General features: G+C 65.0%; 48 protein-coding genes and 2 pseudogenes. 28 read left to right on the top strand and 22 right to left on the bottom strand.

What is annotated here, in order from left to right; all coding sequences use genetic code 11:
• Positions 1–42: 42 nt before the first annotated feature.
• The 6 genes from AC1DW9_RS31680 (at position 43) to AC1DW9_RS31655 (ending at position 7223) form a co-directional block, all read left to right on the top strand.
• Entirely contained in the window at positions 43–1284 is a 1242-nt protein-coding gene (locus AC1DW9_RS31680; protein WP_441504712.1) for an NAD(P)/FAD-dependent oxidoreductase, read from the top strand.
• A 12-nt stretch (positions 1285–1296) separates the two neighbouring features.
• Complete coding sequence (locus AC1DW9_RS31675; protein ID WP_441504713.1) at positions 1297–2298, top strand: 4-hydroxyproline epimerase; 1002 nt, start codon at positions 1297–1299, stop codon at positions 2296–2298.
• Positions 2299–2552: 254 nt separating this feature from the next.
• Positions 2553–3377, top strand: coding sequence for an inositol monophosphatase family protein (locus AC1DW9_RS31670; protein ID WP_441504714.1), 825 nt, complete (start codon positions 2553–2555; stop codon positions 3375–3377).
• 57 nt (positions 3378–3434) lie between these two features.
• On the top strand, positions 3435–4493 hold the full coding sequence (locus tag AC1DW9_RS31665) for an ABC transporter ATP-binding protein (RefSeq protein ID WP_441504715.1): 1059 nt from the start codon (positions 3435–3437) through the stop codon (positions 4491–4493).
• Entirely contained in the window at positions 4490–6130 is a 1641-nt protein-coding gene (locus AC1DW9_RS31660; protein ID WP_476855293.1) for an ABC transporter permease, read from the top strand. The genes AC1DW9_RS31665 and AC1DW9_RS31660 overlap by 4 nt, the downstream gene beginning before the upstream one ends.
• Positions 6131–6215: 85 nt before the next feature.
• Positions 6216–7223: an ABC transporter substrate-binding protein gene (locus tag AC1DW9_RS31655; protein ID WP_441504717.1), complete on the top strand. Its 1008-nt coding sequence runs from the start codon at positions 6216–6218 to the stop codon at positions 7221–7223.
• A 90-nt stretch (positions 7224–7313) separates the two neighbouring features.
• Here AC1DW9_RS31655 and AC1DW9_RS31650 read toward each other — a convergent pair whose 3' ends face one another.
• A complete protein-coding gene (locus AC1DW9_RS31650) occupies positions 7314–7946 on the bottom strand; it encodes a LysE family translocator (protein ID WP_476776994.1) in 633 nt (210 codons plus the stop codon).
• A 420-nt stretch (positions 7947–8366) separates the two neighbouring features.
• Between AC1DW9_RS31650 and AC1DW9_RS31645 the strand changes: the two genes are divergently transcribed.
• Genes AC1DW9_RS31645 through AC1DW9_RS31635 form a run of 3 tightly spaced genes read left to right on the top strand, consistent with a single transcriptional unit; the run spans position 8367 to position 13343 of the window.
• Entirely contained in the window at positions 8367–9476 is a 1110-nt protein-coding gene (locus AC1DW9_RS31645; RefSeq protein WP_476776995.1) for an efflux RND transporter periplasmic adaptor subunit, read from the top strand.
• Positions 9477–9492: 16 nt separating this feature from the next.
• The gene (locus tag AC1DW9_RS31640; RefSeq protein ID WP_476776996.1) at positions 9493–12687 is read left to right on the top strand and encodes an efflux RND transporter permease subunit; all 3195 of its coding nucleotides are present in this window, start codon (positions 9493–9495) and stop codon (positions 12685–12687) included.
• 5 nt (positions 12688–12692) lie between these two features.
• On the top strand, positions 12693–13343 hold the full coding sequence (locus AC1DW9_RS31635) for a TetR/AcrR family transcriptional regulator (protein ID WP_476776997.1): 651 nt from the start codon (positions 12693–12695) through the stop codon (positions 13341–13343).
• Between the two features lie 67 nt (positions 13344–13410).
• On the opposite strand, the gene AC1DW9_RS31630 is transcribed toward AC1DW9_RS31635, so the two are convergent.
• The 4 genes and pseudogenes from AC1DW9_RS31630 to AC1DW9_RS31615 all read right to left on the bottom strand — a co-directional run.
• A complete protein-coding gene (locus AC1DW9_RS31630) occupies positions 13411–14688 on the bottom strand; it encodes a c-type cytochrome (RefSeq protein ID WP_476776998.1) in 1278 nt (425 codons plus the stop codon).
• 5 nt (positions 14689–14693) lie between these two features.
• The gene (locus AC1DW9_RS31625; protein WP_476776999.1) at positions 14694–15239 is read right to left on the bottom strand and encodes a (2Fe-2S)-binding protein; all 546 of its coding nucleotides are present in this window, start codon (positions 15237–15239) and stop codon (positions 14694–14696) included.
• The gene (locus AC1DW9_RS31620) at positions 15236–18058 is read right to left on the bottom strand and encodes a xanthine dehydrogenase family protein molybdopterin-binding subunit (RefSeq protein WP_476777000.1); all 2823 of its coding nucleotides are present in this window, start codon (positions 18056–18058) and stop codon (positions 15236–15238) included. Before AC1DW9_RS31620 ends, AC1DW9_RS31625 begins: the two co-directional genes overlap by 4 nt.
• Positions 18059–18210: 152 nt before the next feature.
• Positions 18211–18362 (bottom strand): annotated as a pseudogene (locus AC1DW9_RS31615) (LysE family translocator); the annotation flags it as partial.
• Positions 18363–18705: 343 nt separating this feature from the next.
• Between AC1DW9_RS31615 and AC1DW9_RS31610 the strand changes: the two are divergent.
• Positions 18706–19176: a hypothetical protein gene (locus tag AC1DW9_RS31610; RefSeq protein ID WP_476855292.1), complete on the top strand. Its 471-nt coding sequence runs from the start codon at positions 18706–18708 to the stop codon at positions 19174–19176.
• On the opposite strand, the pseudogene AC1DW9_RS31605 reads toward AC1DW9_RS31610, so the two are convergent.
• Positions 19107–19864 (bottom strand): annotated as a pseudogene (locus AC1DW9_RS31605) (IS5 family transposase). The gene AC1DW9_RS31610 and the pseudogene AC1DW9_RS31605 overlap by 70 nt on opposite strands.
• 161 nt (positions 19865–20025) lie before the next feature.
• Here AC1DW9_RS31605 and AC1DW9_RS31600 point away from each other — a divergent pair.
• The 5 genes from AC1DW9_RS31600 to AC1DW9_RS31580 all read left to right on the top strand — a co-directional run bounded on the left by AC1DW9_RS31600 (position 20026) and on the right by AC1DW9_RS31580 (position 26806).
• Positions 20026–20709, top strand: coding sequence for a phosphoribosyltransferase-like protein (locus AC1DW9_RS31600; protein ID WP_476777002.1), 684 nt, complete (start codon positions 20026–20028; stop codon positions 20707–20709).
• A 2-nt stretch (positions 20710–20711) separates the two neighbouring features.
• Positions 20712–22622, top strand: coding sequence for a hypothetical protein (locus AC1DW9_RS31595; RefSeq protein WP_476777003.1), 1911 nt, complete (start codon positions 20712–20714; stop codon positions 22620–22622).
• 5 nt (positions 22623–22627) lie between these two features.
• Positions 22628–23770 (top strand): hypothetical protein, encoded by a 1143-nt coding sequence (locus AC1DW9_RS31590; protein WP_476777004.1) that lies wholly within the window; start codon positions 22628–22630, stop codon positions 23768–23770.
• 104 nt (positions 23771–23874) lie between these two features.
• Positions 23875–25743 (top strand): SIS domain-containing protein, encoded by a 1869-nt coding sequence (locus AC1DW9_RS31585; RefSeq protein WP_476777005.1) that lies wholly within the window; start codon positions 23875–23877, stop codon positions 25741–25743.
• 34 nt (positions 25744–25777) lie between these two features.
• Positions 25778–26806 carry a PfkB family carbohydrate kinase gene (locus AC1DW9_RS31580; RefSeq protein WP_476777006.1) on the top strand — a complete coding sequence of 343 codons (1029 nt, stop codon included), beginning with the start codon at positions 25778–25780 and terminating at the stop codon, positions 26804–26806.
• Here AC1DW9_RS31580 and AC1DW9_RS31575 read toward each other — a convergent pair.
• The gene (locus AC1DW9_RS31575) at positions 26742–27248 is read right to left on the bottom strand and encodes an NADAR family protein (RefSeq protein WP_476777007.1); all 507 of its coding nucleotides are present in this window, start codon (positions 27246–27248) and stop codon (positions 26742–26744) included. The genes AC1DW9_RS31580 and AC1DW9_RS31575 overlap by 65 nt on opposite strands.
• 45 nt (positions 27249–27293) lie before the next feature.
• Between AC1DW9_RS31575 and AC1DW9_RS31570 the strand changes: the two genes are divergently transcribed.
• Positions 27294–27662, top strand: a complete 369-nt coding sequence (locus AC1DW9_RS31570) for a helix-turn-helix domain-containing protein (RefSeq protein WP_476777008.1) — start codon at positions 27294–27296, stop codon at positions 27660–27662.
• A gap of 139 nt (positions 27663–27801) precedes the next feature.
• Here AC1DW9_RS31570 and AC1DW9_RS31565 read toward each other — a convergent pair whose 3' ends face one another.
• From AC1DW9_RS31565 to AC1DW9_RS31555, 3 genes are read right to left on the bottom strand one after another with little or no spacing between them, the layout of a single operon-like run.
• A complete protein-coding gene (locus AC1DW9_RS31565) occupies positions 27802–28110 on the bottom strand; it encodes a hypothetical protein (protein ID WP_476777009.1) in 309 nt (102 codons plus the stop codon).
• A complete protein-coding gene (locus AC1DW9_RS31560; protein ID WP_476777010.1) occupies positions 28107–28697 on the bottom strand; it encodes a hypothetical protein in 591 nt (196 codons plus the stop codon). The genes AC1DW9_RS31565 and AC1DW9_RS31560 overlap by 4 nt, the downstream gene beginning before the upstream one ends.
• On the bottom strand, positions 28694–28939 hold the full coding sequence (locus AC1DW9_RS31555; RefSeq protein WP_441488662.1) for a hypothetical protein: 246 nt from the start codon (positions 28937–28939) through the stop codon (positions 28694–28696). The genes AC1DW9_RS31560 and AC1DW9_RS31555 overlap by 4 nt, the downstream gene beginning before the upstream one ends.
• A gap of 209 nt (positions 28940–29148) precedes the next feature.
• Between AC1DW9_RS31555 and AC1DW9_RS31550 the strand changes: the two genes are divergently transcribed.
• The 6 genes from AC1DW9_RS31550 to AC1DW9_RS31525 all read left to right on the top strand — a co-directional run bounded on the left by AC1DW9_RS31550 (position 29149) and on the right by AC1DW9_RS31525 (position 32087).
• Positions 29149–29292, top strand: coding sequence for a hypothetical protein (locus AC1DW9_RS31550; RefSeq protein ID WP_476777011.1), 144 nt, complete (start codon positions 29149–29151; stop codon positions 29290–29292).
• A gap of 1 nt (position 29293) precedes the next feature.
• Positions 29294–29608, top strand: a complete 315-nt coding sequence (locus AC1DW9_RS31545) for a hypothetical protein (protein ID WP_476777012.1) — start codon at positions 29294–29296, stop codon at positions 29606–29608.
• A gap of 5 nt (positions 29609–29613) precedes the next feature.
• Complete coding sequence (locus AC1DW9_RS31540; protein ID WP_476777013.1) at positions 29614–30159, top strand: hypothetical protein; 546 nt, start codon at positions 29614–29616, stop codon at positions 30157–30159.
• 3 nt (positions 30160–30162) lie between these two features.
• Entirely contained in the window at positions 30163–30339 is a 177-nt protein-coding gene (locus AC1DW9_RS31535) for a hypothetical protein (protein WP_476768177.1), read from the top strand.
• A gap of 205 nt (positions 30340–30544) precedes the next feature.
• A complete protein-coding gene (locus AC1DW9_RS31530; protein WP_476777014.1) occupies positions 30545–31549 on the top strand; it encodes an ABC transporter substrate-binding protein in 1005 nt (334 codons plus the stop codon).
• Positions 31550–31742: 193 nt separating this feature from the next.
• Positions 31743–32087: a hypothetical protein gene (locus AC1DW9_RS31525; protein WP_441488667.1), complete on the top strand. Its 345-nt coding sequence runs from the start codon at positions 31743–31745 to the stop codon at positions 32085–32087.
• Between the two features lie 50 nt (positions 32088–32137).
• On the opposite strand, the gene AC1DW9_RS31520 is transcribed toward AC1DW9_RS31525, so the two are convergent.
• The 9 genes from AC1DW9_RS31520 to AC1DW9_RS31480 form a co-directional block, all read right to left on the bottom strand.
• The gene (locus tag AC1DW9_RS31520; protein ID WP_476777015.1) at positions 32138–33127 is read right to left on the bottom strand and encodes a succinylglutamate desuccinylase/aspartoacylase family protein; all 990 of its coding nucleotides are present in this window, start codon (positions 33125–33127) and stop codon (positions 32138–32140) included.
• Positions 33128–33231: 104 nt separating this feature from the next.
• Positions 33232–34215, bottom strand: a complete 984-nt coding sequence (locus AC1DW9_RS31515; protein ID WP_476777016.1) for an ABC transporter ATP-binding protein — start codon at positions 34213–34215, stop codon at positions 33232–33234.
• Positions 34208–35188 (bottom strand): ABC transporter ATP-binding protein, encoded by a 981-nt coding sequence (locus AC1DW9_RS31510; protein WP_476777021.1) that lies wholly within the window; start codon positions 35186–35188, stop codon positions 34208–34210. Before AC1DW9_RS31510 ends, AC1DW9_RS31515 begins: the two co-directional genes overlap by 8 nt.
• Positions 35189–35199: 11 nt before the next feature.
• Positions 35200–36021 carry an ABC transporter permease gene (locus AC1DW9_RS31505; RefSeq protein ID WP_441488670.1) on the bottom strand — a complete coding sequence of 274 codons (822 nt, stop codon included), beginning with the start codon at positions 36019–36021 and terminating at the stop codon, positions 35200–35202.
• An 8-nt stretch (positions 36022–36029) separates the two neighbouring features.
• Positions 36030–36965, bottom strand: coding sequence for an ABC transporter permease (locus AC1DW9_RS31500; protein WP_476777017.1), 936 nt, complete (start codon positions 36963–36965; stop codon positions 36030–36032).
• Between the two features lie 88 nt (positions 36966–37053).
• Positions 37054–38640 (bottom strand): ABC transporter substrate-binding protein, encoded by a 1587-nt coding sequence (locus AC1DW9_RS31495; RefSeq protein ID WP_441504857.1) that lies wholly within the window; start codon positions 38638–38640, stop codon positions 37054–37056.
• Positions 38641–38788: 148 nt separating this feature from the next.
• Positions 38789–40453 (bottom strand): amidohydrolase, encoded by a 1665-nt coding sequence (locus AC1DW9_RS31490; protein WP_476777018.1) that lies wholly within the window; start codon positions 40451–40453, stop codon positions 38789–38791.
• A gap of 171 nt (positions 40454–40624) precedes the next feature.
• Entirely contained in the window at positions 40625–42112 is a 1488-nt protein-coding gene (locus tag AC1DW9_RS31485) for a M81 family metallopeptidase (protein WP_476777019.1), read from the bottom strand.
• 222 nt (positions 42113–42334) lie between these two features.
• The gene (locus AC1DW9_RS31480; RefSeq protein WP_441488674.1) at positions 42335–43462 is read right to left on the bottom strand and encodes a saccharopine dehydrogenase family protein; all 1128 of its coding nucleotides are present in this window, start codon (positions 43460–43462) and stop codon (positions 42335–42337) included.
• 119 nt (positions 43463–43581) lie between these two features.
• Between AC1DW9_RS31480 and AC1DW9_RS31475 the strand changes: the two genes are divergently transcribed.
• Positions 43582–44013: an Lrp/AsnC family transcriptional regulator gene (locus AC1DW9_RS31475; protein WP_043239300.1), complete on the top strand. Its 432-nt coding sequence runs from the start codon at positions 43582–43584 to the stop codon at positions 44011–44013.
• A 92-nt stretch (positions 44014–44105) separates the two neighbouring features.
• A complete protein-coding gene (locus AC1DW9_RS31470; RefSeq protein WP_441488675.1) occupies positions 44106–44330 on the top strand; it encodes a hypothetical protein in 225 nt (74 codons plus the stop codon).
• Positions 44331–44489: 159 nt separating this feature from the next.
• Here the strand turns inward: AC1DW9_RS31470 and AC1DW9_RS31465 are convergent, their stop codons facing one another.
• On the bottom strand, positions 44490–45113 hold the full coding sequence (locus AC1DW9_RS31465; protein ID WP_441504737.1) for an alpha/beta hydrolase: 624 nt from the start codon (positions 45111–45113) through the stop codon (positions 44490–44492).
• Between the two features lie 80 nt (positions 45114–45193).
• Positions 45194–46126, bottom strand: a complete 933-nt coding sequence (locus AC1DW9_RS31460; RefSeq protein ID WP_441504738.1) for a ring-cleaving dioxygenase — start codon at positions 46124–46126, stop codon at positions 45194–45196.
• A 196-nt stretch (positions 46127–46322) separates the two neighbouring features.
• On the opposite strand from AC1DW9_RS31460, the gene AC1DW9_RS31455 reads away from it, so the two are divergent.
• From AC1DW9_RS31455 to AC1DW9_RS31445, 3 genes are all read left to right on the top strand, one after another.
• Positions 46323–46748 carry a DoxX family protein gene (locus tag AC1DW9_RS31455; protein ID WP_113518213.1) on the top strand — a complete coding sequence of 142 codons (426 nt, stop codon included), beginning with the start codon at positions 46323–46325 and terminating at the stop codon, positions 46746–46748.
• A gap of 210 nt (positions 46749–46958) precedes the next feature.
• Positions 46959–47891 (top strand): LysR family transcriptional regulator, encoded by a 933-nt coding sequence (locus AC1DW9_RS31450; protein ID WP_441488678.1) that lies wholly within the window; start codon positions 46959–46961, stop codon positions 47889–47891.
• A 59-nt stretch (positions 47892–47950) separates the two neighbouring features.
• Complete coding sequence (locus tag AC1DW9_RS31445; RefSeq protein WP_176733240.1) at positions 47951–48118, top strand: hypothetical protein; 168 nt, start codon at positions 47951–47953, stop codon at positions 48116–48118.
• A gap of 40 nt (positions 48119–48158) precedes the next feature.
• Here the strand turns inward: AC1DW9_RS31445 and sugE are convergent, their stop codons facing one another.
• Positions 48159–48473 carry a quaternary ammonium compound efflux SMR transporter SugE gene (gene sugE / locus AC1DW9_RS31440; RefSeq protein WP_069876975.1) on the bottom strand — a complete coding sequence of 105 codons (315 nt, stop codon included), beginning with the start codon at positions 48471–48473 and terminating at the stop codon, positions 48159–48161.
• Positions 48474–48625: 152 nt separating this feature from the next.
• Between sugE and AC1DW9_RS31435 the strand changes: the two genes are divergently transcribed.
• Positions 48626–48850 (top strand): transposase (locus tag AC1DW9_RS31435; protein ID WP_476855291.1); only part of this gene is annotated, 225 nt, incomplete at its 3' end.

Raw genomic sequence — 48850 nt, 5'->3', positions numbered from 1 at the left:
CGCCGCGTCCGCTCGCCGATTGAGCCAAGCAGGTCTTCGTTGATGGCCGATCCCGATGTCATCGTCATAGGCGCCGGCGTCGTCGGCCTCTCCGCAGCGATCGCGGCGCAGGGGCGCGGCCTGTCGGTCATCGTGCTTGATCGCGAAGGACCGGCGGCCGGCGCGTCAGCCGGCAATGCCGGCGCCTTCGCCTTCACCGATATCCTGCCGCTCGCATCGCCCGGCATTCTCAAGAAGGCGCCGCGCTGGCTCGCCGACCCGCTCGGGCCGCTCTCGGTGCCGCCGCGCTATGCGCTGCAGATCGCCCCCTGGATGTATCGCTTCTGGCGAGCCTGCTCGCCCCGGAACGTGGAGCAGTCCACGGCGGCGCAGACGGCCCTGATGGACCTGTCGAAAGCCGAGCTCGAGCCGCTGCTGCAGGCCACCGGCACCAGCTACATGCTGCGCAAGGAGGGCAACCTCCAGGTCTACGAGAGCGAAGCCGAGCTGAAAGCCTCGCTTCCCGGCTGGCAGGCGCGGGAAAAGCACGGCGTCGCCTTCCGCCATCTGAATGCCGCCGGCATGGCCGAGATCCAGCCCGGCCTTGCGCCGCGCTTCACGCATGGCACCTTCACGCCCGGCTGGTACTCGATTGCCGATCCCAAACTCTACACCCTTGCCCTCGCGGAGGCGTTCCGCAGCCGGGGTGGCGTGATCGAGCGTCTCGATGTTTCGGGCCTCACGCCACTCGGGGATACTGTCGCGATCCATTCGCGCGACGGCGGCACACGCTGCGCGCCGCAGGTCGTCATCGCAGCGGGCGCCTTCTCCCATCTGATCGCCCGCAGCCTCGCAGAGCACATTCCCCTCGAAACCGAGCGCGGCTACAACACCACCCTCCCCACTGACGCCTTCGACCTGCGCACGCAGATCACCTTCGGCGGCCACGGCTTCGTCGCCACCCGGCTCTCGACCGGCATCCGCGTCGGAGGCGCCGTCGAGCTCGGCGGCCTGAATCTGCCGCCGAATTTCGCCCGTTCGGAGGCGATGCTGAAGAAGGCGCGCCTCTTCCTGCCCGGCCTGAAGTCCGAGGGCGGCGTGCAGTGGATGGGCTTTCGCCCCTCGCTGCCCGACAGCCTGCCGGCGATCGGGCGGGCGCGGGCCACGCCGCGCGTGATCCACGCCTTCGGCCACGGCCATCTCGGCCTGACCCAATCGGCAGGGACCGCCCGGCTCGTCGCCGATCTCTTGACCGGGCGCGAGCCCGCAATCGACCTTGCCCCCTTTTCCTCGCAGCGCTTCTGAAGGGCCCGGACCATGGCCAGCTACACCTTCTCCTGCATCGACGGACATACCTGCGGCAATCCGGTCCGCCTCGTCTCGGGCGGCGGCCCGCGGCTGGAAGGCGCCGACATGCTGGAGAAGCGCGCGCATTTCCTGCGTGAGTTCGACTGGATCCGCACCGGCCTGATGTTCGAGCCGCGCGGGCACGACATGATGTCGGGCTCGATCCTCTATCCGCCGACCCGGCCCGATTGCGACGTCGCCGTGCTCTTCATCGAGACCTCCGGCTGCCTGCCGATGTGCGGCCACGGCACCATCGGCACGATCACCATGGGCATCGAGAACGGCCTGATCACCCCGCGCGAGCCGGGCAAGCTCTCGATCGAGGCGCCCGCCGGCAAGGTCGACATCACCTATCGCCAGGAGGGCCGCTTCGTCGAGGAGGTGCGCCTGACCAATGTGCCGGGCTTCCTCGCCGCCGAAGGCCTGACGGCCGAGGTCGAAGGGCTCGGCGAGATCGTGGTCGATGTCGCCTATGGCGGCAATTTCTATGCGATCGTCGAGCCGCAGAAGAATTTTCGCGATATGGCCGACCATACCGCCGGCGAGCTCGTCGGCTGGTCGCCAAAACTGCGCGCCGCCCTCAATGCCAAATACGAGTTCGTCCATCCCGAGCATCCGCAGATCAGCGGCCTGAGCCATATCCAGTGGACGGGCAAGCCGACGAAGCCGGAAGCGCATGCGCGCAATGCCGTGTTCTATGGCGAGAAGGCGATCGACCGCTCGCCCTGCGGCACCGGCACCTCGGCGCGCATGGCGCAGCTCGCGGCCAAGGGCCGGCTCAAGGTCGGCGACGAGTTCGTGCACGAATCGATCATCGGCTCGCTGTTCAACGGCCGCGTCGAGGCAGCGACCACCGTCGCGGGCAAGCCGGCGATCATCCCCTCCATCGCCGGCTGGGCCCGGATGACCGGCATCAACACGATCTTCATCGACGATCGCGACCCCTTCGCCCACGGCTTCGTCGTCAAATAAGGGACGGCTCAGAAGCGACGGAGCGCGGCGGCGGGTGAACGCCGCGCTGGCCGTGCGCTTGCTTCCCGGCTAACAAGTTTTCGCGGGGCGTTGGGGCCGCTGTGTCGCGCCGAATCGGCATTCCCTAAGGGCGGCGGGGCGCGGCCCGGCGGTTTTTCCGCGCATTACTCCTCGTCCCGAGCCCGCACGGCGCTCAATTCCATAGTCGGCGAAGCAAAATACTTATTGTATTTTTCTTGTATCATGACATTCTGATGACATCTCGAAGCGGTGGTGAGGCGGGGATGCGCTCCAAGGAAGAGGAAGACAGCTGGCTCGCCTTCGCCTGGCAATTGGCGCAGGAGAGCGGCAGCATCCTGCGGGAGGCGGCAACCGTCCGGCCCGATGTCGAGGTCAAGCCCGACCGCAGCTTCGTCACCGCGCTCGATGCGCGCATCGAACGGCGCCTGCGCGAGCGCATCGCCGACCGCTTTCCCAGCCATGGCATCATCGGCGAGGAGGAAGCCTCCGCGAATTCCGACGCCGATCTGGTCTGGGTGCTCGACCCGATCGACGGCACCGCCGCCTTCATTGCCGGCCTGCCGGTCTATGGCACGCTGATCGCGCTGATGCGCGAGGGCGAGCCGATCATCGGCATCATCGACCATCCCGTCACCGGCGACCGCTGGATCGGCGTCAGGGGCCGGCCGACCCTGCATAATGGCAGCCCCTGCCGCACCCGCGCCTGCGGCGCGCTGGGCGAGGCCATTCTCTCCGCCAGCAATCCCGATTTCTTCGACGACGAGGAGCGTCCGGCACTCGACGCCATGCGCGCGGCGACCGCCTGGCGGATCTGGGGCGGCGCCTGCATGAGTTTTGGCCTGCTGGCGAGCGGGCGCACCGATGCCGCCTTCGACACCAGGATGAAGCTCTGGGATTTCGCGCCCTTCCGCCCGATCATCGAAGGGGCCGGCGGCGTCGTCACCGACTGGGAAGGCCAGCCGCTCACCCAGAGCACGGGCAAGCGCATCATGGCGGCGGGCGATCCCGCGCGCCACCGCGAGATGCTGCGGCTCGTCGAGACCAGCATGAAACACTGAGCCAACCCGCTCCGAGACGGCGCCGATCCGCCGGAGTTCCAGCACCGAGGGGGAGATATGGGTATCGCGATCGAGAATCTGGCCGTCGCCTATGGCGGCCAGCGCGTCATCGACGGGCTCGAACTGACGATCGAGCCGGGCTCCTTCTTCACCCTGCTCGGCCCCAGCGGTTGCGGCAAGACCACCCTGCTGCGCACCATTGCCGGCTTCGTCCCGGCCGAGCGTGGGCATCTGCGCTTCGGCGGTACCGAGGTGACGCATCTGCCGCCGCATAAGCGCGATATCGGCATGGTCTTCCAGGACTATGCGCTGTTTCCCGACAAGACCGTCTTCGACAATGTCGCCTATGGCCTGCGCGCCCGCAAACAGGCGGAAGGCGTGATCAAGACCAAGGTCCAGGCCTCACTGGAGCGCGTCGGCCTCGGCCATCTCGGCCAGCGCCATCCGGCCGCGCTCTCGGGCGGCCAGCGCCAGCGCGTCGCGCTGGCGCGCGCCCTCGTCATCCAGCCGCAGGTGCTGCTGATGGACGAGCCGCTCTCCAATCTCGATGCCAAGCTGCGCCTGCAGGTGCGCGAGACCATCGTCGAGCTGCAGCGCGAGGCGAAGATCACCACCGTCTTCGTCACCCATGACCGCGAAGAGGCGCTGGCCATGTCCGACCGCATCGGCGTGATGAACCAGGGCCGGCTCGAGCAGGTCGGCACGGCGGCGCAGATCTATCGCGAGCCCCGCACCAGCTATGTCGCGGACTTCGTCGGCGGCGCCAATCTGGTCGAGGTCGACACGCTGGCGCGCCAGGCCGGCGAGACCGGCCCGGTCGTGCTCGACGGCACGGCGATCGCGGCCCGTGCGCCGGCGGCGCTCGCGGCCGGCCGCGCGACGCTGGTGGCGCGGCCCGAAGACATCCTGCTCGCCGAGCCCGGCAGCGCCGGCACCCTGCCCGGCCGCATCGCGCATCGGCAATATCTCGGCGGCAAGACCAGCTACAAGGTCGTGCTCGACAGCGGGCGCGTTCTGGCGGTCGATCTCCAGAGCGGCGCCCATGACCGTTTCGAGCCCGGCGCCAAGGTCGGCCTCGGCTTCGATCCGGCCCGGACGCTGGTGCTCGCATCATGAGCCGGCAGTTCCGCTCGGTCTGGTTCTGGTTCTCGGCGCTGGCGCTCGCGATCCTGGCCGTGTTCCTGCTCTATCCCCTGCTCAGGGTGCTGACCGGCAGCCTGGGCAGCGGCAGCCATAGCGGCTGGGCGCTGCTCGCGGCCGATCCGAAATATTTCGCCGCCATCCTCAACACGATCGTGCTCGGCGTCGCCGTCACCCTGACCACGACGCTGATCGGCGTGCCGCTCGCCTATTTCACGGCGCGCTTCGAATTCCCGGGCAAATCGATCGTCGCGGTGCTGCCGCTGATCACGCTCGTCATCCCCGAGGTCATCGCGGCCCAGACCTGGCTGATGATGCTCGGCAATAACGGCTTCATCACCCGCTATCTCGGCGCGCGGGGCATCGACATCCCGAGCTTCTACGGCTGGCCCGGCCTGATCACGGTGATGACCTTCACCTATTACACCTACATCTATATCGGCACGCTCGCCGCCATCCGCGGCTTCGACGTCCAGCTCGAGGAAGCCGCCCAGAGCCTCGGCACCTCGCCGGCGCGCTCGCGGCTGCGCGTGATGCTGCCCGTGGTCCTGCCCTCGGTGCTCGCCAGCTCGCTCCTCGTCTTCACCCTCGTCGTCGGCAATTTCGCGACCGCGACCATTCTAGGCAGCCGCGTGCCGCTGCTCTCGGTGCTGACCTACCAGGCGGCGGTCGCCGAGGGCGGCTCCGACCCGGTGATGCAGTCGACGCTGGCGACGGTCTCGATCGCGCTCGTGATGATCGTGCTCTTCGTGCAGCGCTGGATCGTCTCGCGCGGCCGCCACGAGGTCACGCAGGGGCGCGGCGCCAGGGCCGAGCGGCTGCGCGGCCTGCCCGGCCTGTTCATCGGCCTGCTCGCCGGGCTGCTCGTCGTCGTCTCGCTGCTGCCGCTCGGCTCGATCGTGATCGGCGCCTTCACCGTCTCGCGCGGCCCGGTGATGCGCTGGGGCGAATGGACGACGGCCCATGTCGAGCGGCTGGTGCGGATCGCGCCCGATCCGGTGCTGAACACGCTGGCCTATTCCGCCGTCGCGACCGTGATCGGCATCACCTTCAGCGCGCTCGTCAGCTATCTCATCGTCAAGAAGCGCAATATCCTGACGCCGGCGCTGGATTATCTGACGGCGCTGCCGCTGGCGCKGTCGGGCACGATCATCGGCCTTGGCCTGGTGATGTCCTTCAACACCGGCTTCCTGCCGTTGACCGGCACGGCGAGCATCATCGTGCTCGCCTATGTCGTGCGCCGATTGCCCTTCGGCATCCGCAACTCCTCCTCGACGCTCTACAATATCCCGAACTCGATCGAGGAGGCCTCGGTCAGCCTCGGCGTGCCGCCGGTCGCGACCTTCTTCAAGGTCGTGCTGCCGCTGATGCTGCCGGCCGTCGCCGCGGCCGCGGTGCTGACCTGGACGACCACCGTCGCCGAGCTCTCGGCCTCGATCATCGTCTATTCCGGCGGGCGCGAGACGATGCCGATCCAGATCTACAAGCTGATCGATTCCAACCTGATGGCCTCGGCCTCCGCCTATGGCCTCGTGCTGGTCGCGGTGATCCTGATCCCGATCATCGTCGCGACCCGCGTCTTCAAGATCGACCTGTTCTCGTCAAAGGCCTGAACGGTTCCAGAAAACGACCAAGCCGGGCCGGCTCCGCCTCGCCGTCCGGACACAGCAAGGGGAAGGCGGGGAGAAAGGAACGACCATGACAAACCTGATCGACCGCCGCGCCGTCCTTGCCGGGCTAGCGGGCCTTGCGGCCGCACCGGCGCTACCGGCTTTCGCCCAGGGTGCAGCGGGCACCGTCGTGCTCTACACCTCGAACAATGCCCAGGCCGTGGACGCCGTGCTCGGCGTCGCCAAGGACAAGCAGGCAAAACTCAAGATCAGCACGATCACCGGCGGCTCCGGCCAGCTCCTGCGCCGGATCGAGGCTGAAGCCGCCAAGCCCCAGGCCGATCTGTTCTGGAGCTCGAGCGCCAATACGCTCGGCGCCTTCAAGCCGCTCTTCGAGCCCTATGCCTCGCCGGAAGCCGCCGCGATCCCGGCAGCCCTGCGCCAGCCGGAGAACCTCTGGACCGCCTCGAACGTCCATCTCGTCGTGGCCATGGTCAACAAGAACCAGCTCGGCGGCAAGCCGGCGCCAAAGACCTGGAAGGAGCTGCTCGACCCGGCCTTCAAGGGCAAGATCATCATCGCCGACCCCGCCAACAGCTCGACCGCCTATACGATCCTGTGGGGCGTCGAGAAGCTGCTCGGCCCCGATGGGCTGAAGGCGCTCGCCGCGAACCTGACGGTGTCCAGCGCCGCCTCGACGGTGCTGCGCAGCGTCGGCCAGGGCGAATACCCGATCGGACTGACCTTCGAGTCGAATGCCTATGCCTATGTCGCCGGCGGCCAGCGCGAGATCTCGCTGGTCTACCCCAGTGAGGGCACGTTCAGCACGCCGGAATTCCAGGTGCTGATCAAGGGCGCGCCGGGCGGCGCCACGGCAAAGGCCGCCTATGACCTGATGCTCTCGAAGGAGGCCCAGATCGCCCTTCTGGAGAACGCCTTCCGCCGGCCGAGCCGCAGCGACATCGACGTCTCCAAACATGTCGAGCTGCCGGCCATGGACAGCGTCAAGGTCTTCGGCATCGACGAGGACGAAGCCGCGGCCAAGCGCGACGAGTTCCTCAAGCGCTGGCAGTCCTTCGCGAGCGCCGCGAAGTAAGGGCGAAAGCTCAGCTCTTGAAAACGCCCGGCCACGGTTTCCGCGGCCGGGCGTTTTTTTGCCTCGTGTCGTGTCACGCGCGAGGCACGCTCAGTTCCTGGCCCCGAGCGCGAGACGGCAGGCCAGCCCCGCGAACACACCCGCGAGCAGATACTGGGGCAACCTGGGGAAGCGGAGCCGGCCGGCAACAAGGCTACGAAGCCGGGTGCCGAGCAGGATCACCGCGCCGTTCACGAGGAAGCCGATGCCGTTGATGATCGTGGCGAGCACCAGCATCTGCGCCACCATCGAGCCGCCTTCAGGCGTCACGAATTGCGGAAACAGCGCCAGGACGAAGAGCGCCATTTTTGGATTGAGCAGGTTGGTCGCAAGGCCCTCCCCGAGGATCCGCCGCCCCGACAGCCGCTGCAGCGTCGCTGTCGGGGAAAACCCTGCTCCGTCCGCGCGCAAGGTCTTCCAGGCGAGATAGAGCAGATAGGCGCAGCCGGCCCAGCGCAGGATCTCATAGGCGATCGGCACGGTCAGGAAGAGCTGGGAGAGCCCGAGCGCGGCAGCAAGCGCATGGCAATAGGTGCCGAGCGCGATGCCCGCATAGGTCAAAAACCCGGCGCTGCGCCCCTGGCTGATGCTGCGCGACGCAATCAGCAGCATGTCGGGGCCGGGCGTGGCGGTAAGCACCAGGCAGGCGGCGGCAAAGATCATGAGGGTGGAGAGATCCGGCATTGCGATTTCCTTCGAAAGGAGCCGGAATTCCGCTCTATCAGGATTCGCTGGTCGGGCAAGGCGCCCTCCCCGGTGCGACCGGCGCCAGCGGCAGATCGAACGCGCGGCGATTGCTCACCGTCAGCGCTCTCACGACCACAGGCTGACGCGCGGTGCGCGCTATGGCCGCTTTCAGCGAACACGGACACTTCGCGGAGACTGCCCCCGAACGCGGCGAGCGCCGGGACGGCCCAGACGGAAGGTCGCGCATCCACGATAATCGAATGACGAAATACGTGTGACGAATATTGACATTCATCACACGTAAGCCGATCATGCTTGCGCTACCGGTGTTTCCTGAAGGTGCGATCCGCGCGTCAAACCCGCGATCCAGACCTTCCGCAGCACCCCTGTCCGGCCTCACAACAGTTCGAGGGCGCCATGCGCGGATCACCACTGCTTTCCAACGTATTTCGCGCCACCTCCATTGCGGGGCTCGCCGCGGTGCTCGCCGGTTGCGGGCCTTCGGACGGGGCAGAGCGCGCCGAAACTCACGACCAGGCCCGCCCTGTCCTGGCTCCGGCCGTCGCCTTCGAGCCAAGGACCGGCGAGCGCAGCCTCGTCGGTGTCATTCGTGCCCGCGTCGAAAGCGATCTTGGCTTCCGCGTGCAGGGGAAGGTCGCCAAGCGGCTCGTGAATGTCGGGGACGTGGTCCGGGACGGCGACGTGCTCGCCACGCTCGACGAGGCCGATTTCGGGCTCCAGGTCGCGCAGGCCGAGGCGGAGCGCGCGGCAGCGGCCGCCAGCCGGGCGCAGGCCGAGGCCGACTTCGATCGCGCCAGGTCACTGATCAAGCAGGGGTGGACGACGGCCGCCACGCTCGACGCAAGGCGCGCCGCTTCGGAGGAGGCGCGGAGCCGCCTCGCCCGCGCTGAACGCGCGCTGGACCTCGCCAGGAACGCCTCGTCCTACGCCGTCCTGCGCGCCGACGCGAACGGTGTCATCACGGCGACCGCGGTCGAGCCCGGCCAGGTCGTCCAGCCCGGATACGCAGCGATCCGGCTTGCCCGCACGGCAGAAAAGGAGGCCGTCGTGGCGATCCCGGAGGCCTCGGTCGAACGCGCGCGACAGGCGAAGGCCGTCGTAACGCTCTGGTCGAATGCCGGGGTCCGCTATGGCGCGACCTTGCGGGAATTGTCGCCTGCCGCCGACGCCGCGACGCGGACCTATCTCGCGCGCTTCCCGGTCGCTGCAGCAGGCCCGGAAGTGCAACTCGGCATGACGGCGACCGTAACCCTGACCGATTCCGATCCCGAGCGCATCGTTCGCCTGCCGCTGACAGCGCTCGTCAACCAGGGCGCGGGGCCGTCAGTGTGGACCGTGCGCCCGGACGGAAAGCTCGCAGCCAAGCCGGTCACTGTCGCCGTCTACGAAGCGAAGGACGTGATCGTCTCTGGCGGACTCGCAGAGGGCGACCGCGTGGTCCTGCTTGGCGCGCAGAAGCTCGACGCCGGCCTGACGGTTCGCGCCGTCGATCAATTCTCATTCTGAGAAGGCCCAGGACGCCATGAAAGAATTCAACCTTTCGCGCTGGGCTGTCGAGCACCGCGCCCTCGTCCTCTTCCTGATCATCGTGATCGCGATAGCGGGAACGTTGTCTTTCATGCGGCTCGGACGTTCGGAGGATCCGAACTTCACGATCAAGGACGCCGTGCTGACGGCGGTGTGGCCAGGCGCCACGGCGCGCGAGATGCAGGACCAGGTCGCCGACCCCATCGAGAAGAAGCTCCAGGAGCTGGCCTATTTCGACAAGGTGCAGACCTATGTGAAGCCGTCCTTTGCGGCCATGCAGATCTCGTTCAAGGACAGCACTCCGCCGGCCGAGGTCGCGGGCCTGTTCTATCAACTCCGCAAGAAGATGGACGATGTCCGGCCCTCCCTGCCGGCGGGCGTGATCGGCCCGAATGTCAATGACGAGTACGGCGATGTCGACTCGATCCTCACGATGCTGACGGGAGACGGCGCAGACTACGCTCAGCTCAAGAAGGTCGCCGATGCCTTGCGGCAACGGCTGCTCCGGGTTCCCGGCGTCGCGAAGGTGAACATCTACGGCGTCCAGCCGGAGCGCATCTATGTCGAGTTCAGCCATGCCAAGCTGGCGACGCTCGGCGTGGCGCCGCAGGCGCTCTTCGACTCGCTGGCCCGCCAGAACGACGTGACGCCCGCCGGGACCGTCGAGACGAACGCGCAACGCATTCCGCTTCGCGTCACCGGAGCGCTCGACGGCGTCAAGGCGGTGGCCGAAACGCCGGTCGATGCAGGAGGACGCACCTTCCGGCTCGGCGATATCGCAACCGTGACGCGCGGCTTCGTCGACCCACCGAGCTTTCTTGTCCGCCAACGCGGCGAACCCGCGCTCGGCGTGGGCGTCGTGATGGCGCGCGGCGCCAATATCCTGAGTTTCGGCAAGGACGTGGCCGCCGCGACGCGCGCGTTCCAGTTGGACGTGCCGCAGGGGGTCAAGTTCGAGCAGATTGCCGACCAGCCCGAGATCGTCGCGGAGTCGATCTTCGAGTTCGAGCGCTCCTTCGTCGAAGCGCTCGCCATCGTGCTCGGCGTTTCCTTCCTGTCGCTCGGCTGGCGCACGGGGATCGTGGTCGCGCTTTCGGTGCCGCTGGTGCTCGCAGCCACCTTCGTCGTGATGTACATGCTCGGCATGGACCTGCACCGGATCACGCTCGGTGCGCTGATCATCGCGCTCGGGCTGCTGGTCGACGATGCCATCATCGCGGTCGAGATGATGGTGGTGAAGATGGAGCAGGGCTACGACCGCATCCAGGCCGCAGCCTTTGCCTGGCGATCGACCGCCTTCCCGATGCTGACCGGCACCGCCGTCACCGTCGCGGGTTTCCTGCCCGTCGGCTTCGCGAAGTCGGGTGCGGGCGAGTATGCCGGCGGCATCTTCTGGGTCGTCGGGATCGCGCTCGCCCTGTCCTGGATCGTGGCGGTGGTCTTCACGCCTTATCTCGGGGTCCTGCTGCTGCCGTCGTCGCTGTCCAAGGGCGGCGCACATGGAGACCCTGGCGCGATCTACGATACCCGCCTGTATCGCGCCCTGCGCCGGGCGATCCAGACCTGCGTGCGTTGGCGGCTGACGACTGTCGTCGTCACGGTCGGCATCTTCGCTGCTGCTGTCGTCGGGTTCGGCTTCGTCCAGCAGCAATTCTTCCCGTTATCGGAGCGCAAGGAGCTGTTTCTCCAGCTCCGCCTTCCCGAGGGCTCGTCGATCGGAGCCACGTCCGGCGTCGTCGCCGAGGCCGAAAGGCTGATCGGCCAGAGCGATCCCGACATCCAGACCTTCACGGCCTATGTCGGCCAAGGCTCCCCGCGGTTCTGGCTGGGCCTGAATCCGACGCTGCCGAACGAGGCCTTCGCCGAGATCGTGATCCTGACGAAGTCGATCGAGGGCAGAGAGCGCGTCAAGTCGCGCCTCGATGCCGCGATCGGCGCTGGCGCCTTGACCCAGGCGCGCGCGCGCGTCGACCGCTTCTCCTTCGGACCGCCCGTCGGCTTTCCCGTCCAGTTCCGCGTGATCGGCCCGGACCCGATGAAGGTGCGCGAGATCTCCTACCAGGTCCGCGACGCCGTTCGCACCAACAGGAACGCGGTCAACCCGCATCTGGACTGGAACGAGATGTCGCCCTCGGTGAGGCTGGTGGTCGATCAGGAGCGGGCTCGCGCTCTTGGGCTGAACGTGCAGGATGTCTCGCAGACGCTGCAGACCCTTGTCTCCGGGGCGACCGTCACGACCGTTCGCGACGGCGTCGAGCAAGTCGCCGTGGTCGCGCGGGCCGGCGAAAGCGAAAGGCTGGATCTCGGCCATGTCGGCGACCTGACCATCGTCGCCCGCAACGGCGTCGCCGTTCCGCTGTCCCAGGTGGCAAGGCTCGATTATGTCCATGAGGATCCGATCCTGCGGCGGCGCAACCGCGACACCGTCATCACCGTGCGCGCCGACGTGGTGGACGGTGTCCAGCCGCCGGATGTGACGGCGCAGATCCTGCCGCGGCTGCAGTCGATCAAGAATGGCCTGGAGCCGGGCTATCGCATCGAGACAGGAGGCGCAGTCGAGGAATCGGAGAAGGCGAACGCCGCGTTGTTCGTGCTCTTCCCCATCATGTTTCTCGCGATGCTGACCCTGTTGATGATCCAGCTGCAGAACTTCTCCCGCCTGGCCCTGGTCTTCATGACGGCGCCGCTTGGCCTGATCGGGACATCGGCAGGTCTCAATCTCGCCCACCAGCCCTTTGGCTTCACCGCGCTGCTGGGGCTGATCGCACTCGCCGGCATGATCATGCGCAATACGCTCATCCTCGTCGACCAGATCGAGAGCGATGTCGCATCGGGCTCGCACAGCCGGCGCGAGGCCATCGTCGACGCGACGGTCAGGCGGGCGCGGCCGGTAGTGCTGACGGCGCTTGCGGCGATCCTCGCCATGATCCCGCTGTCGTCGAGCGCATTCTGGAGCCCGATGGCCGTCACCATCATGGGCGGGCTCTTCGTCGCGACCTTTCTCACGATCCTGTTCTTGCCGGCGCTCTACGCGCTATGGTTCCGCAAGTCGCTGGATGAGCGTGGCGCGCCGGCGGGGCCGGAGCCAGTCACGCTTGTGCCGAGCTTCGCGACCTCGGTTGCCCACCAGATCATCGGACCGGAATCGTATCCGGCTCGACGATCGAACCTCACGACTGTCTTGGAGTAGCCTTGGTGACACATCCATCGCGTTACACGGCGCGCGTGACTGCCCAGAGCGAGAATGCGAGCCGGCGGCAGGACGGCATCGAGCCGCTGCAGGAGATTCTCGCGGTCGCCCGGCGGCTGTTCACGACCATTGGCTACCAGAAGACCACGGTCGCCGAGATCGCGGCCGAACTCGGTAAGAGCCCGGCACATGTCTACCGCTTCTTTGACAGCAAAAGGGCCATCAACGAGGCCGTGGCCGAGCTTCTGCTGGGTCAGATCGGCGACGAGCTCGCGGTGATCGCCGCCGGACAATCGTCCCCTCCCGAGCGTCTTGCCGCCTTCCTGCTTGCGCTCTCGGAGCTCAGCGAGCGTCATTTCATGACCAATAGCCGCGTGAACGACATGGTCGAGGACGCGATGGCTGAAAGCTGGGGCGTCTGTCTTCGCTACATCCAGCGCGTCGAAGGCCTGATCAGGACAATCGTCGAGGACGGCCAGTCTTCAGGCGATTTCAGCGTCGAGGATGCGGCAGCCGGGGCAGCCTGTGTGAAGACGACCATGGTCTGCTTCATGCACCCGACGATGATGGCGCTGAGCGCGGAGCATGCGAGGCCCGAGATCGAACAGGTCATCGCCTATGCATTGCGGGGGCTCGGGGCCAAGCCCCGGCGCTGAGGAACGAAGCCCGCGCCGACCTGAGTGCCCAGTTCGTCGCCCGCAGATTGCGCAGACGGCTGGCCGATCAGCGCAGCCGCCGGATCTCTTCCACCGTCACGGTCGGCTTCTGGCCGCCCCAGTTCGCCCGCAGCCAGTTGGAGAGGTCGGCGACCTCCTGGTCGCTGAGCTGCGCGGCAAAGCCCGGCATGGGCTGCATCCGCTCGAGCCCGGGGAAGCGCTGGGCCGGGATGCCGGTCAGGATGACCCGGTTCAGGTTGCGCGCATCCGCTAGGCGCAGCGAGGCGTTGGTCGCCAGCGGCACCACGACATGCGGGATGCCCTGCCCCTCGACGCCATGGCAGCTGGCGCAGACGGCGAGATAGGTGGCGCGGGCCGATGCTGCGGTCTCGGCCGGAACGGCAACCGGCTGAGGCGGCACTGGGGGCGTCGCGCGCTCCGGCAGTGTGTCGAGGTCGAACAGATAGGCCGACATCGCCGCCAGATCGTCGGGGCTCAGATATTGCGTCGAGAAATGCACGACCTCGAACATCTGGTTGGTCATGGCGCCCTGCGCCGAGATGCCGGATTTCATGAAGTTTGCGAAGACCAGAGGATCGAAACCCATGCGCGTCAGCCCGGCCTTGGTGATGTCGGGCGCGACGATACCTTCCAGCTCCGAGCCCTGGAGATAGGCGCTCTCCTTCATGCCCATCGTCAGGTTGCGCGGCGTATGGCATTCGCCGCAATGGGCGAGCGCGTCGGTCAGATAGCGGCCGCGGTTCCAGGCCTCCGAACGCCCGGCCACCTCCGTCCCGGTGTCGCTCGACAGGTTGACGAGGTTCCAGAAGGTCAGCCCTTGCCGGATATTCATGGGAAACGGCAGGTGGTTGGCGCGGTTTGCCACCTTCATCGGCTCGCGGCTCATCAGGAAGGCGTAGACCGCGTCGACATCCCCAGCCGTCAGCTTGCGATAGGAGGCATAGGGCATCGCCGGATAGAGATGGCCTTGCTTGCCGACGCCGTCGCGCACCGCGCGGTGGAACTCGGCGCGCGTCCAGGCGCCGATGCCGTGCTCCTTGTCGGGCGAGATATTGGTCGAGTAGATCGTCCCGAACGGCGTCTCGAAGGGCAGCCCGCCGGCCCAGGGCGCGCCGCCCTTGGTGACATGGCAGGCATAGCAATCGGCGGCGACGGCGACATAGGCCCCGCGCTTGACGAGCCCCTTCATCTGCTCCGCCGTCAGCGGCTGCTCGATATCCCGGGAAACGACGCTGCGCTCCAACAGGCCGAGGAAGACGGCTCCCGCCGCGAGCGCACCGATGAAGGCGACCGTCAGCACGGCCAGAAGCAGCTTCCTCGCCATGCGCGCTACGCCTTCACCAAGCCGGGTGTCCTGAGGACGAGATCGCGCACCGCCTCGAAATAGCGGACATAGCCGGTGCAGCGGCAGATATGCCGGTCGAGCGCCTCGCCGATCACCTGTTCCAGCGCCTCGCGCCGGACCGGGTTGCGCTTCAACTGGTCGAGCAGCACCGTCGCACCGGTGACGAAGCCGGGGGTGCAGTAGCCGCATTGGAAGGAGAAATGCTCGATGAAGGCCTGCTGGACCGGTGAGAGCTGTGTAATCGCGCCAGTGGCGTCGCGCCTGGCCTGGCCCTCCACCGTCCTCACCTTGCGGCCAGTGAACCAGTGGGCGCCGGTGATGCAGGTGCGCATCTCCTCGAGCGAGCCGTCGCCCTTCTCGACGATCACGGTGCAGGCATGGCAGATGCCCTGGCCGCAGCCCATGCGCGAGCCGGTCAGGTTGAGATACTCGTAGAGGAAATCCTGCATCATCATCGTCTCCGGCACGTCGATGGGACCGACGGCCTCGTCGTTGATGGTCAGGGAGAGCGTGCGGGTCGCGATGATCATGCCAGCGCCTCTCGGATTTTCTCGGGCGTGATCGGCAGGCTGTAGAAGCGCTTGCCGATGGCGTGGGCGACCGCATTCACGATCGCCGGCACGACCGCGATCATCACCACCTCGGCCATGCCCTTGGGCGGGTCGGTCTCCGACAGCGGCGGCAGGATTTCGGCCGTCTGCGACCAGACCGCGACATCCCTGGATGTCGGCAGCTCGTAGCGGTTCCAGTTCCAGGTGCCGTTGCCGGGCCCGTCCTCATAGAGCGGCAGATATTCCTTCAGGGCGTGGCCGATGCCCATCGCGAGCCCGCCCTGGATCTGGCCGGAGACCAGCTCGGGCACGATCTGGTTGCCGCATTCGAGGATGGAGTGATGCGACAGCAGGCTGACCTCGCCGCTGCCGGTGTCGACGGTGATCTCGGCGAGCGTCGCCATCGGCGCGTAATAGGTGACGCCGGCATTGTTGCGCTGCACCGGCGGATAGGAGACCGAGGCCCGGTCGACGAAGTGCCAGCCTGCTTCCGTCATCAGGGCCTTGCGCTCGGCCGGCGCGCCCTCGCCGTATTGGACCGCCAGCGCATCGATGGCGAAGCGGCGGCGCCCGGCACCCGGCAGTTCGAACTCCGCCTCGGCCCATTGCCAGCGGTTGAAGCTGTGCACGGTGACGCCGGTGACGAGGCCGAGCCGGTGCGCCTCCGCCGCGACCTCGGCAAAGGACAAAGGCTGCATGGCGGCCGCGTTGATCGTGCCGCGGACGATGCGCAGATCCTCGCGGCGGACCGCCTCCGGCGCCAGTTGGCCGCCGCCGATGCCGCGCGACCAGAGCGAGCGCGCGGCGGGCCAGAGCGCGAGGTCGACAAGCGCGCGGGCGGCCTCGCGCGTCGCATGGCCGAGATAGTAGACGCTGTTGGAGGCGCTCATCGGCGAGGTGAAACTCGGCGTCCAGCGCGGGTTCACTATACGCCGGTCTTCCTCCTCCTGGGAGAGCGTATAGGGCTCGTCGCTGGTCTCGAGCGGCATCTGCGGCCAGCGCACCTTGCCGAATTCGGTCTCGTCGGGTTGCCGGCCGAGGATGCCGGCGGCCATCACCGCCTGCGAGGTCGTGGCGCCCGTGCCGATCTCGTGCGCGACATGCGAGAGCTTAAGGCGGCCGCCCGGATCGAATGCGAGCGCGCAGAGCGCCGCTTCGGCGCCGGTGCCGTAATCCTTGTGCACATGGCCGTAGCCGACGCCGTATTTCTTGCCGGGATTGGCGGCCTCGAAGGCGGCCTTGCGCTGCTGCCGCCCGGCCCAGAGCGGGTGCTTTTCCGCCCGCGCCAGGATCTCGTCATGACGCAGCGCGCCTGAGGGAATCGCGCCCTGCGAGTTCTTCATGCCCGATTTCAGCGCGTTGCGCCGCCGGAACTCCATGGCATCGAGGCCGAGCGCTTCTGCCGCTTCGTCGACCATCATCTCGGTCGCCGCCATGGTCTGCAAGGTGCCGTAGCCGCGCATCGAGCCGGCATCGACGGCGCGCGACGACAGGATCGCCGCGGAGAAATCGCTCTTCGGCAGGTAATAGATCGACTGCGCCGCCGTGGCACCGACCGTGCCGACCGAGACCGAAAAATTCTCGCGCCCGCCGCCATCATTGCGATAGCGCCCGGTCATCGCCCGGAACTTCCCCGTCTTGCGATCGATGACCATGACCTTGTCCATCTGGAAGGCATGGCGCTTCAGCGCGGTCTGGAACTGCTCGTAGCGGTCATTGGCGAGCCGCACCGGCCGGCCCTCGGCGTACAGGCCGGCGAGCACGCAGTAGAACGGGAAGATCGCGTGGTCCTTGGTGCCGTAGCCGACGGTGTAGCCGATCTTGAGATCGATGCTCTTCAGCGGAAAGCTCGACTTCGACACCATATGAGCCGCCATCTCAGCGACCTCGTGCGGCGATTGCGTGGCGATCAGGGCATGCAGGATACCGGCCGAACGCTCGTACCAGACATTGCCATTATCGGCCTCCATGGCCGAGGCATCGGCCGACTGGCTGGTAAAGCTGCGCCGCAGCACCAGCACGTCGTCACCGGCATTGGCGATCTCGTGCTCGATCTCGGCCGCTGCGGCCATGCCGCGAGCCATGGCGTCCCCGTCTCCGGCGGCGGGCCATTGCGGCTCCTCGCCCTTGAAGCCGGTGCGGATCGTCGTGTCCTTCAGCGCGGAATAGCGGTCCTCGGCCTCCGGGCTGCCGCCGTCGATCCGGACATAGCGCGCCGCGCCATAGGGGCCGGGCGTGCTGGACGGGCCCTCCGAGCCGTAGCGCACGACTTTGTCGTTGAAGCGCAGCCTGCGCTTGGCCGCGTCATAGCGGGCAAAATCGTGATAGATCAGCAGCGCGACCGGCTGGCCGAGCAGGCGTGCGGTCTGGCCCTTGGGGACGAAGAAGACATCGCCGTAGAAGCCGGGCGCCGGGATCGCGACGCCGTCGGCGACGAGGTCCTCGTGCAGCACCAGCCGATCCGGCCGGAGGTCTTCGCCGAGCAGGCTGAGATCGACGCTGTCGAAGACGCGGTCGACCCGCGTCGCATGGAGCATGAAGGCATGCGCCTGCTGCTTCGGCCAGCCTTCGAGGTCGCGGGCCCGGTAATCGCGCGTAAAAGTCTTGCCGCCGGTGACCTTGGCGATGGCGTCGAGCCGGTATTTCGGCTTGCCGCCGGGGCCAAGCCAATCGGCTCCGGGATGCGGCGGCGTCTCGATCAGCTCCGCCCGGGTGGCGGAAGGCAGAAGCGACACCGTGATGGCGACGCCGGCCACTGCGGCCTGGAGGACGGTTCTGCGGGAAAGACCTGTCTTCACGCCGACACCCCGCTCGCTAACGAGCCGACTCTGCTCTCCCGCCGATATTATGGGCACAGGGCGGGCGCGTATATCGATATTCGAATTGGTCTGGTTTCAGGGATGGGGAGTGTTTCGCTGATCAGGAGTCGTAGGGCTGCGATCTCGCGCGCGGTGCCGAGCGCGATGCCGGCATAGGTCAGGAACCCGGCGCTCCGCCCTGGCTGGTGCTGCTCGACGTAATCAGCAGCAAGTCGGGGCCGGGCGTGGCGGTGAGCACCAGGAAAGCGCCGACAAAGAGCATGAGAGTGGTGGGATCCGGCATCGCGATGCCCTTCAAAGGCCGGAAGTCCCGCCTATCAGGATTCGCTGATGGGGCAAGGCGCCCTGCCCGATACGGCCGACCCAGTGGCAGATCGAACGGGCGCACAGCGTTTCCGGGCCTATCGTAAGCGCGCTCATTAGTACGCTCACGGCGACACGCGTCGCGCACTATGGCGCATGGCGGCGTGCAGACCTCCATCCAGGCAAGACAATACGTTGCTGGTTGAAAATCGAGCGAATACCGTATCAAAATAGAATCAATACAACACGGATCGCACGTAAAGCGCGCAAGGCCGCTAATCGGCCTGAAGCACACGACTTCGGGGGAAGCGGTGAACGAGAGGATGGCTTTGGGTCTCATCATGAGACTCATGAAGTGGGATGACAGCCGCGCCACCCGTGAGTTTGAGTGGCTCAAACTGATGGCAGCCGTAAAGTACGACGGCTATGCGGATTTCAGGTCCGGCGTGAGATTCCTTGAAAATCTAATCACGTGGATCAAACAGTTCGATGATCCCGACAGGCCCGCAGCTTACCAGTTCATCCGTCGGCGGCTGATCTATGTCTCGCCTGCTGAGATGCTGCAGTTGGTCGAGTCGTTTTTCCCCGAGGTTGTGGCTCCGCAGCTACGCGAAGCAGTTGCAGCCAAGATGAATATTCCCGCCTACGAGGCGTGGGCGACGTCGGAAGCTCTGGTCGAATACGAGATTGCGAAGCGGAAGACTCTTCTAGAGCGGATCGACATTCAGCGTAGCCATATCATTGCTGCGGCGAGGTGGACGAAGCCTGTGAAGTGGATGGTTCTGCGGTCGTAGCGTGTGGCGAAGCGGCGGAAGTGCTTGAGGCGATTGAAGCATCGCTCGATCCGGTTGCGGTGTTTGTAGATCTCGCCGTCGTGAGGGATGAAGACCTTGCGGTTGCGCTTGGACGGGATCACCGCCTGTGCCTTCATTGCGGCAATCTGGTTGCGCAAATCGTTGCTGTCATAGGCTTTGTCGGCCAGCACCGCATCGGCTTCCTGACCTGCGAGGAGATCGGGAGCGGCTGTGATGTCGCTGGCCTGGCCGGGCGTGATGCGCAACCGCAAGGGCCGACCGAGCCTGTCGGCGAGCATGTGGACCTTGGTGGTCAGTCCCCCTCTGGAACGCCCCAGCGCCTGGTCCTTGGCCCCCCTTTTCCCGCCGCCGCTTGCTGATGGGCGCGCACGATGGTGCTGTCGAGCATCAGATATTGGTTATCACGGTCGGCGGTCAGCGCGTTGAACACCGCCTCCCACACCCCGGTATGGCACCAGCGACTGAAACGCCGATGCACCGTCTTCCACTTGCCATAGCGTTCGGGCAGGTCACACCAGTGGGCACCAGAGCGCAGAACCCACAGACAACCGTTCACAAACAGGCGGTTATCCGAGCCCGTCCGACCTGGATCGCTCGTCTTGCCGGGCAGCAAGGGCGCAATCCGCAGCCATTGCGCCTCATTCAGCTCGTAGCGCTTGATCCCCATCATTGGCTCCGCGTCTCAACACGGAACCCCATGAATCAGACATCGCGCCAGTTGTGAATCCTGAATGTCGATCCGCCCTAGTCGGAATGAGTGACGGAAGCAGAATCGATCTCCTCCGCCGGGCCAATCCAAAGACCCTGAGTACCGAGCAGATCCTACCGATGATGAATATTGATGGCCAAAAATGGAAGGATCTAGGGGAGGACCTCCGCAAACATCTCACGGCTATCGAAAAACAACACAACGTCGATGCAAAGCCTTACCTGTTCGATCGCGTGTATTTGATTGACGATTTTACGGCATCCGGAACCACGTTTATCCGAAAACCACTTAATGATGAACATAAGGCTGTGTGGAAGGGCAAACTCGAGAAATTTAACACACTAATCAACAAAGCACGCCTCGCCCAGGAAGTCGATTTTCCGCTCGTGGAAGAGTATGACCTACATATCCACCATTACATCTCCAGCGACCAAGCTCACCATACTCTCGAAGAACGAATAAAAACTGCCGCCGCCTCTATGCCTGAACTCTCGTTCGGAAAGATAACCGTCGCAGAAAGCCTACGATTACCTACAGACGCGAAATTAGATACGATCGGAGATCGGGCGATATTGGAAATTTGCGACAGGTATTATGACCACAACTTATTCGTAAAGCTGGAGAAGCACTGCCGGGAAGCGGGCATGACCCATATTCGCCATGGCTATGCCGACTGTGCGCTACCGGTCGTGCTCGACCATAACACGCCAAACAACAGCATCACGTTGCTGTGGGCGAAGACCGAAGGTAAGGGCGCGCATCAGATGGAGCCACTCTTCGCTCGGCGCGATCGGCACGGTTGAACATGAGCAACCCCTTCCTCCGGCGTGCCACCGAATTTTTCCGTGACGACACGGCTTTCCTCTCGATCGTAACTCCTGTCCCGCTGGTCTCGTTCTTCCGAAAGCCGAATGAGCAGGGCACGCTTCTTGATCTTCCCGTACTGGTGACTGGGAGCCCTGGCAGCGGCAAGACCACGATCGCGACGCTTCTCGAATTCCGGCTAATGGAGCAGATCCTCAAGGATCCCGACAACAGAACCAATAAGGATCTTGCCCAGGCTATCAACGAGTGCAATTTCGCAAAGGACGGAAAGCCGGCGATCGTGGCTGTCCGGCTTCCGATGGAATCGGGTTATCGCGATTTTTGGGAATTACCGTACGACAATTCGGTCAAGACGCGATTGGTGCTTTCGCTCATTCAAGCACGCGCGATCCTAGCAATCTTCCGAAATCTCACAGCCACGGGGCAGCGTCAGCCGTCTGATATCACGTTCATTATGAGGCCCGACGCCGAAGCGGCCGTCGAGGAGATCGGAGGCACTGACCCTGAGAAGATCCGCGCGCGGGCGCGCGACATGGAGCGCGCGATCTACGCCATCGGCGCGAGCCTCGTACCGCCACCGCTAAGTAAAATCGACAGCATCGGACAATCTCCCTATCGGCCCTTCGACGTCATCCAGGAAATTGAAGTCGACTGGGGAGAGAACGATCCGATCCGTCTGCGGCCACTCGTCATCCTGGACGACGCCCACGTGCTCCAAGGGGAGCAGATGGAGTTGATATTTCGTGAACTAGCACGCCGCGAAATCAAGGTCGCGCGGTGGGTAATGATGCGGCTCGATACGCTCAACCCCAAGTTTGTCTTTCGAACCGAGGCCGATCCACTGCCTGGTCTCAAGGTGGGGCGCGACTACGAAGAAGTCGCAATGCAGATGCGAAATCGGGATGCCGAGCGTGTCAACTTCCGACGAATGGCGATCGATATGGCCAATCGTTATCTGCCTCATCATCGTATGTTGAATGAGAAGGGCATCGCTCGCTTCGGAGACTTGTTGCCCGAGGAACCAGTAGGCCTCACCAGCGGTCAGACCGCTGAACTGCGGCGGCTGGTTGAAAGCGATCAGCGCAAGCTTTCCATCACCGCGTCTCGTCGCAAGCTGATCGACGCTTCCGTCGACGAATATGCTGAAGCATCGCGGTCTACGGACATTCGGGAGGATATGAAGCTCGCAATGGTTCGTATCCTCATGCATCGGTATGCCAATCGGACGCCTCAGCGCTCTCTCGATATTTTCGGCGAAGAGGATCCCGATCCAAATGTACCGCTGAAGCCAAACTCCGGTGTAGCCGACGGCGCGCGGGCTCATCTTCACACCATATTCGGCCGCGCCAGGCATTTTGGCATTGATGCGCTATGTGATGCCAGCGACGAGAACGCAGAGCTGTTTCTCCAAATGGCGGGCAATCTCGTGTCCCGGATGGAGACCTTGATGATCCGCCGGAAATCTCCGGTGCTGCAGCCTCAAATGCAACAGGAAGAGCTCAGCCGAAAGGCTATAGAGATCGTGGATCGATGGACCTTTCCCCTCTCCGGGAAGGCAACGCTTCTGGTAGAAGCCCTGGCGAAGGAGTGTGCGGAAGAGACCGCGAAGCCAAACGCCAGATTGGGTGGTGGCGCAAACGCCATCGGCATACCGCAGACCGAAATGACTGCGATTCTGGAATCCGGAAGGGAGATCGCCTCCGTACTGAAGTATGCCGTGGCATACGGCGCATTGAAGCAGCCAATCATTGATTATAGCCAGGGCGGAAAGCTCTGGTGCTTGCTTGAGCTCTCCGGTCCGATTTGTCTCAAGCACAGTCTCACGATGAAGCGGGGAGGCTTCCTCGAGCGACGAATCGATCACCTCATTCGCATCATTGAGCAGGCGTGAGGTGCATGGTGACACTCCGCTGGGACCGCTGCCTCGTGCATATGGACGAAAAGGCGAAGGCCTTTTCCGAGACCTATTTTGCGAGTGAGGAGAAGAGAGCGCTCATTGTGCTGGGCGCAGGATTTGACCCGAGATCAGTAACGATCGCGTTCATGCTCGCCAGAGTGATGGGACAGCGCCTTGCAGCCTTGGTCATCCGCGAGGAGCGAGGCGCCGATCAAAATGCGGATCTCAGGCAACACGCTGACGACAACGAGAAAAAAATCCGAGCCTTGATTCCAGACACCATCGTTTCGGAGGTGCAGATTTTTGCCGATGACGGAGCCGTGATTGCGGGCCAACGAATGGTCGCCTGTCTTGAGGCTCAGGCATTCGACGGCGCGCTCAGCGATGTCATTCTCGATACGAGTGCCATGTCCATAGGCGTCGCCTTCCCTGCTGCACGCTACATCCTCGAAAAATGCAAAGAGCGCGGTTCGGCCCTCAACTTTCACCTGATGATCGCCTCGAACCCGGAACTCGACGCTAACATCCATGGAGAACCGTCAGACAGGACCAGCATCGTCAAAGGATATAATGGCAACTTCGGTCAAACCGGCGATGACGAGGTCGCATCGCTCTGGTTGCCTCAACTCAGCCATAGAAATGGAACGGCTCTAGCAAAACTGCGCAGCGAGCAAGACTACTACAAGATCTGCCCCGTACTGCCGTTTCCATCGCGCAATCCGCGGCAAGCTGACGATCTCATGAGTGAATATGTCACCGAGCTCCTCGAAGGATGGTCGGTCGCCCCCCGGGATATCATCTATACGTCTGAACGGAACCCTGTCGATCTCTATCGCACGCTGTCGGTGCTGAAAGAGCGGTTCGAACGCACCGTAAATGGCCACTACACCTCCCAGATCGTGGTCTCCCCGCTTGGCAGCAAGGTCATGGCCGCCGGTGCCATGATGGCGGCACTGGAACATGAACTGACCGTCAAGTATGTCGAAGCGCTCAGATATGACTTTGCTCCCCCGAAGGCTGAAGTGACCAACGCGCCCGACCTCCTCGTTCATGTTTGGCTGCATGGCTATGTTTATGACGGCGTTGCTCCCACCAACAACGCGACCACGGCAACGGCGCCAGCCCCGACGGACCAGTCGTGACGCCCGAATCAAGCCGAGATAGCGCTTGCGCTTCTGCCTTCTCGACCAAGCTGGACGAGCTCCCCGAAACGATTCGCCGCATTGGCGCTGTTGAGCCGAGCACCTTGACCGACGCCCTTCGGAAGGGAGGCAACCGCCTGACTTATTCGATCGGGTCGGGGGGTTCGGCGGTAGCGTGTGAGTTTCTCGCACGGTGCCGCAATACGCTCGGATACGCGTTCACGGTTGTCATCACGCCGGAAGCTTTCGCGCTCGACCTGAGCGGCCTGTTCGAAGACGACGTCTGGATTTTCAGCGCCGGCGGGCGCAACGCCGACGCCCAGGCAGCCCTTACCAGCGCGATTGCGCGAAAAGCCAAGGCGATCCACATCGTCACCAGCAACGCCGGCTCTGAGCTCGCCACTCAGGCCGCGGAACACCATGCCGTCATGATCCACGTGGTCGATGTTTGTGGTCAGAAGGATGGCTTCCTCGCTACTCACTCCCTCGTCGGAGCTCTCGCCGCGATCCACATCGCCGCGGACCGTGCCTCTCCGTATCCTCGCGGACAGGAGGCTATCGAAGAGCTTGTCGCTCTGGCTGACCTCAAATTCTCGCACGGCGCTCGGTCGGAGATCAGGAATGCCTTCTCCGAGTTCGGCGCCGAGGACTGCCTAATTCTCCTTGCCGATCCCCGACTACGAGCTGCGGCGACACTGCTGGATACGTCCTTGTGGGAAGCAGCGATTTGCCCCGTACAAACGACGGACTTCCGGAATTTCGCACATGGTCGGCACGTCTGGCCCGCGCGTCGAAGCGAGCACACCTTCGTCATCAGCCTCGCAGGAGCGGAGAGCCGGGCAAGCTGGGCGAACCTGCTTGAGAACCTGCCTCCCATTCGTTTCGCGAGTCTCGACTATCAGGACTGCGGCCGGTTCCAAACGCTGCGAGCGGTGTTTGACGGATTCGGTATCGTCGAAGCTCTCGGACAGCGTATCGGCGTTGACCCCGCGAAACCCGGCCCCGGCCCGACTGCCGCGAACATCTATGACGCAAGGACGCTCCTTCACACTGTCCAGCACCGCACGGCCCCCGTGGCGCACAAGCAGATCGAGCAATATCGCCGAGACGACCCCAGCGGGCATGCGAATGACTGGGTAGTCCTCGCCGGCCGATTTCAGAGCCAACTGGCCAGCGTCGACTACTGGGCGCTCGTGCTCGATTTCGATGGAACAATTATCCCGGCAAGCGATCCTTTCGCATGCCCGGATCCAGAGATCGTCGAGGAGCTGATCAGACTGCTTGACCACGGGCTCACGCTCGCGATCGCAACTGGTCGGGGCGGCTCGCTTGGCAGCGCGCTTCGCGCCGTCCTGCCCTCCCGGTACTGGGAGGGCATTCTCGTTGGCTACTACAACGGCTCCTATCTCAAGCCGCTCAGCGCCGATATCGACGAGGATCTGCCCGCGTTGCATCCCGCCATCGATCAAATCCATGGTCTTCTGGCCAGGCGAGCTGGTCTCTTTCACGCCTTCAAGCCAAAGAACAGCCGCGTGCAGTTGAGCATTCAGCAGGTGGACCTGGTCGAGCCACAAGCCTTCATTCGCGAGTTTCAGCAGACTCGACTTGGCGGCAGCGACGAGCTTCGCCTTGTCGACACAGGCCGTACGTTCGACATCGTCCTTTCATCAGCCTGCAAAACGCGCGTGCTCGAAGGGCTGATGAAGGCGACGGGAAAAGCGGAACGTTCAATCCTGTGCATCGGCGATAGCGGGGGGCGATCCGGAAACGATCACGTCTTGCTCGGCCACGCATTCGGCGTGAGTGTGGGCCATGTCTGCGATCGCCCCGAGGCTTGCTGGTCACTGTTTGGAACCGACCTGTCTGGTCCCGATGCGCTGCGCCGAATTCTACTGTCGTTAAGAGGCGATGTGAGAGGCTATGTTCGCCTCAATCTTGAGAAATTGACTGATAGCCAAATGCTGAAGAAATGAGTACAAAAGAGGAACACTCGACGGAGGGGCGGTCATGCTGAACCGCGCACATGACGTGACCGGAACGGGATTTGTCGTGCTCGACCGCATCTACGCGGATGGCAGGCCGGCAGTGGAAGCGCTTGGGGGGTCCTGCGGCAACGTCCTCATTTCGCTGGCGATGCTGTCGGTGAAGGTCGCCCCGATCCTAGCGCTTGGAAATGATGACATCGGCCACAGGATGGTATCGCAGTTTGCCGACGCGGGTGCCTGCACGAAGTACATCCGGACGCGCGATGAGCACGCCTCGCCCGTTCTTGCGCAGATTCTCGACACCGCATTGGGCCAGCACTCGTTCAGCTTTATCTGCCCCGATACAGATAGGCCGCTGCCGCGCTACCAGCCCATCGATGACGACGACGTAGCCCCGGCAAGGGAGGCGCTGCAATCGTCCTGCGTATTTTACGTCGACCGTATCTCTCGTCCGATTGTAGAGGCGATGGAGTGTGCGGCCAACGCTGGGTCATTGGTCTATTTTGAGCCCTCCTCCGTCGGCGATCGTGACCTGTTCGCGCGAGCTGTTTCGGCGGCCTCAATCCTAAAATTCTCGTCCGATTGCCTTCACGGCGAGATGGAGGGTATCGCGATTGCGGATGACAAGGTGTCGATCGTGACGCACGGCGCACGGGGATTGGAAATCCGCAAAGGGCATCACAGCTTTTTTAGTAATGCCTTCGCTGCGCCGCAGGTTGTCGATACATGCGGCTCAGGCGACATGGTCAGCGTCGGCGTCATCGATCACATCGTCTCAACGAGGTCCGCGTGGGCAGAGCTCGCTGTCGATATTCTCATGGATGGCGTGCGCGCAGGCCAGAGATTAGCTGCGGCCAACTGCGCATACGCCGGCGCGAGAGGCCTGTTTGGTCATCACGGAGCAGTCATGGCCCGTTCGATAATGAACGGCAGCGCAGGAACCGACTGGTACCGTCAGCTGGATCTCTTTCCAGCGTTGGCAGAAGCTACTCGGCAGCAACGAGATAGGGCGTTGCCGGCTCATCGCGTTCGCACCGCAGCTGCAATCTGAGCTCCATCAGCATCACGCCCAGAGTATTCTGACCGACGCCATTTACCTCGCCCCACAGGCGGTTGACGGCATTATCGACAGTTGCGCTCTCCACAAGCCTAGCGTCGCCCGTTGAGAGCAATATCTCCTGCAAGTCGGCGTGCTGCGTAAATTTGGCGAGAAGAACACCTCGCATCCGGTCGAACTTGATTTGCGACCAACCCGGTGTGATGTCCCAGTAATACAATCCGTGCGCAGCCATTGCGAGCAGCGCCGGTGATGGCGCGCCCATCAGCCAGGCTTTGACCTCCGGCTTTCGCGCTTTACCCGCCTGGTAGGCGTGCTCGGCCGTCGCAAAGACCTGATCCTCGAAGACAATCGAACGCCGATACAGGTTGCTGAAGCAGCCGTACTGCTTGTCGCTTGCGCGATAGAAGCGAACTTCATCAGGACCGTTCAACATGAGAGACCCTTGCTGATTTGCACGATTTATGTCATGTAAATTTGCATGAAACTCGGTAAGAAATCAAGCGCCACCTTGGCAAAATCCCTCGAAAAGCAGCGAGCAATTGCCGAAATGAGCTATGCCGAGCTTGGCAGGGTAGCAAAGGTCGACTCTAGCCAGGTCAGCCGGATTTGCCGCGGCGAGTTCACAACGCTGACTGGAAACGTCCTGCAAATTTGCAGCGTACTAGGCGTAGACCCAGGTTCCCTGGAACCACCAACCGCCCGACAACCGACTATAGGTGAGAAAGAGAAGCTCGCGCGAGCAGCAGCACAAAGCGTGCTCACGCTGTGGGATCGGACGCCCAATGGAGCTCGACGTGTCGCCAAGTTTCTAGAGGACATTGTAATCCTCGCTGCAAAGCGAGAATGATCGGATCCGTCGCTACGACCTTTCATCGGCGCAACTGCGGCATTTCCCCGCGCCTTGTCGTAACCGAGAACAGATCGAGCGAAGTCGGGCCGGGCTGGACCGTCCCGCGGCAGTGCGAGTTTGCGCCCACATCTCCTCCCTAACTCAGCCCCGCGCACCCCGGATCAAACGCCCCCACCACCGCCCTGATCTCCAGCATCCTCGCCATTGCCGGCGGCTTCTTCAGCCTGCCGCTCACATCGTCGCCGACGGTTCCGCAGACCGGCAGGATGCTGATCTCGTCGTCCATGGCGATTGCGGTGAGGCCGAAGCTGTAATCGGGGAAGCGCGCCTTGAGATGAGCGAGCAGGCGTGGCTTGGCGGCTCCGAATTCCGCCTCCCGGCCGAGCGGCGGGAAAATGACGAACTGCGTGGTATGCTCGAGCCCGTCGCTCCAATGGCGGTTCATGCGCTCCTCCTGACGGTCGGCACGAGGGTGATGGTCTTGCCGAGCCTGCCGCGCTCGCGGCAGGAGCAGGAGAGCCGGTTGTCGGGGCGCATCAGGATGCGCGCCCCCTGCCCGATCACCTCCTGGATTGCGCCCGGCCAGATCCGCTTCGTGCGCCTGTAATCCTCGCGTGGGATGCCCGGCAACGCCGCCACTGCCGTTCTGGTCTCCAGCAGCCGCGCCATTGCCGTCGGCGTCTTCAGCCGTCTGCTGACAGCCTCGCCCACGAGACTGACGCTGTTTCGGATGCGCTCACGGAGGGCGTTTCGCGCCTCGCCGGACAGGCCGAGCGCCTCGGGCACGAAGCCCCGGAAGAACGGCGCGAACGCGGCGGGGGTCTGATCAATCGGCGGGATGCTGCAGGATTGCCGAAGCATATGCTGCGGCATATGCCGGGGCACATGCTGTGGCATGGCCGGGGCATGCCTCCGGCAGATGCTGCAGGTATGCCAATCACAATCACAATCACATATAAAAACAGGATCTGACGATCCTGTTGCAGGGCGCGCCAGGGCGCCGCCGACCATGTTCCGATCTGGGATGGTCATGCGCTCCTCCTGAAGATCGGCACGAGGGTGATGTTCTTGCCGAGGCCGCCGCGCTCGCGGCAGACCGAGCAGGACAGCCGGTTGTGCAGGCCCATCAGGGTGCGCGTCCCCTGCCCGATCACCTCCTGGATCGCGCCCGGCCACATCCGCTTCGTGCGCCCGCAATCCTCGCATTGGATGTCCAGCGACGCGACGTAAGACAGTTCGGGCCGCTCACCACTTCCCGAATAGGCCAGGCTCATCACAAATCCCTTTCGTTCCTGTTTCGTTCTCATTTAAGCCAGAGGGAGGAGGACAAGTCGAGTCGGTTTCGACGGCTCGCCTCCGGCGAGAACTGATAACTTTAATTATTGACAAAGCGATAATTTAAGTTATGAATCCAGCATCGAACGGAGAGGCGCGCCGCCACAGGCCGGCAGCGCCCTCCCCGGAGGAGAGCGCGATGATGGGCATGAGCGAGACCAGTTTCGTCAGCACGGCAGGCGATCGCGAGACCATCCGGCGGAGCGGGGAGCGCGCTGGCGCTGCCGGACGGCTGGCAGCTCCTGCCTCCCCGCGCTGCGCCGGGCACGCCGCCACGCTGGTTGGGGCCTGAGATGGCCCGCAGCTTCCCCATCAGCATCGAGACGCTGGAACTCGGCCATGACGACCGGTCGGAGGGGTTTTACGAGCTGGTGGTCGCGACCGATGCGGAGGCCAGCTTCTTCGATCTCCAGGCAATGACCAGCGACGGCAAGACGGTGCGCTCGCAGGACTGGCGCTGGGGCATGGCGCAGGAATGGATCGCGATCCAGGCCCTGCGAAAATTCAGCCAGCTGCATGAGGCGATGATCGAGGCGACGAGCCCCGACGCCCGCGCCGCGGCTTACGCCGATTTCACCCGCGCCCGGCGCCTCGAGGCCGCGGAGTGAGCGCCATGGCCGTGACGAGCCTTTCCAAACCCATCCCTTCCGAGGATTCGCAGATGACACCGATCGCCATCAGGGAGGCCCTGCGCATGATCGCGGGGGAAGCCGGGCCGGCGGCCTGGGCCGATCTCTCGGTCAGCACCGAGCACCCGGATGAATCGGCGGTGCGCGGCGTGCTCTACCCCCAGGGCATCGCGGCCGGCCACTGCATCCATGGCCGTGGGCCAGGTTTTGCTGAGGCGCTGGAGGATCTCCGCAGCAACTGGGCGCAGGCCCGCGCGCTCGCGGACAAAAACAGCATCCGCCGGATGGCGCTCGCGATCATCGAGATCACCGGCGACCAGGGCGAATGCGCTGATGCGGCGCTCCGCGGCGCCGGCTTCGACCAAAAACAGATCGAGCGCCTTGGCGCGCTGGCCTGCTCGGAAGCGACCCGGCTCGCCGCCGGCGGGCCGTTCCGGATCATCACGATCACGAGCGCGAACGCGCAGGCCGCCGGCCGGCCCGCGCCGTTGCGCGCCGATATCCCCCACGACCTGCCGCTGGGAGGCTGACCGATGGCACCGACCATCCTGGAATATCTGATCGCCGCGCTGGTCGCCCTGATCCTCCTGGGGGCGCTATTGATGCTGTTCATCCGCGTGCTGTTCTGGAAGCCGATCCCAGACGAGGATTGGTCGCAGCACAGCGACGAGCGACGGTTCGACCAGCGCTATCGCGACGCGGGCGAATGATCCCGCGACGCGCAGAGCGCAATCCGCCTGGCCCTTGCCTCCTGCCGCTGCCTCAGTGCCCGGCAGAGCTTGCTACCCAATGGCGCATCGATGCGTATGATGGGGAGCCGCTCCTGTACGACATATCCTTCGACGAGAGGCCTTCTTCTGCTCAAGGCTGAGACCTTGCCGGGCGCGGCGCCGGTGGGTCGCTGTGGAGTGACCGATGAAGCCAAACTGGCGTCTCGCCTTCAGCCCCGTCCTCCTGGCCGGCCTTGTTCTGGTGGTCGGCCTCGTTCTTCCCGGCAATTCCGCCCATGCGCAAACGGCGGGCAAGCCCGCCCGGATCGGCTGGATTTCCCTGTTTCCGCTGGCTCAGGTCGAGAGCTATCTTGGCGCCTTCCGAAGCGGCCTCGCGGCCGAAGGCTATATCGAGGGCCGGAACATCGAAGTCCTCGCGCACTCGGCCGACGGGAATCCGGAACGGCTGTCGGCCGTCGTCGACGAGCTCATCGGCCTCAGGCCCGATGTGATCATCGCTCAAGGCACGGCCATTTTCGGCCTGCGAGGGCTGACCGAGATCCCCGTCGTCTATGGCTTCAGCGGCGACCCCGTCGCGGCTGAACTCACCGACAGCCTGGCCCGCCCAAGCCGGAACCTGACGGGCGTCAGCTTCATGGCGATCGAGTTGAACGAGAAGCGGCTCGATCTCCTGCGGATGGCCGCGCCACAGGCCAAAAGGGTCGTCCTGATGGGCGACCCCGTCCATCCCGGCGCCGCGCTCGAAATCGCCGCGTCTCAAGCCATGGCACGCCAGCTCGGGATGGAGCTTCGGTGGGTTCCGACGCGCAATGTCCAGGAGGTCGGCGACCTGCTTGCAAGCCTCGCCGGGCATCCGCCGGACGCGCTCGTGGTGCTGCCTGACAGCGTCATGCTGCAGAGCCAGAAGCAGATTGCCGCGTTCGCCTCGGCGCACCGGATCCCGGCCCTATCCGGCTGGAGCACGTTTGCCCGCAGTGGCGGGCTCCTGACCTTCGGTCCTCGCCTCGAGGAGAGCTTCAAGAGGCTGGCCTATTATGCCGCTCGCATCCTCAAGGGAGCCAAGCCCTCCGAGCTGCCGGTTGAACGATCCTCCGAGTTCGAACTCGTGCTCAACCTCAGGACGGCAAGGCAGATCGGTCTGATCATACCCGATGCCCTGATCGCCCTGGCCGACGAAATCATCGACTGATCTCGCAGCGAGGCTGCCACGCAGGTGAGGCCGACCCGAAGCGGGCACGTGCCGATGCGCGTGGCAAGACTGCAACGCCTCCGGAACGGATCAAGGGCCGCGTCGTATATCCCCTGAAGCCGCTTTGAAAATCGACAGTTGCACCGGACTATGCTGAGCTTGTCGCTGTCGGGTCGCGGGGGCTTGAGTCGCCATGAGAAGTCAGGCCTTGCTCGCGCTGGCGCTGGGGGCCGCCCTGTCGGGCTGCGCCAATTCCGTGCTGATCGATATTCCCGACGGCATCAATGCCCCGACCGGGCCGATCAAGTACTCGGTCGAGAAACTCGGCCTCTACAGCCATCTCCTGAAGATCCACACCAAGCGCGAATTCGACGAGCCGCGCGCCTCGGTGGTGCTGCGCATGGATTCCTTCGCGAACCGCTATGCGTCGACGATCTGTCCATACGGTTTCGACTTCAACGACAATTCCGATCCGCCGGGCGGCCTGACCGACCGCCTGCTGCAGACCCAGAAGACCTATTCCTTCACCTGCTTCTGAGGCGGAGCGGAGGGCGGCTGCCCCCCTGCCCCGCGGACAGGGCCCGCTGCTCAGAGCGTTCTCGTGCTCTTCACCCCGAAATAGCAGATGCCTTCGCCGGGCTTGGCCGTCGTGCTCGGGAAGATGATGTAGCCGTCCTCCGGCGCCGTCACGGCCTCGCCATTGGCGCGGCGCGCGATCACCTGGCCCTTGGCGAGCGCGTCGCCGGTCTTCCAGTCGCCCTCGACCTTGTCGCCCTCGGCTTCGCAGATGATCACCTGCGTGATGTGGATGACGGTCCGGCCCGCGGTCGCCGGCGCCGGGGCATCGATCAGGCCGAGATGGGCGAGCGCGTTCAGGATCGCGGCATAGCCGATCTCGATCGAAGCCGGGTCGTCATGCGAGCCGCATTCGAGCGTCACGCCATAGCCGCCGGCAAAGCGCATATATTCGGTCGTGCCATAGCCCTCGGTGACCGAGAGGCGCGGCAGGTTCAATTCCTCGCGCGCCGCGATCAGCCTGGCGTAATTGTCGAGCCAGCCATGGATCACCACCGGCACGCCGAGGCAGGCGGCAAAGGCGCCTTCGGCCTGCGCCTGGCGGAAGGGCTCCAGCTCTCCCCGGTTATCCTCTGGTCCGAAGAAGACGAAGGGCTCGCCCTCGCCCCGGAAGGAATGGACGTCGAGCAGGACCTCATGCTGGCGCAGCAGCGCGCAGATGTGGTTGCCGATCCGGTCCTCGTAATTCGCCGGCAGCGGCTTCTCGCGCATGTCGCGGTTGAGGTTGCGGTCGCCTTCGCGGGTCTTCAGGCGGTAGGCCTTGGGATTGGCGATCGGCAGGAAGGTGACCTCGCCACGGCGAATGACCAGCTTGCCGGAGCGGCACTCCTCGATGACGCGGCGGATGGCGTTGGGGCCGCAGGTCTCGTTGCCATGGACGGCGCCGAGCACGATCAGCTTTGGGCCGGCGTTGAGGCCGGTGAAACGGATGCTCTCGAGCGGCCCGTCATCGAGGCCCGCAGTCGCCTGAGGCGCGGAATGGTTCGGCATGGGTTTCGCCATGGTTCTTATGTCCTTCGGATGATCAACGATGCCGTCGCGGTTGTTTGCATCGGCTTTGTCCCGAAAACCGCAATCCACTTTTCGGGCCGATGCTTTAGGGCCGCTCAGACGAGTTCTGCGGCCCTGATGCAGCGGACCTCATGCCCGCCTCCGATCGAGGCCAGAGGCGGCGTCGGCTGGGCGCGGCAGCCCTCCCGCATTTCGGGGCAGCGCGGGTGGAAGCGGCAGCCGGAGGGCGGCTCCAGCGGGTTCGGCACCTCGCCCGACATTTTTACCGCCAGCCCGTGGTTGAACGGATCGGGGATCGCGGCGATCAGCGCGCGGGTATAGGGGTGGCGCGGCTCAGTGAAGATCGTGTGCCAGTCGCCGGTCTCGACGATCCGGCCGAGATACATCACCGCGACGCGGTCGCTCATATGCTCGACGACCCCGAGATCATGGCTGATCATGATGTAGGAGAGCGAGAGCGTGTCCTTGAGCTCGAGCAGCAGGTTGATGATCTGCGCCCGGATCGAGACGTCGAGCGCCGAGACCGGCTCGTCCAGCACCACGATCTTCGGCTTCAGGATCAGTGCGCGGGCGATGCCGATGCGCTGGCGCTGGCCGCCGGAGAATTCATGCGGATAGCGCTCGGCCTGCTCCGCCCGCAGGCCGACATGGCGCATGATCTCGGCGATGCGGTCGTCGACCTCGCTCTTCGTCGTGACGCCATGCATGCGCAGCGGCGTTTCCAGCGTCCGCCGCACCGACTGGCGCGGGTTCAGCGAGGAATACGGGTCCTGGAACACCATCTGCGCGATGCGGGCGCGGGCCTTGCGGTCGACGCCGGGCGCGGCGATGTCCTGCCCGTCGAGAATGACGCGGCCACGCGTCGGCGCCTGCAGGCCGAGGATCGAGAGCGCCAGCGTCGATTTTCCGCAGCCGGATTCCCCGACGAGCCCGAGGCACTCGCCCTTGCGCAGCACGAGATCGACACCGTCGACGGCATGGACCGTGCGGCGCTTGCCGCCGAACAGCCCGCCGCCGAGATCGAACTTCACCTCGAGGTCCTCAACCTTGAGGATGGTCTGGTCGCCCGTGTCACTCATGATGATGGCACCTCACCAGGCCGTCATGCGGCAGCGGGGTCTCTCCGGGATCCTGCGCCACGCAGATCTCGGTCCTGGCATAGCAGCGCGGGTTGAAGCGGCACCCGTCTGGGAAGGCCGTCACCGCCGGCACGACGCCGGTGATCTCCTTGAGCTTGTGGCGGCCATGGCGGGCGCGCGCGCCCAGCAACGGCAGCGAGGCGACGAGGCCCTTGGTATAGGGGTGGCTCGGCGTCCGGAAAACCTCCTGGGCCGGGCGCTGCTCGACGAGGCGGCCGGCATACATCACGCCGACGCGGGCGCACATATTGGCGATCAGGCCGAGATCATGGCTGATCATCAGAACCGCCGTGCCCTGCGCCGCCGAGAGGTCGCGGATCAGATCGAGGATCTCGGCCTGGACGGTGACGTCGAGCGCCGTCGTCGGCTCGTCGGCCAGGAGCAGGTCCGGCCGGCAGGCCAGCGCGATCGCGATCATCACGCGCTGGCGCATGCCGCCCGAAAGCTGGTGCGGAAAATCCTTGACGCGCCGGTCCGGCGCCGGGACGCGGACATTGGCGAGCGCCTCGACCGCCTTGCGCTCGGCCTCGTGCCAGGTCGCGCCCTTGTGCAGCACGAACATCTCGGCGATCTGGCGGCCGACCGGCGAGAGCGGGTTCAGCGCCGTCATCGGTTCCTGGAAGATCATCGAGATGGCGTTGCCGCGCAGCTTGCGCATCTCGCCCGCCGAGAGGTTCTGGATCTCGCGGCCCTTGAAGCGGATTGTGCCGCCGCCGATCGCGAGCGGATGCCTGAGCAGGCCGATCAGCGAGAGCGCGGTGATGCTCTTGCCGCAGCCGGACTCGCCGACGAGGCCGAGCGTCTCGCCGCGGCCGATGGTGAAGGAGACATCCTTCACCGCCGGGAAGCGCCTCGCACCGACGATCAGGTCGAGCCGCAGGTTCTCGACTTCGAGAAGCGCCTCGCCACTCATGCCCGTCCCATTCATGCGCGTCGCGCCCGTGACTGCGGATCCAGGATGTCGCGCAGGCCGTCACCGAGCAGGTTCAGCCCGAGCACGGTGACGAAGATCGCCAGGCCCGGAAAGACCGAGATCCAGGGCGCGGTGGTGATCTGGTCGCGGGCATCCGACAGCATGCTGCCCCAGCTCGGGAAGGGCGGACGGATGCCGAGCCCGAGGAAGGAGAGCGCAGCTTCCGCCAGAACCGCGCCGCCCATGCCGAGCGTGCCGATGACGATGATCGGCCCCAGGATGTTTGGCAGGATCTGCGTCACCATGATGCGGATATCGCTATAGCCCAGCACCTTGGCCGCCTGGACATAGCCCTGGTTCTTGAGCGAGAGCGTCGAGGCGCGCGAGAGCCGGCAGGTATAGGACCAGTTGGTCAGGCCGAGCGCGATCAGCAGGCTGGTCAGGCCCGGGCTGAGGATCGCCATGATCGCCAGGGCGAATATCAGCGAGGGGATCGCCAGCATCATGTTGGTCAGGCCGCTGACCAGATCGTCCCACCAGCCGCCCCAGTAGCCGGCCGACAGGCCGAGGGCGACGCCGATCACCGTGTTGATCAGCTGCGAGACGATACCGACCGTCAGCGAGATGCGGGCGCCATGCAGCACGCGGCTGTAGATGTCACGCCCCTGCGCATCGGTGCCGAACCAGAATTCGCTGCCGGGCGGAACCTCGGCATTCATCAGGTTGGCGTCCATGACCGGGTCGGTATGGGCGAGGAACGGGGCGAAGGTACCGGCGACGACGACGGCCGCGAACAGCACGCCCCCGATCACGAGATTGGCTCTGAATTTCATCGGCACCCTCAGGTGTATCTGATGCGGGGGTCGATGATCGCGGCGAGAACGTCCACGAGCATGTTGACCAGCAGGAAGAACAGCACGATCACCAGGATGCAGCCCTGCACCACCGGGATATCGCGCAGCGAGACGCTGTCGACGAGCAGCGAGCCGAGGCCCGGCCAGGCGAAGAGCTTTTCGACCACGACGGCCTGGCCGATCACCGAGCCGAATTGCAGGCCGACGGTGGTGAGCACGATGACGAGCGCATTGCGCGCCAGGTGCCATTGCACGACGCGGCGCTCGCTCATGCCCTTGGACCGGGCGGTGCGGACGAAATCGGCATTCATGATCTCGAGCACGGAGGCGCGCGTCGTGCGCGCCAGCAGGGCGAGCGGCGCCACGCCAAGCGCGATCGAGGGCAGGATCAGGTTCTTCATCGCGCCGTCGCCATAGCCGAAGCTCGGCAGCCAACCCAGGGTCAGCGCGAAGAGATACATCAGCATCAGGCCGAGCCAGAACTTTGGCAGGGAGAGGCCGGAGACGGCGGCCACCATCGAGACCATGTCGATCCAGCTGCCGGGCCGCAATGCCGCCAGGAAGCCCAGGGGAACGCCGATCGCGATTGCAAACAGCATCGAGGCGAAGGCGAGTTGGAGCGTCGGCCAGAGACGTTCGGCAATCAGGTGCCAGACCGGCTGGCGGGTGCGGAACGAGGTGCCGAGATCGAGCGTCACCAATTGCCCGATATATTTCACGAACCGGGTCGCGACGGGCTGGTCGAGCCCGAACTGCTGGTTCATGCGGGCGACGGCTTCCGCATCCATGACGGTGCGCCCGTCAGCCATCTGGCTGGAGGCGAAGCTGCCCGGAATGACGCTGAACAGCAGGAAGATCAGCGCCGCGACAGCGAGCAGAATCGGGATCGCCTGCAGCAGGCGCCGAAAGACATAAGACAGCATGCAGAACTCCTGGCCACGAACCCTTGGCCGCGAACTCTTGGCCGCGAACGCCCGGCAGCGAAGGCCGCCGGGCGCCGGGGTTTGGAGATTACTTCGCGGCCGGGGACGACGCGTCGACCCAGAGATCCTCGTAGTACTGCAGAGCGAGTTCCGTCGCGTTGGGCTGCAGGCCCTTCAGCCAGGGCTGATAGGCCATGACTGCCTTGTTGTAGTTGAAGAACCAGACCGGGGCGTCTTCATAGACGATGCCGTTGGCCTTCTTCAGCAGGTCGATGCGCTTGGCCGCATCGTCCGTCGCGGCGGCTTCGTCGATCAGCTTGTCGACGGCCGGGTTCTTGTAGGTGGTGTAGTTGCAGGCGCTCTGCGGGGTCGCGGAGTAGAAGCACTTCATCTGGGTCAGCGGATCGGGACCAGAGGTGTTCGACCAGATATAGGCCTGGAAATCACCCTTCGAGACGATGCCGCCGAGCGCCGAGCCTTCGACCGGCTTGATCTTCACCTTGACGCCGACCTTGGCCAGCATCGGGATCACGGCCTCGACGATCGGAACGCCCCAGCTCTCGTTCGGGGAAGCGGTCCATTCGAACTCGAAGCCATCGGGATAGCCGGCCTCGGTCAGGAGCTTCTTCGCCTTCTCGGGATTGAAGTCGTAGGGCTTCATGTCCTTGTCATAGGCCGGCGAGGAGAGCGGCAGCCAGCCGGTGGCGCGATAGGCCTTGTCGCGGACGAGGCGCTTGATGATCAGGTCGCTGTCGATCGCGTGATTGATCGCCTGGCGCACCCGCTTGTCGGAGAAGGGCTTGAAGTTCGGGTTCATGCCCATGTTGCGGGTGAAGACTTCCGCGACCTCGAGAATGCCCTTCTTCAGGTTCGGATCGGCCTGGTAGGCGACATATTGCGTCGGTCCCAGGATCGAGACGTCGATCTCCTTGTTGCGGAAGGCGATGTCGCGGGCAGCCGCCTCACCCATCGGCGAGATCACGACCTTGTCGGCATAGGGCTTGCCGGCCTGGTAGAACTTCTCCCAGCGCTCCAGCACCATGCGCGAGCCCGGAACATGCTCGACGAACTTGAACGGGCCCAGACCGATCGGCTTGTTGAAGAAATCGGGTTCCTGCGCTTCCTTGGCCGGGAAGATCGAGGTGATCGCGGTGCGGAACAGGAAGCCGGGATCGGCCTTCTCGATCAGCGTGATCTCGAGGGTGAAATCATCGATCTTCTTCAGGCCGGAGATTTCCTTGGCCTCGCCCTTCTGGAACTCCTGGGCGCCCTTGACCCGCCGGACAAAGGCCGCGCCGGGATAGTTCTTCGTGGGATCCATCAGCCGGGTGTAGGTCCAGATGATGTCGTCAGCCGTCATCTTGCGGCCGTTATGGAAAAGCGCGTCGTCGCGCAGCTTGAAGGTGTGGACCGTGCCATCGGCGGAGGCGGTCACGCTCTTGGCGAGCTCCAGCACCGGCTTGTTGTTGGTCGAGTCCCACTTGTAGAGCGCGCGGTGCAGCGCGTTACCATAGATCTCGTCCTGGATCTGGTTCGAGACATGGCTGTCATTGCTGACGAAGGATGCGGCATAGGGCGCCGTGAAGCGGATCGTGCCGCCGCGGCGCGGTTCCTGCGCCTGGGCCGAGAACGCCATCGTCAGCGTCAGGGCAGTGGTCAAAGCCAGTCGTTTCAACACGTCAAATCCTCCCAAATTTCCCGTTGATCTTTTTGGTGGCGCCCCCCTTTTCAAGGGCGGCGCCGGTCAGTCCCGTACGGAACCTTACTTGGTTTTTCCGGTCTGTCTCCGTCGTCTAGCCGGCTGTCCCCGAGCAATTATCCGGTCAGGCATTCTGCGCGGCGCGGTCGAACACGACCTTGCCGTTCAGGATGGTGAGATCGCAGCGCGTGTCCTTCAGGATCTCTTCGGGCGCTGCGGTCAAAAGGTTGCGTGAGAACACGGCAACGTCGGCGAGATAGCCCGGCACGAGCCGGCCCTTCACGGCCTCCTGCTTCTGCGAGAAGGCGCCGAATTCGGTATAGGCCTGCAGCGCCTCGTCGATCGAGACGCACTGGGCCTCATCCATCACCGTGCCGCGCCAGGTCTTGCGGGTCAGCATGGTGTAGAAGTTCGGGAACGGATTGGGGTCGCAGACCGGTGCGTCGCTGCCCGTCGCCGGCTTCAGGCCGAGATCGAACCAGGTCCGCAAGGGGTAGCTCGACAGCGCCCGCTCCGGCCCGAGCACCTTCACATAGGCATCGCCGAAATCGTAGATGAAGACCTGCTGCGGGCAGGGATAGATGCCGGCCGCGACCATGCGTTCATGCTGCTCGGGCGTCGAGAAGCCGCAATGCTCGATGCGGTGGCGGCGGTCCGGATCGGGATGGGCGGCGAGCGCCTTCTCATAGGCCGTGATCAGCTGCTCGATCGCGGCATCGCCAATGGCGTGGCAGGCGAGCTGATAGCCCTTCACATGGGCGTCCATGACCTGGCGCTCGACATCCGCGTTCGAGCACATCTGCACGCCGGTGGTCTTGTCCTCGCCGAGATAGGGCGCGTTCATCCAGGCGGTGCGCCCGCCGGCCGAGCCGTCGAGGAAGAGCTTGACCGCGCCGACCATCAGCATGTCGTCGCCGGTGCCGGAGATCAGCCCGGCCTCGTAGCATTGCGGCACGACCGAGCGGCCTTCGTCGCCGAGCAGGGTCAGCCAGGTCCGCACCGGCAGGCGGCCGTCGCGCTTGGCGCGGTGATAGGCCGAGATCTCGCCGAAGGCGCCGCGCTGGCCGACCGCCGCATCCATGCAGCTGGTGATGCCGAGCGAGAGCAGGTAATTGCCGCCGCGTTCGATGCCGGTGACGAGGTCTTCCTCGGTCGGGCGCGGGATCGCGGCCCAGACCGGCGCGCGGGCGTTTTCCGCCAGCATGCCGGTGAGCCGACCGTTCTGCTGTTCGATCAGGCCGCCGGGCGGGGTCGGCGAGGCCTCGTCGATGCCCGCGAGCTCCAGCGCCATCGAATTGCAGATCGAGACATGGCCGCAGGTCCGGATCAGCATGACCGGATTGTTCGGCGCGGCGCGGTCGAGTTCCTCGCGATAGGGATGCCGGCCGGTATCGAGCTTGGTCTGGTCGTAGCCGCGCGACAGGATCCAGTCGCCGGGCTTGGTGCCGGCGGCACGCTTTGCGATGGCATCGAGCAGGGAGGCGAGATCGGGCGCGACCGCCGGGCGGGCGTCGACCCAGTCCATGGTCATGCCGAGCGAGACGAGGTGCAGGTGGGAATCGTTCAGGCCGGGCGTGGCGAGCCGGCCCTCGAGATCGATCACCTTGGTCCCGGGGCCGATCAGGGCGGCGATCTCGGCATCGCTGCCGGTGGCGAGCACCCTGCCCTGCCAGATCGCCAGGGCCTCGACGACCCCGTCCTCGCGGCCGCACCAGATCGGGCCGTTCCTGAGGACGAGATCGGCCTGCGGCCGGGCGCGGTGAGCCGGGGTTTGAGCGGAGAGCGTCATGGAAACTCCGAATTCATGTCAGGGCTTTAGTCCGAACGTCACGCCGGAGGCCAAAGCCCCCGGCTCGATCATCGGACCGGATTTCCTATCCGGTTCGATGATCTAACCTTCTGTGTTCGCATCGGTTTTCCCGAAAACCGCAATCCACTTTTCGGGCCGATGCTTTAGGCGCTAGATGTCGTCGAGCGGGAAGATCGGCCGGCGAACGCTCTTGTAGGGGCGCTCCTTGAAATTGCGCGTCGCCAGCGCGCCGGTATCGATCTCGACCACTTCGCGGGCGATCGGCTCGAAGGCGGCCCGGAAATGCTGCATCGACTTGACGATCACCGTCGATTTCCGCGTCGGGTCGACGCCGAGCGAGGTGAACTGCGCGAGGTCGGTCGCCTGGCCGTTATGGGTGATGATGACGAGCTCGACGCCGCCGATGCGCAGCATGACGCTGAGCCCGTAGCTGCGCCAGGCACCGCCGCCCATCGGGCCATAAGCGATGAAATGGCCGTCGGTGATCGAGACGACCCGGCCGGTGACCTCGAGCGGGCCGCCGCCCATGTTCGGATCGACCTTGCCGCCGAGCATCAGCGTCACGGTGTTGCCGACGCCGGCAGCCTGCGCCTGCAGCGCAGCCTCGCCGTCGCAGATCGCGTGGAAAGCGACATTCTCCAGGCCGGTGGCCAGGACCGCGCGCAGCAGGTTCGTGGCGTCGCCATAGGCGCCGGCGCCGGGATTGTCGGAATAATCGGAGATCACCAGCGGCTTGCCGGCCTTACCCTCGCCGTTCTGGCCCTCACCATTCTTCGCCTTCACCATGGCCTCGGCCACGGGCGTGAAATGGATCGAGGAGAAATGCCGCTGCTCCCAGGCATAATCCATCAGCTCTTCGGCGATGGCCTGGGCCTTGTTGCGGTCATTGGCGGTGACGACGACGGAGGGGCCGATATCGTGGACGTCGGCCGAGGAGAAGCCGGCCTGGACGCTGACGACCAGCGCCTCGCCCTTCGCCTCGAGCTCGTCGCCGCGGCGCAGCAGCTCCTTGAACGGGGGCGAGGTCGTGCGCCCGCCATCGAGAGCGTAGAGGATGGGCCGGCGGGCAACGGCGGCGGTCGGCGTGATCTCGCCATCCATCGCCTTCTGCAGCAGCTCGGCCGCCTGCCAGGTCCGCTCATACTGGTCGATATGCGGATAGGTCCGGTAGGAGATCAGCGCATTGGCGCTGTCGGCCATCAGCTGGGTGAGCGTCGCGTGCAGATCGAGCACCGCGACGACCGGAACGGAGGGGCCGACCTTGGCGCGGATGCGGGAGAGCAGCTCGCCCTCACCGTCATCGGAGCTTTCCGTCGCCATGGCGCCGTGGAGATGCAGCAGCACACCGTCGACGCCGGCGCAGGCCGCGACGATCTTGCCTGCGCATAGCTCGAAGGCCGCATCGGTGACGCGGCCTGAAGGGTTGGCATGGGCGACGATGGGGTGGGTCAGGCTCCAGCCGAACTTCTCGGCCGCCTCGAAGGCTGCGCCGAGCGATGTCCGCGTGCCGCTGAAAGCCGGGGGAATCTCGTTGTCGAGATAGAGGCCGGCGTTGCGAAAGACCTCTTCTCCGGTGAGCTGAACACTGAATGTGTTCGTCTCATGCATGAACTCTGCGACCAGAACGCGTCGTGCCATAATCCTCGTGTCCCTCCCGGACCCTTTTCGACTCTTTTTAACGGTCGTTCGGGTCTATGCCAGATGTGTATACAGCATGCGCTCCCTGCGTGGAGCGCCTGCCGTTCGTCGCAAGCGCGGCCTTAGGCCGCGCTGCGTCTGGACGAAATCGCCCAGACGCAGAAAACGTGATCGAACCTCATAGTCATGCGAAAAACCGTTGCCGCTTTTTCGCAGAATGCTCTAGGCCGCGCGGCTGCGCTCGATTTCGCCCTTGCCCGGGGTGCCGTCCTCGGCCCGCGCATAGGCCTTGCCGAAGCGGTTGGCGAGGAAGGAATCGAGCGTGATCTCTTCCTGGCGGACAAATCCCTGCTGCGGCAGCTTGCCCTGCGCCAGCATGTCCAGCACCGCGCAGATGCCCGAAGCGGTGGTGATCTGGATGGCGCTGCGCGTCACGCCGCCGACGGTCGCGCTGTAGACCTTGTTGGCATAGGTCTGCTGCAGCAGGCGGCCATCTTTCATGCCGCTGACGGTGACGAAGATCACCACGACGTCCTGCAGGGTGCTCGGCAGGGCGTTCTCAAAAATGTCCTTCAGCACGTCGCGGCGATCGGCCAGGCGCAGGTCCTGGAGCAGCGCCTTCATGATCGCGCAATGGCCGGGATAGCGAATCGTGCGGTAGTTCAGCGTCCGGACCTTGCCGGCCAGCGTCTCGCAGAGCGTGCCGAGGCCGCCAGAGGTGTTGAACGCCTCATAGGTGACGCCGTCGAGCGAGAATTCCTCGCGCTCTTCCATCGCCGGGACGAGGGTCAACTCGCCGTTGACGACCGCTTCGCAGGGTTCGCAATACTCGTTGATGACCCCGTCCGTGCTCCAGGTCAGGTTGTAGTTGAGCGCGTTGGAGGGGTATTGCGGCAGGGCGCCGACGCGCAGCCTGAGGCTGTCGAGCGTGTCGAAATCACGCGCCAGATCGGCGGCGACGATCGAGATGAAGCCCGGCGCCAGGCCGCATTGCGGAATGAGGGCTGCCTTCGCCGTCTTGGCGAGTTCCTTGACGCGCCTCGTGCTGGCGACATCCTCGGTCAGGTCGAGATAATGGACGCCAAGCGGGGCCGCGACTTCGGCGATCCGCGTCGTCAGATCGAAGGGGGCTGCGCTCAGCACGGCGAAACGGCCTTCGAGCAGGGCGGTCAGCGCCTCCTTGTCGGCGATATCGACCTTGCGGGTCGAAACCGTGGCGCTGGTGCGGATGCCGGCGAGCTGCGCCTCGGAGCGGTCGGCGACCGTGACGCGGTAATCCCCGCTGCTGCCGAGCATGTCGGCGATGGTCTGGCCGATCTTACCCGCGCCAATAACGACGATTTCCTTCATTGTGGCGCTCCGTGCGTTCGTTGATGTCCTATGCTGGCTGACGATTTCGTCGAATAGAAGCGGCCATCACGACGATTCATATGGGATTTTACGGCGATCTGCCGTAAGTACTCAGCATCATGCCGATCGACCGCACAGACAGACAGCTCCTTATCCTGCTGACCGAGAACGCCCGGGCGCCGGTGGCCGAGCTCGGCCGCCAGCTCGGCCTCTCACGCACGACGGTGCAAAGCCGGATCGAACGGCTGGAGCGGCGCGGCGTCATCACCGGCTACACGGCGCGGCTCTCCGACGAGCATGAGCGCGGGCAGGTCAAGGCCCATGTCCTGATCACCGCACTGACCAAGCTCGCTCCCAGGGTCGAGGCGGAACTGCGCCGCATTCCGGAGGTCCGGACCCTTCATTCGGTCAGCGGTCATTTCGACATGATCGCGATCGTGATCGCGCCGTCGATCGGCGAACTCGACGAGCTGATCGACCGGATCGGCGCGCTCGACGGTGTCGAGCGGACGATGTCGTCGATCATTCTCTCGACCCGCGTCGAGCGCTGAGCCCTCGCCTGCTCCCGGCAATCGCGCGCTCGTATCCCGCCACAATCAGGCGTACACTCACGACCAGGGGAAAACTGCGGTGGGAGAAGAAGATGGCAGGTGACGACCGTCGGCCACGCGTCTGGCATGACGTACACAGCGTGCAGGAGGCCCCGCGCGAAAGGCAGAAGGCCAGCGGGCGAATCGCAGCTGAAGAGGCTGCGGCACGCAAGAAGATCGAGGCCTTGCGGGCGCAGCGGCTGGCGAAGGAAGCAACTGAGCCGCCGCCCGAGCCCAAGCCGGCTGCACGCAGCAAGCCGAAGGCGACAGCGCCCTAGGACTGACTCGAACGGCAGCAGGGCCGTCATCCGGACGCCCGGGAGTTACGAGATTCGGCCCCGGATCCATCGAACGCCGCAGGGCGTTGCGACGGATCCGGGGTCTTTGTTTGTGCCGGAACGGCGCCCCCAATGCAGAGCGCCGATTCGCCGAGGCGTTCAGGCCTGGTCGAGCCAGGCGGTGAGCAGGCCGATATCGGCCTGCGACAGGCCATGGCCCGCCGGTAGGATGCGGTGCTCGACCGTCGCGCCATTGCCCGACAGAGTCGCGGCAAGCCGTGCGGCGTCGGCGGCCGGAATGATCGGGTCCTGCGCTCCCGACAGCATCAGCACGCGTTTGCCGGCGAGATCGGCCTTTGGTGGCTCCCGGAAGGGCGACATCGCCCGCAGCAGCGCCGCCCCGGCCAGCACCTCTGGGCGCAGCAACAGCAGGCTCGCCGCGATATTCGCCCCGTTCGAGAAGCCGACGGCAATCGGCGCGGCAAGATCATAGCGTCGGCGCGCATCCTCGATGAAATCCGCCAGCTCATGGGTGCGGCGGCTCAGATCGGCCTCGTCGAAGACGCCTTCGGCGAGCCTGCGGAAGAAACGGGGCATCGTGCCTTCCAGCACCTGGCCGCGCGGCGAGAGCAAGGCGGCGCCGGGCGCGACCATGCGGCCGAGCGGCAGCAGGTCATGCTCGTTGCCGCCGGTGCCATGGAGCAGCAGCAGGGGCTTGCGGGCGGTATCGCTGCCCGGCTCGAACGCATGGATGAAGGGTGTGGTCGCGACGGCGTCCAGCATGGGTCACTCCTCGATAATGCAGGGGACGGCCCTGCCCCGTCAGCGCGGCGAGGCAGGGCGTCTTGTTTGGTCAGGTGTCGTCAGGCGAGTTCCGGCAGCACGGCCTCGATACGGCTGCGCTGCGCCTCGTATTGCGGCGGCAGCTTCAGCGCCTGGCCGAGGCTCTCGCTCGCCTCGTCGATGCCGAAGCCCGGCGCGTCGGTGGCGATCTCGAACAGGACCCGGCCGGGCTCGCGGAAATAGACAGAGCGGAAATAGTTCCGGTCCCGCTGCTCCGTGGCGCGGATGCCATGGTTCTCCTTTAGGCGGCGCACCATCGCTTCCTGCTCGGCATCACCCGCCGCCCGGAAGGCGATATGGTGCACCGAGCCGGCCCCCTGGCGTGCCGGCAGGAAGCCGCCGGCGGTGCGCAGATCGACAATCCCGCCGCATGCCGCGCCCTCAGTCCGGAAGCGGGTCACGCTGCCTTCCCTCGCGATCTCGGCAAAGCCGAAGATGTCACTGAGGATCGCACCGGTCGGCGCCGCATCCTCGAGCAGCAGGCTGACGGAGTGGAAGCCGCGGATCGCATGCTCGGCCGGAATCGCGCCGCCCGTCCAGGCCGGCTCGGCGGCAATGCCGGGCAGGCCGATCAGGGCAAGCCGCATCCCGTCCGGATCCCGGAAGGGCAGCACGGTGTCGCCGAAGCGCTTCTGCGGCGCCTCATGGGCGACGCCAAGCTCGACGAAGCGATGCGTCCAGTAGCCGATTGCCCCCTCCGGCACGCGGAAGGCGGTTTCCTGGGTCTCGCCGACGCCGAGCCGGCCCGGAGCGGCGTGCTCCCAGGGGAAGAAGGTCAGGATCGTGCCGGGCGAGCCGCCCTCGTCGCCGTAATAGAGATGATAGCTGCTCGGATCGTCGAAATTGACGGTCTTCTTGACCAGGCGCAGCCCCAGCACGCGACCGTAGAAATCAAGATTGCGACGCGCGGGGCCGGAAATGGCGGTGACGTGGTGGATGCCGTTGATCTGCATGGCCTGTCCTCCGAAAGGGCTTGAGGCGGGGCGCCTCGTTCCGGCCAAAGATCGGAGTGCGGCAGGCAAAGCACCAGCCCGGTATCATTGCACGGAAGCAATGAACGTCTTGGCATCTAACAATTTGCATTGCGCCGGAGAGAGGGCATTTTCAGTGCCGAGACCAACCCGGTCCCCTGCTTCTGGAGATGCAATCATGATCGACAATCGCCTCGCCCCTTACGGCGCCCTCGGCCTGCGTGTCGCGCTCGGCCTGATGTTCATCGCCCATGCCTATCTCAAGCTCGCCGTGTTCACTCCCGCAGGCTTCGCCGGCTTTCTGGGCCAGGTCGGCTTGCCCGGCTTCCTCGCCTGGCCGATCATCCTGGCCGAGTTCATTGGCGGCGTCGCCATCCTGACCGGCTTCTACGGCCGTCTCGTCTCGCTGGCACTGCTGCCGGTCCTGCTGGGTGCCCTGATGGTGCATGCTCCGAATGGCTGGCTCTTCACCGCGGCCAATGGCGGCTGGGAATATCCCGCCTTCCTGGCGCTGACGGCGCTGGCCCACGGCCTGATCGGCGACGGCGCCCTGGCCCTGCGCCCTGTGCGCTTCAGCCCCCGCGCTGCGGTCGCCACCGCCTGAGCGCAGTCGACTATCGGTGAGCGCGGCCCAAGGGCCCGCGCCACGTCTTCCCGATCGCCGCCGCATGGCTTACAGCATCCGACCGGGCATCCGGCCGGATGCTGTAGCGCATTGTTCTTGCATCGGCTTCTTCCGAAAACCGGTATCCAATTCCCGGGCCGATGCTCTGGCGCCATGACGGCGGCGGACGCATGAAAGGACGAAAAGCGGATGAGCGGCACGAGCAAGACCCTCGCCTGGGACGATTTCCGGCTGATCAAGGCGATCGCCGAAGCCCGCGCCCTGCCGGCCGCCGCCAGCCTGATCGGCCTGAACCATTCCACGGTGTTTCGCCGCCTCGGCCAGATCGAGGACGGGCTCGGCCTGAAACTGTTCGAGCGGCACCGCAGCGGCTATGTGCCGACGCCCGCCGGCGAGGAAATGGTGCAGCTCGCCGGGCGGCTGGACGAGGACATTACCGCCTTCACCCGCAAGCTCGCCGGGCAGGAAATCCAGCCCGCCGGCGAATTGCGCGTCACCACCAACGACACCCTGCTGGTCGACCTGCTGACCCCGGTCTTCGCGGCCTTCCTGCAGCAATGTCCCGAGATCCGCCTCGACATCCTGCTCAGCAACCAGGCGCTCAACCTTTCCAAGCGCGACGCCGATGTCGCGATCAGGGCGACCGATAATCCGCCCGAGACCCTGGTCGGCCGGCGCGGCGCCCGCATCGCCTGGGCGCTCTACGGGCTGGCGAGCCGCTTCCCGCCCGATGCCGATACCAGCATGGAGACGCTCCGGGACCAGAACTGGATTTCGCTCGGCGACCAGTTCGCCTGGCTGAAGGCCGTCCGCTTCCTGCAGGATTACGTGCCGCCGGAGCGCATCGTCTACAAGGTCAACACGGTGCTCGGCCTGGCCGAGGCCGTCGAGGCGGGCATCGGCATCGGCTTCCTGCCCTGCTTCATTGCAGACACCAAGCCGGCCCTCGTCCGCCTGGCGGCGCCCGATCCCGAATTCGCGGCCGATCTCTGGCTCTTGACCCATCCCGATCTCAGGCACTCGCCGCGCGTGCGGCTGTTCCTCGATTTCATGGCGGCCGAGATCGGCCGGATGAAGCCGCTGATCGAAGGCGAGCGGGCCGTCGCGGCGCGCGGCGGCTGAGCCGCGTTCAGGAGCACAGTCGGGTTCCCTTACGGCGCAGCCGGCGCTAGGCTCTCGTCATGGAGATGCTTATCCCCCTCGCGATCGGGCTCAGCCTGATCTGGCTGATCGGCCGCGGCGCGCCCTGGAACGCCAAGCTGATCACATTGGCGATCACGCTCGCCGTGGTCCTGCTGATCGTGCTGCTCGAAAGAAGCGGCAACTGGCCTGACGCCTTCCGCAGATGACACCGGTCAGACGGTGACGCTGGCCAGAACGTGACGCTGGTCAGGAGACCAGCTTAAGCCCGACGATCCCCGCCACGATGAGCGAGATGCAGGCAAGCCGCAGGGCGCCTGCCGGCTCGCCGAGCAGCACGATGCCGAGCGCCGCCGTCCCGATCGTGCCGATGCCCGTCCAGACCGCATAGGCTGTGCCTACCGGCAGCGTCTTCAGCGCCAGACCGAGCAGGCCGAGGCTGACGACCATGCTGGCGAGCGTCAGCAGGGTCGGGACGAGGCGGGTGAAGCCTTGCGTGTATTTGAGGCCGATCGCCCAGCCGACCTCGAACAGGCCTGCGACGAAGAGATAGAGCCAGGCCATGGCAGCGCGCTCCGCATGAGAAGGGGCCAGTCGAAACAAGGCGAGGTCGTCCACGCCCCGGGACGCGGCAGGAGACGCCGCCCTTAGCCCAAACTAGGAGCCCGTCCGAGTAATCCTCTGGACGGGGTGGCTTCGGGATGATTCACTGGCTCATGGCCAAAGTGTTTCGCTCTTGGGATGTCGATCAGGGCTGGCTTTTGCCGCCTTCGCTGCATGAGTTCGTGCCGCCCGGTCACCTGGCGCATTTCGTCCGTGACACGGTGCGCGAAGGGCTCGACCTTTCGGCTATTATCGACAGCTACACCGAGGAGCGCGGCTATCCGCCCTACCATCCCGGCATGATGGTGGCCCTGCTTCTCTATGGCTACAGCCGGCCG

The sequence above is a fragment of the Allobosea sp. P4_E12 genome (assembly GCF_056401655.1).
This window is presented reverse-complemented; position numbering and strand designations above follow the sequence as displayed.

Excerpts from the sequence above, each read along its gene's own strand:
- AC1DW9_RS31675 (WP_441504713.1), top strand. The coding sequence starts at position 1,297 with ATGGCCAGCTACACCTTCTCCTGCATCGACGGACATACCTGCGGCAAT.
- AC1DW9_RS31485 (WP_476777019.1), bottom strand. The coding sequence starts at position 42,112 with ATGGCACGACGCGTTCTGGTCGCAGAGTTCATGCATGAGACGAACACA.
- AC1DW9_RS31600 (WP_476777002.1), top strand. The coding sequence starts at position 20,026 with ATGATGAATATTGATGGCCAAAAATGGAAGGATCTAGGGGAGGACCTC.
- AC1DW9_RS31480 (WP_441488674.1), bottom strand. The coding sequence starts at position 43,462 with ATGAAGGAAATCGTCGTTATTGGCGCGGGTAAGATCGGCCAGACCATC.
- AC1DW9_RS31505 (WP_441488670.1), bottom strand. The coding sequence starts at position 36,021 with ATGAAATTCAGAGCCAATCTCGTGATCGGGGGCGTGCTGTTCGCGGCC.
- AC1DW9_RS31465 (WP_441504737.1), bottom strand. The coding sequence starts at position 45,113 with ATGCTGGACGCCGTCGCGACCACACCCTTCATCCATGCGTTCGAGCCG.
- AC1DW9_RS31460 (WP_441504738.1), bottom strand. The coding sequence starts at position 46,126 with ATGCAGATCAACGGCATCCACCACGTCACCGCCATTTCCGGCCCCGCG.
- AC1DW9_RS31610 (WP_476855292.1), top strand. The coding sequence starts at position 18,706 with ATGGCTTTGGGTCTCATCATGAGACTCATGAAGTGGGATGACAGCCGC.
- AC1DW9_RS31640 (WP_476776996.1), top strand. The coding sequence starts at position 9,493 with ATGAAAGAATTCAACCTTTCGCGCTGGGCTGTCGAGCACCGCGCCCTC.
- AC1DW9_RS31520 (WP_476777015.1), bottom strand. The coding sequence starts at position 33,127 with ATGGCGAAACCCATGCCGAACCATTCCGCGCCTCAGGCGACTGCGGGC.
- sugE (WP_069876975.1), bottom strand. The coding sequence starts at position 48,473 with ATGGCCTGGCTCTATCTCTTCGTCGCAGGCCTGTTCGAGGTCGGCTGG.
- AC1DW9_RS31650 (WP_476776994.1), bottom strand. The coding sequence starts at position 7,946 with ATGCCGGATCTCTCCACCCTCATGATCTTTGCCGCCGCCTGCCTGGTG.
- AC1DW9_RS31570 (WP_476777008.1), top strand. The coding sequence starts at position 27,294 with ATGAAACTCGGTAAGAAATCAAGCGCCACCTTGGCAAAATCCCTCGAA.
- AC1DW9_RS31550 (WP_476777011.1), top strand. The coding sequence starts at position 29,149 with ATGAGCGAGACCAGTTTCGTCAGCACGGCAGGCGATCGCGAGACCATC.
- AC1DW9_RS31665 (WP_441504715.1), top strand. The coding sequence starts at position 3,435 with ATGGGTATCGCGATCGAGAATCTGGCCGTCGCCTATGGCGGCCAGCGC.
- AC1DW9_RS31445 (WP_176733240.1), top strand. The coding sequence starts at position 47,951 with ATGGAGATGCTTATCCCCCTCGCGATCGGGCTCAGCCTGATCTGGCTG.
- AC1DW9_RS31530 (WP_476777014.1), top strand. The coding sequence starts at position 30,545 with ATGAAGCCAAACTGGCGTCTCGCCTTCAGCCCCGTCCTCCTGGCCGGC.
- AC1DW9_RS31625 (WP_476776999.1), bottom strand. The coding sequence starts at position 15,239 with ATGATCATCGCGACCCGCACGCTCTCCCTGACCATCAACGACGAGGCC.
- AC1DW9_RS31575 (WP_476777007.1), bottom strand. The coding sequence starts at position 27,248 with ATGTTGAACGGTCCTGATGAAGTTCGCTTCTATCGCGCAAGCGACAAG.
- AC1DW9_RS31535 (WP_476768177.1), top strand. The coding sequence starts at position 30,163 with ATGGCACCGACCATCCTGGAATATCTGATCGCCGCGCTGGTCGCCCTG.
- AC1DW9_RS31560 (WP_476777010.1), bottom strand. The coding sequence starts at position 28,697 with ATGACCATCCCAGATCGGAACATGGTCGGCGGCGCCCTGGCGCGCCCT.
- AC1DW9_RS31670 (WP_441504714.1), top strand. The coding sequence starts at position 2,553 with ATGACATCTCGAAGCGGTGGTGAGGCGGGGATGCGCTCCAAGGAAGAG.
- AC1DW9_RS31630 (WP_476776998.1), bottom strand. The coding sequence starts at position 14,688 with ATGGCGAGGAAGCTGCTTCTGGCCGTGCTGACGGTCGCCTTCATCGGT.
- AC1DW9_RS31680 (WP_441504712.1), top strand. The coding sequence starts at position 43 with ATGGCCGATCCCGATGTCATCGTCATAGGCGCCGGCGTCGTCGGCCTC.
- AC1DW9_RS31510 (WP_476777021.1), bottom strand. The coding sequence starts at position 35,188 with ATGAGTGGCGAGGCGCTTCTCGAAGTCGAGAACCTGCGGCTCGACCTG.
- AC1DW9_RS31450 (WP_441488678.1), top strand. The coding sequence starts at position 46,959 with ATGAGCGGCACGAGCAAGACCCTCGCCTGGGACGATTTCCGGCTGATC.
- AC1DW9_RS31525 (WP_441488667.1), top strand. The coding sequence starts at position 31,743 with ATGAGAAGTCAGGCCTTGCTCGCGCTGGCGCTGGGGGCCGCCCTGTCG.
- AC1DW9_RS31490 (WP_476777018.1), bottom strand. The coding sequence starts at position 40,453 with ATGACGCTCTCCGCTCAAACCCCGGCTCACCGCGCCCGGCCGCAGGCC.
- AC1DW9_RS31645 (WP_476776995.1), top strand. The coding sequence starts at position 8,367 with ATGCGCGGATCACCACTGCTTTCCAACGTATTTCGCGCCACCTCCATT.
- AC1DW9_RS31500 (WP_476777017.1), bottom strand. The coding sequence starts at position 36,965 with ATGCTGTCTTATGTCTTTCGGCGCCTGCTGCAGGCGATCCCGATTCTG.
- AC1DW9_RS31545 (WP_476777012.1), top strand. The coding sequence starts at position 29,294 with ATGGCCCGCAGCTTCCCCATCAGCATCGAGACGCTGGAACTCGGCCAT.
- AC1DW9_RS31470 (WP_441488675.1), top strand. The coding sequence starts at position 44,106 with ATGGCAGGTGACGACCGTCGGCCACGCGTCTGGCATGACGTACACAGC.
- AC1DW9_RS31540 (WP_476777013.1), top strand. The coding sequence starts at position 29,614 with ATGGCCGTGACGAGCCTTTCCAAACCCATCCCTTCCGAGGATTCGCAG.
- AC1DW9_RS31455 (WP_113518213.1), top strand. The coding sequence starts at position 46,323 with ATGATCGACAATCGCCTCGCCCCTTACGGCGCCCTCGGCCTGCGTGTC.
- AC1DW9_RS31595 (WP_476777003.1), top strand. The coding sequence starts at position 20,712 with ATGAGCAACCCCTTCCTCCGGCGTGCCACCGAATTTTTCCGTGACGAC.
- AC1DW9_RS31655 (WP_441504717.1), top strand. The coding sequence starts at position 6,216 with ATGACAAACCTGATCGACCGCCGCGCCGTCCTTGCCGGGCTAGCGGGC.
- AC1DW9_RS31475 (WP_043239300.1), top strand. The coding sequence starts at position 43,582 with ATGCCGATCGACCGCACAGACAGACAGCTCCTTATCCTGCTGACCGAG.
- AC1DW9_RS31515 (WP_476777016.1), bottom strand. The coding sequence starts at position 34,215 with ATGAGTGACACGGGCGACCAGACCATCCTCAAGGTTGAGGACCTCGAG.
- AC1DW9_RS31565 (WP_476777009.1), bottom strand. The coding sequence starts at position 28,110 with ATGAACCGCCATTGGAGCGACGGGCTCGAGCATACCACGCAGTTCGTC.
- AC1DW9_RS31555 (WP_441488662.1), bottom strand. The coding sequence starts at position 28,939 with ATGAGCCTGGCCTATTCGGGAAGTGGTGAGCGGCCCGAACTGTCTTAC.
- AC1DW9_RS31590 (WP_476777004.1), top strand. The coding sequence starts at position 22,628 with ATGGTGACACTCCGCTGGGACCGCTGCCTCGTGCATATGGACGAAAAG.
- AC1DW9_RS31580 (WP_476777006.1), top strand. The coding sequence starts at position 25,778 with ATGCTGAACCGCGCACATGACGTGACCGGAACGGGATTTGTCGTGCTC.